The organism is Alteromonas hispanica (genome assembly GCF_010500915.1).
Taxonomy (GTDB): Bacteria; Pseudomonadota; Gammaproteobacteria; order Enterobacterales; family Alteromonadaceae; genus Alteromonas; species Alteromonas hispanica.
Genome location: NZ_JAAAWP010000009.1, coordinates 115,343 through 163,175 on the forward strand (window position 1 = coordinate 115,343; position 47,833 = coordinate 163,175).

The 47,833-nt window shown below is 43.3% G+C and carries 37 protein-coding genes (1 of these 37 only partly in view); 20 read left to right on the forward strand and 17 right to left on the reverse strand.

The window, feature by feature from the left end; all coding sequences use genetic code 11:
- Nucleotides 1–704, reverse strand: the 5' portion of a protein-coding gene (locus tag GTW09_RS14080; protein WP_163112404.1) for a sulfite exporter TauE/SafE family protein. The gene continues 97 nt to the left of window position 1, outside the view; only the first 704 of its 801 coding nucleotides appear in the window; it begins with the start codon at nt 702–704; the stop codon falls past the left edge of the window.
- Between the two features lie 129 nt (nt 705–833).
- On the opposite strand from GTW09_RS14080, the gene GTW09_RS14085 reads away from it, so the two are divergent.
- The 3 genes from GTW09_RS14085 to GTW09_RS14095 all read left to right on the forward strand — a co-directional run bounded on the left by GTW09_RS14085 (nt 834) and on the right by GTW09_RS14095 (nt 3,098).
- Nucleotides 834–1,286 (forward strand): RrF2 family transcriptional regulator, encoded by a 453-nt coding sequence (locus GTW09_RS14085; protein WP_163112405.1) that lies wholly within the window; start codon nt 834–836, stop codon nt 1,284–1,286.
- 158 nt (nt 1,287–1,444) lie between these two features.
- Nucleotides 1,445–1,879: a DUF3010 family protein gene (locus GTW09_RS14090; RefSeq protein WP_071980547.1), complete on the forward strand. Its 435-nt coding sequence runs from the start codon at nt 1,445–1,447 to the stop codon at nt 1,877–1,879.
- A 7-nt stretch (nt 1,880–1,886) separates the two neighbouring features.
- Nucleotides 1,887–3,098: a saccharopine dehydrogenase family protein gene (locus tag GTW09_RS14095; protein ID WP_163112406.1), complete on the forward strand. Its 1,212-nt coding sequence runs from the start codon at nt 1,887–1,889 to the stop codon at nt 3,096–3,098.
- An 85-nt stretch (nt 3,099–3,183) separates the two neighbouring features.
- Here GTW09_RS14095 and GTW09_RS14100 read toward each other — a convergent pair whose 3' ends face one another.
- The 3 genes from GTW09_RS14100 to GTW09_RS14110 all read right to left on the reverse strand — a co-directional run bounded on the left by GTW09_RS14100 (nt 3,184) and on the right by GTW09_RS14110 (nt 6,417).
- Complete coding sequence (locus tag GTW09_RS14100) at nt 3,184–4,353, reverse strand: acyl-CoA dehydrogenase family protein (protein WP_239059403.1); 1,170 nt, start codon at nt 4,351–4,353, stop codon at nt 3,184–3,186.
- Between the two features lie 157 nt (nt 4,354–4,510).
- Entirely contained in the window at nt 4,511–5,719 is a 1,209-nt protein-coding gene (locus GTW09_RS14105; protein WP_163112407.1) for a M24 family metallopeptidase, read from the reverse strand.
- Between the two features lie 176 nt (nt 5,720–5,895).
- Nucleotides 5,896–6,417 carry a retroviral-like aspartic protease family protein gene (locus GTW09_RS14110; RefSeq protein WP_163112408.1) on the reverse strand — a complete coding sequence of 174 codons (522 nt, stop codon included), beginning with the start codon at nt 6,415–6,417 and terminating at the stop codon, nt 5,896–5,898.
- 311 nt (nt 6,418–6,728) lie between these two features.
- On the opposite strand from GTW09_RS14110, the gene GTW09_RS14115 reads away from it, so the two are divergent.
- On the forward strand, nt 6,729–7,094 hold the full coding sequence (locus GTW09_RS14115) for a hypothetical protein (protein ID WP_163112409.1): 366 nt from the start codon (nt 6,729–6,731) through the stop codon (nt 7,092–7,094).
- A 34-nt stretch (nt 7,095–7,128) separates the two neighbouring features.
- On the opposite strand, the gene GTW09_RS17780 is transcribed toward GTW09_RS14115, so the two are convergent.
- Complete coding sequence (locus tag GTW09_RS17780) at nt 7,129–9,468, reverse strand: winged helix-turn-helix domain-containing protein (RefSeq protein ID WP_163112410.1); 2,340 nt, start codon at nt 9,466–9,468, stop codon at nt 7,129–7,131.
- A 251-nt stretch (nt 9,469–9,719) separates the two neighbouring features.
- On the opposite strand from GTW09_RS17780, the gene GTW09_RS14125 reads away from it, so the two are divergent.
- Nucleotides 9,720–10,181: a tetratricopeptide repeat protein gene (locus GTW09_RS14125; protein ID WP_163112411.1), complete on the forward strand. Its 462-nt coding sequence runs from the start codon at nt 9,720–9,722 to the stop codon at nt 10,179–10,181.
- A 58-nt stretch (nt 10,182–10,239) separates the two neighbouring features.
- Here the strand turns inward: GTW09_RS14125 and GTW09_RS14130 are convergent, their stop codons facing one another.
- The gene (locus tag GTW09_RS14130) at nt 10,240–11,313 is read right to left on the reverse strand and encodes an adenosylhomocysteinase (protein WP_239059404.1); all 1,074 of its coding nucleotides are present in this window, start codon (nt 11,311–11,313) and stop codon (nt 10,240–10,242) included.
- Between the two features lie 220 nt (nt 11,314–11,533).
- Nucleotides 11,534–13,423, reverse strand: coding sequence for a diguanylate cyclase (locus GTW09_RS14135; protein ID WP_338024965.1), 1,890 nt, complete (start codon nt 13,421–13,423; stop codon nt 11,534–11,536).
- A gap of 339 nt (nt 13,424–13,762) precedes the next feature.
- Here GTW09_RS14135 and GTW09_RS14140 point away from each other — a divergent pair, with 339 nt between their 5' ends.
- Nucleotides 13,763–14,695 (forward strand): AEC family transporter, encoded by a 933-nt coding sequence (locus tag GTW09_RS14140; protein WP_163112413.1) that lies wholly within the window; start codon nt 13,763–13,765, stop codon nt 14,693–14,695.
- A 24-nt stretch (nt 14,696–14,719) separates the two neighbouring features.
- Here GTW09_RS14140 and GTW09_RS14145 read toward each other — a convergent pair whose 3' ends face one another.
- Nucleotides 14,720–15,607 carry a LysR family transcriptional regulator gene (locus tag GTW09_RS14145; protein WP_163112414.1) on the reverse strand — a complete coding sequence of 296 codons (888 nt, stop codon included), beginning with the start codon at nt 15,605–15,607 and terminating at the stop codon, nt 14,720–14,722.
- A gap of 97 nt (nt 15,608–15,704) precedes the next feature.
- Here GTW09_RS14145 and GTW09_RS14150 point away from each other — a divergent pair, with 97 nt between their 5' ends.
- Both GTW09_RS14150 and mmsB read left to right on the forward strand, forming a co-directional pair.
- Nucleotides 15,705–17,204 carry a CoA-acylating methylmalonate-semialdehyde dehydrogenase gene (locus GTW09_RS14150; protein WP_071980560.1) on the forward strand — a complete coding sequence of 500 codons (1,500 nt, stop codon included), beginning with the start codon at nt 15,705–15,707 and terminating at the stop codon, nt 17,202–17,204.
- Between the two features lie 21 nt (nt 17,205–17,225).
- Entirely contained in the window at nt 17,226–18,101 is an 876-nt protein-coding gene (mmsB, locus tag GTW09_RS14155) for a 3-hydroxyisobutyrate dehydrogenase (RefSeq protein ID WP_071980561.1), read from the forward strand.
- A gap of 105 nt (nt 18,102–18,206) precedes the next feature.
- Here mmsB and dld read toward each other — a convergent pair whose 3' ends face one another.
- Entirely contained in the window at nt 18,207–19,940 is a 1,734-nt protein-coding gene (dld, locus tag GTW09_RS14160) for a D-lactate dehydrogenase (protein WP_163112416.1), read from the reverse strand.
- A 234-nt stretch (nt 19,941–20,174) separates the two neighbouring features.
- Here dld and GTW09_RS14165 point away from each other — a divergent pair, with 234 nt between their 5' ends.
- Nucleotides 20,175–21,011, forward strand: coding sequence for a thioredoxin domain-containing protein (locus GTW09_RS14165; RefSeq protein WP_163112417.1), 837 nt, complete (start codon nt 20,175–20,177; stop codon nt 21,009–21,011).
- Nucleotides 21,012–21,020: 9 nt separating this feature from the next.
- On the opposite strand, the gene GTW09_RS14170 is transcribed toward GTW09_RS14165, so the two are convergent.
- Nucleotides 21,021–22,379 (reverse strand): DEAD/DEAH box helicase, encoded by a 1,359-nt coding sequence (locus GTW09_RS14170; RefSeq protein ID WP_163112418.1) that lies wholly within the window; start codon nt 22,377–22,379, stop codon nt 21,021–21,023.
- A gap of 498 nt (nt 22,380–22,877) precedes the next feature.
- Here GTW09_RS14170 and GTW09_RS14175 point away from each other — a divergent pair, with 498 nt between their 5' ends.
- Nucleotides 22,878–25,034, forward strand: coding sequence for a putative bifunctional diguanylate cyclase/phosphodiesterase (locus GTW09_RS14175; protein ID WP_163112419.1), 2,157 nt, complete (start codon nt 22,878–22,880; stop codon nt 25,032–25,034).
- Between the two features lie 25 nt (nt 25,035–25,059).
- On the opposite strand, the gene GTW09_RS14180 is transcribed toward GTW09_RS14175, so the two are convergent.
- Both GTW09_RS14180 and GTW09_RS14185 read right to left on the reverse strand, forming a co-directional pair.
- Nucleotides 25,060–25,503 (reverse strand): hypothetical protein, encoded by a 444-nt coding sequence (locus tag GTW09_RS14180; protein WP_163112420.1) that lies wholly within the window; start codon nt 25,501–25,503, stop codon nt 25,060–25,062.
- Nucleotides 25,503–26,711 (reverse strand): hypothetical protein, encoded by a 1,209-nt coding sequence (locus tag GTW09_RS14185; RefSeq protein WP_163112421.1) that lies wholly within the window; start codon nt 26,709–26,711, stop codon nt 25,503–25,505. Before GTW09_RS14185 ends, GTW09_RS14180 begins: the two co-directional genes overlap by 1 nt.
- 283 nt (nt 26,712–26,994) lie before the next feature.
- Here GTW09_RS14185 and GTW09_RS14190 point away from each other — a divergent pair, with 283 nt between their 5' ends.
- Entirely contained in the window at nt 26,995–28,314 is a 1,320-nt protein-coding gene (locus tag GTW09_RS14190) for a mechanosensitive ion channel family protein (RefSeq protein WP_071980567.1), read from the forward strand.
- A 7-nt stretch (nt 28,315–28,321) separates the two neighbouring features.
- On the opposite strand, the gene GTW09_RS14195 is transcribed toward GTW09_RS14190, so the two are convergent.
- From GTW09_RS14195 to GTW09_RS14205, 3 genes are all read right to left on the reverse strand, one after another.
- Nucleotides 28,322–28,807 (reverse strand): hypothetical protein, encoded by a 486-nt coding sequence (locus GTW09_RS14195; RefSeq protein ID WP_163112422.1) that lies wholly within the window; start codon nt 28,805–28,807, stop codon nt 28,322–28,324.
- Between the two features lie 233 nt (nt 28,808–29,040).
- Nucleotides 29,041–31,344, reverse strand: coding sequence for a catalase/peroxidase HPI (katG, locus tag GTW09_RS14200; RefSeq protein ID WP_163112423.1), 2,304 nt, complete (start codon nt 31,342–31,344; stop codon nt 29,041–29,043).
- A gap of 451 nt (nt 31,345–31,795) precedes the next feature.
- The gene (locus GTW09_RS14205) at nt 31,796–33,538 is read right to left on the reverse strand and encodes a PAS domain S-box protein (protein ID WP_163112424.1); all 1,743 of its coding nucleotides are present in this window, start codon (nt 33,536–33,538) and stop codon (nt 31,796–31,798) included.
- A gap of 256 nt (nt 33,539–33,794) precedes the next feature.
- Between GTW09_RS14205 and GTW09_RS14210 the strand changes: the two genes are divergently transcribed.
- On the forward strand, nt 33,795–35,999 hold the full coding sequence (locus GTW09_RS14210; RefSeq protein WP_163112425.1) for a VTT domain-containing protein: 2,205 nt from the start codon (nt 33,795–33,797) through the stop codon (nt 35,997–35,999).
- Complete coding sequence (locus tag GTW09_RS14215; protein WP_163112426.1) at nt 35,987–36,700, forward strand: endonuclease/exonuclease/phosphatase family protein; 714 nt, start codon at nt 35,987–35,989, stop codon at nt 36,698–36,700. Before GTW09_RS14210 ends, GTW09_RS14215 begins: the two co-directional genes overlap by 13 nt.
- Before the next feature lie 7 nt (nt 36,701–36,707).
- Here GTW09_RS14215 and GTW09_RS14220 read toward each other — a convergent pair whose 3' ends face one another.
- Nucleotides 36,708–37,694, reverse strand: coding sequence for a LysR family transcriptional regulator (locus tag GTW09_RS14220; protein WP_163112427.1), 987 nt, complete (start codon nt 37,692–37,694; stop codon nt 36,708–36,710).
- A 566-nt stretch (nt 37,695–38,260) separates the two neighbouring features.
- Between GTW09_RS14220 and GTW09_RS14225 the strand changes: the two genes are divergently transcribed.
- From GTW09_RS14225 to GTW09_RS14245, 5 genes are all read left to right on the forward strand, one after another.
- A complete protein-coding gene (locus tag GTW09_RS14225) occupies nt 38,261–39,082 on the forward strand; it encodes a sulfite exporter TauE/SafE family protein (protein ID WP_071980574.1) in 822 nt (273 codons plus the stop codon).
- A 47-nt stretch (nt 39,083–39,129) separates the two neighbouring features.
- Nucleotides 39,130–40,296 carry a pyridoxal phosphate-dependent aminotransferase gene (locus tag GTW09_RS14230; protein ID WP_071980575.1) on the forward strand — a complete coding sequence of 389 codons (1,167 nt, stop codon included), beginning with the start codon at nt 39,130–39,132 and terminating at the stop codon, nt 40,294–40,296.
- A gap of 274 nt (nt 40,297–40,570) precedes the next feature.
- Nucleotides 40,571–40,936, forward strand: a complete 366-nt coding sequence (locus tag GTW09_RS14235; RefSeq protein ID WP_071980576.1) for a response regulator — start codon at nt 40,571–40,573, stop codon at nt 40,934–40,936.
- Nucleotides 40,933–41,517 (forward strand): chemotaxis protein CheX, encoded by a 585-nt coding sequence (locus GTW09_RS14240; protein WP_163112428.1) that lies wholly within the window; start codon nt 40,933–40,935, stop codon nt 41,515–41,517. Before GTW09_RS14235 ends, GTW09_RS14240 begins: the two co-directional genes overlap by 4 nt.
- Complete coding sequence (locus GTW09_RS14245) at nt 41,517–42,833, forward strand: sensor histidine kinase (protein ID WP_163112429.1); 1,317 nt, start codon at nt 41,517–41,519, stop codon at nt 42,831–42,833. Before GTW09_RS14240 ends, GTW09_RS14245 begins: the two co-directional genes overlap by 1 nt.
- Nucleotides 42,834–42,852: 19 nt before the next feature.
- On the opposite strand, the gene GTW09_RS14250 is transcribed toward GTW09_RS14245, so the two are convergent.
- Nucleotides 42,853–43,875 carry an MBL fold metallo-hydrolase gene (locus GTW09_RS14250; RefSeq protein WP_163112430.1) on the reverse strand — a complete coding sequence of 341 codons (1,023 nt, stop codon included), beginning with the start codon at nt 43,873–43,875 and terminating at the stop codon, nt 42,853–42,855.
- Between the two features lie 320 nt (nt 43,876–44,195).
- Here GTW09_RS14250 and GTW09_RS14255 point away from each other — a divergent pair, with 320 nt between their 5' ends.
- Complete coding sequence (locus GTW09_RS14255) at nt 44,196–46,679, forward strand: DNA polymerase II (RefSeq protein ID WP_338024966.1); 2,484 nt, start codon at nt 44,196–44,198, stop codon at nt 46,677–46,679.
- 339 nt (nt 46,680–47,018) lie between these two features.
- Nucleotides 47,019–47,699, forward strand: a complete 681-nt coding sequence (locus GTW09_RS14260) for an EF-hand domain-containing protein (RefSeq protein WP_163112431.1) — start codon at nt 47,019–47,021, stop codon at nt 47,697–47,699.
- Nucleotides 47,700–47,833 lie beyond the last annotated feature (134 nt).

Below are 47,833 nucleotides of genomic sequence, written 5' to 3' on the forward strand. Positions count from 1 at the left end.
TTCGTGGAGATTGCCATCCCAATGAACGTCGCTACCAACATGAGTGGAAGCAAAGGCATCTCCAATTGGATCCCAGTTTGTAAGTCGCCAACAAAGCCAAGTAACGACTTCAGTGCGATTATGAATAGAGAAGCGCCCACAGCATTTTTCATGGGCATTCCCAAAATTAGAACCAGCGCTGGAATAATAAGGAAGCCACCTCCTGCGCCAAGAATGCCGGTGATCACGCCAACCACAGCGCCCTCTACAACAATGAGGGCAATATTGGGAGAGGTGTTTTCGGCTGTTACTTTGGAAGGAGTCGCTTTGCTGTATGCCTTTTTCAACATCATCGCAGCGGAGGCAAGCATTAAAGAAGCAAACAAAACCATAATGCCCAAGTTCTTTTCTATCGCTATTGATTGAAACTCTATAGTTTCTGGAATTGACGGCATTAAGTAAGCGCGAGATAGATAAACGGCAATAATTGAGGGAATGGCAAATAATATGGAGGACTTAACGTCTACTAACCCTTCTTTAAAATACCGTACAGCACCATAAGCAGCAGTAGCTCCAACGATTAACAATGAGTAACCCGTCGCCACATCCGGAGCCACTCCCATTAGATAAACCAGTATTGGAACAGTAAGTATTGAACCGCCACCGCCTATTACACCGAGCACCATGCCCATGAGCACGGCTGCAATGTAGCCAAGAATTGTCATTACGCCACCTTATTTCATTTTGTTCTATCTTAGAACAAAATATACAATAAAGTATATTCTAAATATATATTTAATTTTTACATTACTGTAAAATTTGACGATTACATCAATCGATTTTTTAGATGACCTATGAAAATAAACACATTTACGAATTTGGCGTTTCGCGTTCTTATCTATTTGGCGTTGCGGAACAATAAAACAGTAAAGACCAGTGAGATTGCAGACGCGTACTTTGTCTCTTACAACCACTTGAAGAAGGTAATTACCTTGCTTATTGAGCACGGGTACATTTTAGGCACAAAGGGGCGTGGAGGCGGTGTTCGACTGGCTTTAGATCCCAAAGCCATAAATATCGGAAAAGTATTTAGGCTCACGGTAGAAGACGTGGCTCTAGCTGAGTGCTTTGCTTCACCAACCAACAAATGTGTTATTTCACCGTCTTGCAGGCTGAGAACTATTCTTCAAGATGCAACATCAAAATTTATCGCCGAGCTCGATCAATACACGCTCTACGACCTAGTTGAAGGGAGAGAAGGCGCGTTAGCCATGCACTTAGCGATAGAATTTATCGAACTAGAATAGGCGTTTTTTACCGAATTTATCACAAAATACAGATGTTAATACGCTCTTCACCAAATTAAGGGCAGCGAAATGGCATTGAAAAAGGGAAAATAGTAGCCTAAGTGCCGTAAAAGTATCGAATCGGGTTATACTGAAGGCAAATAGATATAGGAATTAATATGAAAGTCTGCGGTATAGATATAAAGAGTAACGAAGCAACGGTGTGTCTGTTGTCGCTTATCGATGGTTTGTTTCACATTCCCGACTGCCGTTCGCGCCGGTTAACATTAGCAGACACCAGCGCTAAGGGGCTTAAAAGCTTTCAAAGCACCTTCGCTAAGCTGGTTGCCGATTACAAAATTGACGCAGTAATTATTCGCCAGCGCCAGAGCAAAGGTAAGTTTGCTGGCAGCGCTATTGGCTTTAAACTCGAGGCTGCCATTGAATTAATTGACGGTTTAGACGTTGTAGTATTTAGCCCTACTGACATTAAAGAGTCATTGCGCAGAAACCCCGTTGCCGTGCCATTTGCAGAAACCGGGTTAAAACAATTTCAAGAGCCGGCATTCACCACTGCTTATGCCTGGTTGATGAAGCACGACAAAACCGAATAGGTCCCCTATGCCAGCTGCAAAACAACCTGATTCTTTTGACATTCTTCTTTATGGCGCCACCTCATTCGTTGGCAAGATCATGGTTGAATACCTATCTGGCTTGCCCCAAAACGAGTTTTCGTGGGCGATAGCAGGGCGAGATGAACAAAAACTCATAGCATTAAAAGCACAGCACAATTTAACTGAACTACCGCACTTTATTGCTGATGCTAGCGACGAAACCGCGCTTACCGCGTTGTGCGAGAAAACCAACGTGATTATCTCAACCGTGGGGCCATATGCACTGTATGGTGAAACACTAGTTAAAGTGTGTGCACAAACCGGTACTGACTATTGCGACTTAACTGGCGAGCCTCAATGGATAAAGGCGATGCTCGACAAGTACGAGGATGAAGCCAAGCACTCGGGTGCACGAATAATTCATTGCTCGGGTTTCGACTCAATACCGTCAGACCTAGGCGTATATTTTTCGCAAAAGCTCGCTATAGAAAAAACAGGCAAGCCAGCTTCACAAATTAAGATGCGAGTATATAAGCTTAAAGGCGCTGCATCGGGTGGCACCATTGCCAGCATGTTAAATGTGCTCAAAGAGGCAGGTGAAGACGCAAGTTTAAGAAAGTTGTTAGTAAACCCCTATGTGCTTTGCGGTCCTGAGCATCCGTTCCATCAGCGGCAGAAAAACCACAAAAAGGCGGAATACGACAGCGAGCTCGGTATTTGGACAATGCCTTTTGTTATGGCAGCCATCAACGAACGTATTGTTCACCGCAGTAATAAGCTGCTAAGTAGCTTGTATGGGCAAGACTTTAAATACGATGAAGCAATGTCGAGCAAAACAGCAAGTAAGGCCTGGATAACTACACTCGGTCTAGGTGCTTTTGTAGGAGCGGCAAGTTTTTCTCCTTTGAGAAACCTTCTTGCAGATCATATTTTACCAAAGCCTGGTGAAGGCCCCTCACGGGAAGAGCAGGAAAACGGCATGTTCGACATGCGCTTTTATGCTCAGCTGAGTAATGGCGAAATGCAAACAGTGAAAGTGACAGGCGATAAAGACCCAGGCTACGGAAGCACTGCAAAAATGCTGTCTCAGGCTGCGCTTTGCCTGGCAAAAGATATTTCGGATGTAAAAGGCGGATTTTGGACGCCTGCCTCAGCGCTTGGTGATGCCTTGATAGAGCGCTTAGGCAAGCATGCCGGTGTTTTTATAAAAGAACTATAAAGCAGTCGTAAAAGAATCCGTAAAAAAAAGCAGCCCGTCAATTAAGCGGGCTTATTATTTTTGTTGTTGGTATTAAAATTCTCGATTAACGCCCTAGCATTCCTCGTGCAATAACCTCTTTCATAATTTCAGAGCTGCCGGCATAGATGGTTTGCACCCTAGCATCTCGGTAAAAGCGCGAAATAGGATATTCATCGGTGTAACCATAACCGCCGAACAGCTGCAGGCATTCATTTACCATTTTCACCTGCATTTCGGTAGCAGCTAGTTTAAGCATAGCTGCATCGGTTACTGTCATCTCTTCTCGACTGAACTTATCCATATGCTTTTCAAGCAGCGCTCTACACATTTCAAGTTCTGTTTGGCATTCCGCCAATTTAAACCGGGTATTTTGAAATTGCCCCACTGTTTGACCGAACGCCTTGCGTTGGGTTACATAATCGATAGTAAGATCTAACGCCCCTTGTGCATGGCCAATAGCCTGTACCGCACACCCCAAACGTTCTCGGGGTAATTCCTGCATCAGATAAACGAATCCTCTCCCCTCTTCGCCTAACAAGGCGTTGGCCGGTATTCGCATATTTTCGAAAAAGAGTTCACCCGTGTCGCTGCTGTGTTGACCAATTTTGTGAATAGGCTTACCCGTGGAGAAACCCGGCAAAGTCGTATCTACTAAAAATAAAGACACGCCTTTTGCTCCGGCTTTTGGGTCGGTTTTGGCGCATACAATAATCATGTCGGCCTGATTACCGTTGGTAATAAACACTTTGGAGCCGTTTAAAATGTAGCTATCGCCGTCTCTAACCGCATTGGTTTTCATTCCGGCCACATCACTTCCCGCATTAGGCTCGGTCATCGCCAATGCGGTAAGCACTTCTCCTGTAGCCATTTTAGGAAGCCAATAGTCTTTTTGCTCTTCGGTACCAATATTTAATAGGTAGGGAGCCACAATGTTGGCGTGAATGTTATATCCCGTTGCCAGGCTGTGTAATCCTAGTCGGCACATTTCTTCCTGAATCATTTGGCAAACGTCAAAACTTGCGTCTGCCGTGCCGTACTTTTCTGGCATATCAACCAACAACATACCAGCGCTGCCCATGGTGTGCCAAACTTCACGAGGCATATGATGATCTTTTTCCCATTGCTCGTAGTTGGGCAAAATTTCTTGGTCTATAAAACGTAACACCATGTCTTTAAACATGGTGATTTCTTCATTATTTGCTTGATTGTTCACAGCACTAGTTCCAGACATCATTCACCCTCGCAAAATACAACCAAGCCGACGGTTAAATCGGCATTTTTACATCTAATTTACATTTCGCTAGTGTAGAGCATTGAAAAGAGCTGTACTAATGATGTTTATCTAGTTTGAAGAATCACTGCTATTTATGATTACCTGCCTATAATGCTGCTTAAAAATCAAACGGCTCGGTGATAGATTTGCTGGGCTGTGTAAACCACACTGGCCCGTTTTCAGTGACATAAAAGTGATCTTCTAATCTGATACCGAACTCACCGGGAACCACAATCATAGGCTCATTGCTGAAGCACATTCCCGCTGCTAGAGGGTGTGGGTTATCTTTCACTAAATACGGCCATTCGTGAATATCCATACCAATTCCGTGACCTGTTCTGTGAGGTAGGCCAGGCAGCGTATAATCAGGCCCTAACCCATCGGCTTGCAGACTCTCGCGCGCAGCGGCATCAACAGCTCCGCAAGTATTTCCAATACTGGCGGTATTAAATGCCGCTATCTGTGCTTTCTTTTCGCTGTTCCAAAGTCGCTTTTGCTTGTCACTTGGCTCACCAAAACAATAGGTTCGCGTAATATCTGAGAGATACCCATGCAGCTTGCACCCAGTATCAATTAAAACCAAATCGTTGGCTTTAAGAACCTGCGGATCTTTAACTCCATGGGGGAACGAGGTGGCCTTTTCAAACAATACAATGCAAAAGTAACTGCCACTGGCACCAACCTTTTTATGCGCTTCATTAATAAAAGCCTCAACGTCTGTGGTTGTCATACCAACTTTAAGCATACTCGCCGTGGCTTTATGTACGGCTAGCGTCATGTCCATAGCTCGTTGTATGAGGGCTAATTCATTCTCAGACTTATGCATGCGGCAATGTGCTGTTACCTCACTACCATTAATAATCTCAAAAGAAGTGGGTAACACTTTGCGAAAACCATCTGCAATGAAAAACTGAGTAGATTCATCAATACCTACCTTGCTACCACCCGCAGTATCTATATCACTCAATAATGAAGCAAAGAGCGCATAAGGACTTTCATGCTCTTGCCAGCCAATAATATCGCCGGCTATAACTTTACGCTCTTCTAGAGATTCGATTTCAAAAGCGGGGGCAATATACACCACATCACCTTGTGCAGGTAAAATAGCGCCAACTAATCGCTCGCTTGCGTACCATTGCATTCCGGTGAAATATGCTAGATTAGTTCCAGCATTTAAATACAGCGCTGCAATACCGTTTGTCTGCATGATCTGCTGTGCTTTTTCAATACGCGCGGTATATTCAGAAGTGGGAATAGGCGACATGTCTGTAGTCATATCGCGTAAAGATTCTAATGCTTCTTGCTGTGTTTTTCCGCCTATTTGCATGTGGTGAGCCTTATACATCTAAAATTAAAATACCAATCCGCATAGATGATTGCCCACTCAGAAGGCGCTGGCAAGTTTTCTAGCAAAGCGTGGGAATGCAGGAAGGGTATTGCAAGGCTAATTTACATTATTAACAGGCATTATCGGGAGAGGTCGGGGCTACTGATTGTGCGCCACTAATTGTTGGTGTTTTTTGCAACCAATTCGGGCATCAATTCATCATCACATTGGTTAAGCGTTAGCGTGGGCGGTGACATTTGAATACCGAAAGGCGCGGCTCTGCTAAGCACTTCCATACCTAAGATGTTGTGTTGATTATCCATGACTGCCACTTTCACATTTTCGAAGTGACAATCAGCGCTTAGCGTCAGTAGCGGTATGGTATATAGCTTTACTTTTTGCTTGCGGCCGTTGGCCAGTTTGGCAATAACAACACCTTCTTGTTTTACGCTCTGTTCACTTTTAAACGCTTTGAATGTGGCCTTATTGAGAATGGTTAAAGAAGAGCCTGTATCGATGAGATAATTGAACACTCTTTGCTCTTCATCAGAAGATTGAAGATACAAGGTTCCACCACCACTGCTTGTTAGTAAAAAAGAATTTGCAGAAGCGTTGATACTCATCAGAAATAAACAAACCAGCATGGCTGACATCACTGCCGAAGATGCTGTTTTCAAAGCGTTGAAATATCTGTTCATACTCATTCTCTCAAACTTCACGGTGTAGTGTTGTAACTACTTTTGCTGATCAGAGATTTGCAATTAAAAAGCCAAAAAATAACCTACTGATTTTTAGATTGATTTTGGCGCTCCATGGTTTTCCACGCACCACCTCAGCGCATAACAGCACACAAAACGTGCAAACCCACCTTTTTCTGACTAAGCTATCTTTATAACTTCTACAAAATTGATAGTTTTTAGCTATCGCGAGATAGGATTATTTTTTAGTCATCAAAAGTTAAACTTCACACGTAATAACATTGAACTCACTGGTTAAATGAGGATTCATTATGAAAAAATCTATATTGCCTCTTTTGTTTTTATCTTCGCTAGCGGCGTCTCCCTTTGCTGCTGTGAGCGCTGAATCTGGTGCCAACAACGCCAGCGTGAAAAAAATGATAATTGTTGATCGCACCGGAAAGCCTCCCTTCAAACGTGAGCTTGTTGAAGTGAGCGAACACGATGTAGCGCAATTCGAACTGCTGAATGCGTCTACAGAATGTGAAAATAGAATGAGCGTAGATATGCGCGGCAAACCGCCATTCAAACGCTCTGTAGAGTGCGTACCGGTGGTAGATGTTGCGCAGTTTGAAATGACTAACGAGTCGGAAAGCTCAACAAATTTTAGCGGCCATCCGCCGTTCAAGCGCCGCTAGTCTATTTTTTCATTAAAGATCAAAAGCGAGGTCGTCATGAAGCGTCCTCGCTTTTTTTATATCTGCGTTTACTTAATTTGTCATAACGAGACTGTAATCCAGAAAGAGCTGCCCACCGCGAGTAGGTACGCAAAAATTCGTTGAGAGCCTTTTCGATGTGAACAGCCTTTTGAGGCGCATCGCTAGAGAGTCTAACCAGAGCGAAAGCGGCTTCTACATTGTGACTATTCACAATTGGAGTGGGTTTGGATAAAGATGGAAAATGATTGAGTATTACCTCATAACCGCTTTTTTGTTGCTCGGTGGCTATGTAGCCATCGGTAAGTAGCGGGATAACGCTAAACGCCTGGGTTTGCTCAGAAAGAAGAGATTCCATAAGCGCAATATCAGTATTAGTTACGTCACTTTTGCGTAAACGACTAGCATGAGTTTTCCAAAAGCGAGCTATGGTGCTATCTCCAAGCAAAGATGCTGCATGGGTAAACCATTGCGTAGCTTTGCTGTTATTTCCTGTCAGCGAATGTAGATTTCCCAGATACGCTGCATTTACTGAAGAAAATGGATCAATAGACAAACACGCTTCCATTGCTTCTATTGCAGCGGCATTATTGCCTTCTAACGCCAGTATCCTAGCCTTCCATACATAGGCCCATGTGTACATATCGTCTATTTCTAGGGCTCGTTTTAACGTTGCCAAGGCTAACGACGTTTCTCCCCGCCAATAATGCACAATGGCCAGATTGACGTTTACCCACGGTGAAAGTGGTTCTTTATCTAGTGCCTGCTGAGCGAGCGAAAGCGCGCGCTCTGGCTGCAGTTTAGCCAACGCTAGCTCAGAAGACAGATACAGGCTTGTTGAATTGTCAGCATTGCGACTTAGCACTCGATTTAACGCTGCTTGAGCGTCATCGAAACGGTAATCAAGGGTAGCCAGAATAGCCGTAGCATTATGTGCATTGGCATCATAAGGGTTTAATCTCAGTGCATTATCAATTGCAGCGTTTGCTTTGGGTAGCGCCTCCTCTTGCGGTATGTACAAATCGTAGAAGTTATAGCGCGCATAAATATAAGCAAGACTGCCATAAGCCGCCGAGAATGTGGGGTCTTGGTTCACAGCCTGTAGAAACGCTTTTTCAGCTTTGGTAAACCACTCACTGGTTGTGCCATTCATCCACCAATATGTACCTTTAAGGTAGGCTTGATAAGCAGCGGCGTTGTCTGTAATACCCGATTTTAATACAGATTCCGATGCGGTATTGGTAGCAGATACACGGGTAATAATTGCATTGGAAATATCTAATTGTACTTTGAGTAAATCATTACTGGTTACGTCGTATTGCTCACTCCACAGCGTTTTATCCTCATATGGAGCAATTAATCTTACCGATATTCTGAAGCTTTGATTGATTCTTCTAACGCTGCCCTCGAGGGCGTAATTCACATTTAGTGTTTTGGCAATATCGGCTAACGATAGACCTTGTTTAGTTAGCGCTAGTGTAGAGTAGCGCGAAGGCACATTGAAGCCGGGCGTTGTCGATAAGCTTGAACTAATTTCTTCTGTTAAACCAAGGGAAATATACGACGAATCTGTATCATCTGAAATCTGACTAAAAGGAAGTATTGCAATAGAAGTTGTTATGCCTTGATGAGAGGTTTCATGCTGACTGTCTGTCTTTAATATAGTAGTTCTGCTCATGGTAAAGAATAGTGCCGCTATCACAATGAGAGCCACTATAGCGAGCCACACTTTAAAGCGAGCATTTGATGAGGTAGATGCCGACATCTTATTGGCGTTGGTATCAGAGCGAGTTGATGTAGGCTCTGAAGCGTTTGCAGGCTGAGGGCTGTCTTTTTGCTCAGGGCTGTCTATACGCTCAGGGCTGTTTTTACGCTCAGGGCTGTCTTTACGCTCAGGGCTGTCTACAAGCTCAGGGCTGTTGCCCTCCAATCTAGTGGTTTTCTGATTTGGGTGGGCTGCATTTTCGTGGCTGTTAGCAGATAAAGACTGAGTTGATGATGTCTCTGGTGCTTGAGCATCACTTTTAGAGGTTTCGCTATTAACATAGCTTGGGGTTACGGTTAGTTTGTACCCCAGTTTAGGTATCGTTTTTATCAGCCTTTTAGATTTATTGTCATTCAGAGCATGGCGTAATTGCGAAATAACACGTGAAAGTGCCTCATCGACAACCACGCGTTCTCCCCAGACGGCCTTGTGAATATATTCACGACTTACTGCCTCAGGCGCATTGTCTGCCAATACATTTAACACTTTTATACATTTTGGCTCTACCTTCACTGCGCGTTCATCGCAAGAAATGGTGTTATCTGCGGTATTAACGACAAAACTTTCAATTCTGAATAACGTGGAAGGCACTTAAAAACCTCAATCAAAAAAATGTAAGCATTTGAAATAATTAAAAATAAACAAAAAAATAATGAACATTAGGTTTTCATTAGAAAGAAATGAGTACGTAATTATCTTTTCATCATGTAATTACAGTAAAAGTCACTATTCTCCAATCATCGTTTAACAAAACGTTAACCAATGCCTTATCAGCCACGTTAAAGTTCACGCATCGATAAGTCTAAAAACAAATTAACTAACGCGACAAGTGGGAAAATATCATGATTAAAGTTTTAACCCTAGCAACCACTCTTCTTTTTGCGACCAGTGCGTTAGCGCAAAGCGATAACAGTGTATTTAAACTACGAACTACTGTAGAGGATGTATACGGCGTTCAAGACGTAGAAAACGGCGATTACGCCAGTGGTATTCGCAAACTTAATGCTCAACTTGCTCGTACATCGATAGCATCTATGCAAGCGCCTTTGCATACAAACTTGTGCGTGGCTCACATTGCCACAGGTAACTTAGAAGCCGCTCAAATTCATTGTGAGAAAGCAGTTGAGCAGTCGGGTAACAAAAGCATCGCGCTTAATAACCTTGCTGTATTAAATTGCTTAGAAAGCAAAGCCACGCTTTGCGTAGAGAACTTTGAGCGTTCGGTGTCAGCAAACAAGTTTAACCGCTTTTCTACCAGTAATCTTACGTTGGCAAACACACGCCTTCAGATCACAAAAAACTAAACATACCTTTTAGTTATTCGCAGACATTGGCTATTAAAGCCAATGTCTGCGCGCATTGCTAAAGTGCCGAAGACCATGCCGATTCAGGCAGCAGATAAAGTCCTCTTTCGTGAGACTCCCCCTCCCCTACAATATGACCTATGCCTGCGGCCATTACCGCTAATGTCACGTCAAACGCGTTTAAACTATCTCCATAACCTGCAGTTAAATTAAACATCGAGCCGTCGGCTAATAAGAAAATCGTTTTTCCATTTCCGGTATAAGCATTCACATAAGGCATTGGTTCAGTATGGGTGGCATTCGCTTTTAAGTGCGCTACATCTATTTCTTTGGCAACATGCCCAACATTTAAAAGAAACGCATTATTTTTCATAGCGTCCAAATGCCCAGCATGAACTACGCCGCTGGCACCTGTTGCTGTGGCAATAATATCAGCGGTTTTTACGGCATCAGCTAAGGGTACTACCGGCCAACCATCGTATTTCGCTTGTAAAGCACGAGCTTTATCTATTTCAGCCACCTGCACTTGGGCACCAAATGCTTTTGCAGAAGCAGCCACTCCCTGCCCAACAAGTCCGTAGCCCACCACTACCACTACTTTCTCGTGAAGCGTTAAATGCGTAGTTTGGAAAAAGGTTTGCCAAGCACTTAAGCCAACCATATGGCGGTTGTGAAGCCCCTCTTTTACTGGCAAATCATCCCAATTAAAAATAGGGTACTGAGGAGACATACCGTTTAAGCGACTAATACCAGAGCCCGTTGCTTCAAGGCTTGCTTTTACGTTAGGTACAGCTGCGCCTTTACTAGAAATTTCATGAAAACGTGCGGTGAGATCTGCCCCCATCTCGCATAAATGAGTAGGTTGCCATTCAAGTGCTTTGTCGAACGAGGCAGACCACTCTGCGTCATCCATGTCGCGCCATGCATGCGCGACTGCGCCCTTTTTAACTAAATAGTCGACAACATCGTCCTGCACCGTTGTGGGATTACACGTTGTGAGAAAAACTTCGCAACCACGCGATAACAATCCCTCGACGAGCGGGGCCATTTTTAGGTCTAAGTGCATGTTGCACGCTAGTTTGATGTGGCTCAATTCAGGTAGTTCGGCGACGGCTTTTTGAGTCCGTGGCATATGGAGTCGTGCCCAGTCGAGTTCGGCTTGAAAATTTTGATACATAAGAAATTGCTGCGAGGATAAAAAACAAAGCATACGCTAGAACACCACAAAGCCACAACACCGTGGTAGACCCTACTAATAGACAGCTGAATAAGAGATCTGGATATGAAGTACTGAAATAGACAATTTTCTGCGCTTAACTTTGCCTAATTACACGCCCTTGTTAGGGCTTGGCTTACGCAGCTACCACACAATTTCTACCATTCTGCTTTGCTTGATACAGTGCGTTGTCAGCAGATTTTATTAACTCATGTAAGGACATTTCATTCGTTTTGTCGGTACTTTTTAAATTGCTTTCTTCATTTTCTGCCGCCGTTTGGTGATAAGGGGCGAGTGATGCAATGCCAATGCTCATGGTCACTTTTGCAATCCCTCCACTGGTTTCTTTTTCAACAGCCACGCGTAATGTCTCGGCAAGCGTTGTTGCTTCTTGTAAGCTGGTGTCGGGCAAAAACAGTAGAAACTCCTCGCCACCCCAGCGAAAAACCAGATCTGAGCTTCGCACTCGTTCTTTTATTGTTTTAGCGACTAACTCTAAAACCCGATCTCCGGCATCGTGTCCAAATGCATCGTTAATTTGCTTAAACCAATCTAAGTCAATGAGAACAACTGCGAGCTTTTGCTTTTTGCGAACGCCCAACTCCCAAAGTGGATAAACTAACTGTGAAAATGCTCTGCGATTATATAAATTAGTGAGAGGGTCTACTCGGGAAGTAAATTCAGCACTTAAGCGCGCTTTATACACTTCTTTAAAATTGAAACCTAATGAGACAGACAATAACGACATTTCTAAAAACATACCCAGCTCTATACCTCTAAACGCCCACTGGGAATAGGGAACAACCCCCCAGGTAGCAAGGCTAGAAACCGTGGCGCCGCCAGTACCCAATAAAATCGCAGGCACGAAAAACTTAGCCAGCGTATTGCCATTTCTGTAGCAAAGTATGCCAATTAGTAACATCCACAATGATAAGCTGGTTAAAATAACAAGTTGGGCCAGGATGGCAAAACGCTGATTGCCGTATATCAACATAATCAGTGCAAGTAGCAGCAACCCTGAGTAAATAAGCTTACGCTTTGCAAAAAGCGAGGGTAAGTATTTCTTAGTGTTTAAAAACTCGATTGTGAATGTTACACCGGCCGTTATGTAACAAAGCATGAGAGCGGGCATTAACCACTGCTGTACAGATGGGTAAGCCCCCCAAAACCACCAATAGCCATGTCCTGTGTAGGTAAAGTTAAACGCGGTAAAGGCAAATAAATAGCAGGAGTAAAGTAAATACTTCCGTTCCCTTAAATACACAAAAAGAACGAGGTTATAAACCAATAAAATAAGCAAGGCGCCATATAAGAAGCCGTAAAAATAGGCATTTTCCAGCATCACCGTTTTTTTCGCTTGCTCGTTGCTTAAATAGACAGGTATTGTCATGGGGTCTTGAGAGACGAAGCGAAAAACTACGAAGGTCTCGCCGGGCGAAAATGCATAGCTTACGGTTGGCATTCTTGCGTTGTACACGCGCCGCTCGATGTGTTCAGTATCACCTAACGCCTCACGCCTGACTATTTCATTGCCCTCTATAAAGAAAACATCAATTTTATCTAGCCACGCATTGTCTATTTCAATCACTCTTTTCAGGCTGGTTTTATTATCTATATTCTGAGTATCTGCAGCTTGGCTAATCTCTAGGCTAGCCCCTATTTGGCTATTTGAAACAGTATTTACGTTGACTGGGAGTACAGCCCACAGCACGGCATTAGTAAAGCCAAAACTAACCTGTCCGGCGGTGTTTTGACTAAATTGTCCCTGCTTAAATGCTGCGATTGCCTGTGCGGCGGAAGTGATTTCGTTACCTGATTGATAGAGAAAGAGGCGATTATTTAATAACGTGCGATCAGTGTAACTTGTTGAAGTTAGCGGTAAGGTGTCATTTTTAGATACAGGGTGGGAGGCGGAAACTGATGAATTTTCCTGAGCAACAGAATGCCAAGCAATGAACAGCATGATGCAACATATCAATGCTTTTAGACAAACGTTTACAACGTTTATTACTCTTGGCTGGCTCACCTTACTTCCCTAATACGGCCTACGCCTTGAATTTAACCTTTTTCCAACACATTGTGAATTTTTTTTAACCTCCTTTGTTGAAAACATTCAAATAGTCTAATAGAAAGACGTCCAATAGTTCGCAACAAGGGAGGTAAAGCTGAATGGCCATTATGACAAGCCTTCCTAAGAAGCGTATTTGTTATATGCCTCTTTATAATAAGATTCTTCGTAAATAATAAGACTCTTCGTAAGAATCCTTTTCGTGCTTAGTAACATCATACAAATTCTCACCGCAGTGCATTAAACCATCGCAAAGTTTGGTAACCTTAAAGTAATTTTCATGCACTACGTACTCTCATGCTGTCTTTCATAACAAGCACGCTGTTTCCTGTCCTCATATTATTACTGCTAGGTTGGTATTTTGTCCGTATTCAATGGCTAGACGACAGTTTTGCCCAGTCTGGGTCCAAACTTGTTTTTAACGTTGCGCTGCCTGCCCTGCTGTTTGTTTCCATAAGTCAGTCAGATTTTTCTCAAGCCGCAAATGTACCCTTAATTTTAGTTGGTCTTACTGGCACAATAATCATGTTTGTAGCGTTAGTTGTTCTTGCTCGCATTACCGTTGTAAGCCCGAACGCAAAGGGCGTTGTCGTTCAAGGTGGCTTCAGAGCGAATATGGGCATAATTGGGCTAGCGTATGCCGCAAACACATACGGGCAAGAGGGTTTAGCTGTAGCCTCAGTATATATGGGGTGCGTAACAATTTTGTATAACGTCTTGTCTGTTTTTATTCTTAACTTTTATCAAATAGGGTTTAGTGCTCCTACCGATCAAATAAAAGGAATTGCCAAAAATCCACTCATTATATCTATTATCGCAGCCCTTCCTTTCTCTTACTTTCAATGGCAACTGCCTGAGGTGTTGCTCAAAACCGGTGAGTATTTTGCTCAGCTAACTTTGCCATTAGCACTAATTTGTACAGGCGCATCTCTGCAATTTCGCTCTTTTTCAAGCGACTGGTATAACATTGTTGTTACTACCATCAGCAAATGTATTATTTATCCCACGCTACTGGTTACTATGGCTTACTGGGTTGGGATAAGAGGTATGAGCTTGGGCGTTATCTTGTTACTTTCAATCGCCCCCACCGCGGCTGCCAGTTATATAATGGTGCGCAATATTGGCGGCGATCATAGATTAGCGGCCAGTATTATTGCCGTTAGCACACTGGTTTCTTTGCCTATTACCGCTATTGGTTTTGGTGCTTTGTCTACTCTTGGCCTGCTGTGACATAAAGCAAACTCGTGGTGACTATTATAAATCGCAGAAAGTCGCTTGTGCGCCACTCACCTCTTCAGTAAGCCAATTGATAAATGCCTGAAAACGGGCCTGAGAATGGGTTTCTTTGTGTGTTGCCAGCCAAAACGTACGTTTTATGTGGATCTCATCTTCAAGTAAACGAGTTAGGCCCTGCTGATGTTCAGCTATAAATTTTGGCAATATGCCTACACCAGCCCCATTAACGAGCATTTGGTACTGAGCATGAATACTAGTGCTACGCAGCGCACTGAGTTGTGAAAGCGCAGTCTCCTCTATAAATTTAAGCTGCGGGGCAAAAACTAAATCGGGCACGTAGCTCACTAAATTAAATTGTGAAAGGTCACTCAATGAATGAGGTAAGTTACTCTCTACTAACGATGCTTTTGTGTATAAGTACAGGTAATATTCGGTGAGCTTTTGAGTTACCAGTAATCCTTTACTGGGCTTTTCAAGCAAGATGGCGATATCGGCTTCTCGCTTGTTTAAATTTAAAAAACCACTGGTTGCGACTAACTCAATACAAATACCGGGATAACGGCGTTTAAATTCTGGCAGTCGCGGCGCCAGAAACCAGTTGCCAAACCCTTCTGATACGCTTACCCGAATGGTGCCCGCTAAATGCGAGCGTTCGTCGTGCAGTTCATTTTGCGCTTCAAGAAAGTAGTGTTCTGCTTTTTCAATGTAGTTGACTAGTTTGATCCCGTGCGAGGTTAAGACATAGCCTTTATTGGTCAACTCAAACAATTTGCAATTTAACGAGTCTTCAAGCTTTTTTACACGACGAATAAGTGTCGTCGGATCTAGCTCTAGGCCTTTTGCTGCAATTGCTACCCGACCATTCCTTGCCAGTCCAAGAAATAACCTCATGTCATCCCAATTCATCAATATACCTGCATTTTTACAGCACCAAGCTGTAAGTATATGTATTGATCTTGAAAACACAAGGTTTCAATATTGTAAAAAAACTAGGAGTAGTAACGTGAGACAAATTAATCATTACATTGCAGGTAAACTATATAGCGACGAGACAGAAAGCACTGCTTCGGTGTATGCGCCAAACACAGGCGACGTTCAAGCCGAAGTATTCTTAGCTAATTCAAATACTTTGCAAAAAGCGGTAGATTCAGCGTTAGCAGCGCAAGCCGATTGGGCAGCCACGAATCCACAGCGACGAGCACGAGTTATGTTCAAGTTTAAAGAGTTACTTGAAGCAAACCGTGACAGACTTGCACAACTGCTATCCAGTGAACACGGAAAAGTATTAAGCGACGCCCAAGGCGACATCCAGCGCGGTCTTGAAGTCATTGAGTTTGCGTGCGGTATTCCTCATGCCCAAAAAGGTGAATACACCGAAGGGGCTGGCCCTGGTATAGACGTGTACTCTATGCGTCAGGCATTAGGTGTGGTAGCAGGCATTACCCCTTTTAACTTTCCAGCTATGATCCCCATGTGGATGTTTGGTGTGGCCATCGCCTGTGGAAACGCTTTTATTCTTAAGCCGTCTGAGAGAGATCCTTCGGTTCCAGTTGAGCTAGCAAAACTTATGACAGAGGCCGGTCTTCCTGACGGCGTGCTTAATGTTGTGCACGGCAATAAAGAAGCGGTAGACGGTATTTTAGACCATAAAGACATCAAGGCAGTGAGCTTTGTAGGTTCTAGTGATATTGCTAACTACGTTTACGAACGTGGCGCACGAGCAGGCAAACGGGTTCAAGCAATGGGCGGTGCTAAAAACCACGGCATTATAATGCCCGATGCAGACCTTGACCAAGTTGTTGCTGACTTAGTTGGTGCCGCTTACGGTTCTGCAGGTGAACGCTGCATGGCTTTACCCGTAGTGGTTCCCGTTGGCGATGAAACCGCTGAAAAACTTAAAGCTAAGTTAATTCCTGCCATTAAAGACATTATGGTAAGTCACTCTGAAGATCCTAACGCCCACTATGGGCCGGTAGTAACCGGCGAACACAAGGCTCGTATTGAGGGCTATATAGACCTTGCCATAGAAGAAGGCGCAGAGCTTGTTTATGACGGTCGTAACGCTCAAATACCTGCCGATAGCAAAGGATTCTTTATCGGACCTACTTTGTTCGACCATGTAACGAAAGAAATGCGCTCGTATCAGGAAGAAATCTTTGGCCCAGTGTTGCAAATTGTAAGAGCTAAAGACTTTATTGAAGCCGTGAATTTAGCTAGCGATCATCAATACGGAAATGGTGTGGCTATGTATACCCGTAACGGACATGCAGCAAGGGAATTTGCCCAGCGAGTCAACGTTGGCATGGTAGGTATTAATGTGCCTATTCCTGTACCCGTTGCTTATCACACGTTTGGCGGCTGGAAACGCTCTTCATTTGGCGATACTAATCAGCACGGCATGGAAGGTGTGAAATTCTGGACCAAAGTGAAGACGGTTACTCAACGCTGGCCTGACAGTTCAGACACAAACGATAATGCATTCGTAATTCCCACTATGGGCTAAGGCAACACAAGGAGTTTAAATATGACAAAAGTTGCAATTATTGGCCTTGGAAATATGGGCTCGGGCATGGCGGACAACCTTGTTAAAGGCAAGTTTGATGTGACTGCGTTCGATCTAAGCGAGACGGCGCTTGAAAAGGCAAAAGCGTACGGATGCAACGTAGCGTCTTCAGCTGAAGAAGCGGTGAAAGACGCTGATATAGTGGTCACCATGCTTCCTGCAGGTAAGCATGTTCGCGATATTTACGCCAACCAGATACTGACTAACGTAAATAAAGACACACTATTGATTGACTGCTCTACCATTGATGTAGACAGTGCGAAATCTGTGTCGGAAATGGCCCAGGAGCACGGTCTGAAAATGCTTGATGCGCCGGTATCAGGTGGCACAGCCGCGGCAGCAGCAGGTACATTAACCTTCATGGTTGGTGGTGATGCCGATGCATTTGAAAAAGCGCAGGGCGTTTTAGGTGCTATGGGCAAGAAAATTGTTCACGCGGGGGGCCATGGTGCAGGACAGGCTGCAAAAATTTGCAATAACATGCTGCTTGGCGCCTCTATGATTGCCACCTGCGAGAGCTTGCAGTTGGCACAAAAGTTAGGCTTAGATCCTCAAGTATTTTTTGATATTGCATCAAATGCCTCTGGCCAAACATGGTCGCTCACCACTTATTGCCCAATTAAGGGTGTGGGCCCGCAAAGTCCCGCTGATAAAGACTTTGCAGGCGGTTTTGCCTCTGCGCTTATGCTTAAAGATCTTACATTGGCTATGCAGGGTGCAGACGGTGTAAAGGCTCAGGTACCTATGGGTGAACTGGCGGCGAAATGGTTTGAGCAGCATTGTGACGAAGGAAACGGCGCTCTAGACTTTTCATCTATCATCAATAAGTTAGCATAAATAATTGTAGGTGAAGTGATGTAAATGGGTTTGCATTAACAATAAATGCCCTGCTTTACCACCTACAAAAAAGCCGATATTGAATTTTCAATATCGGCTTTTATTTTAGTCGTGACCAGAGCAGCACCCACCTGCCTGTTTGGCCCAATTTTTAAACTTGGTGGTTTTTCCAATACCTGGGTTAAAACTGTTTGTCGGGTCTAGCTCACGATAGAAGTTGCGCAACGTTTCTTTTGCTGCGTATTCATGACCTACATTGTGCTCTGCAGGATACTCAGCCTTACGTGCATCAAACGTAGCCAATATCTGGTTTTTAAGTGCTTTGGCATCTGCACCTTTCTTAACAATATAATTTTGGTGCATAACATGACAAAACAGATGCCCGTAATACAATTTCGTATCAATCTGGTCGTCTATTTCTTTAGGCAGCACTTCAAACCAATCGGGGTCGTTACGACGAAGCGCCACGTCAATGGTCATCATTGCGCCTACTTCTTTACTGTGCATTATGTGATAACGGCCAATAGCACCACCCGCTACGAAGCGGTGTAGTATGGCCTTATCAGCCTCTTCTTCCGTACACTCAAAATAACCGCCTTCATTTGTCTTAAAGAATTCGTTGAGGTATTCACGGGCCTCATCAACACCTTCATTGCTCATTTCTAAAATCCAGTGGTGTTGGTATTTATCTCTGAATTCATCCATGCGCTTTGGCAAGTGATTAGGGAATACGTAGCTAACGGCCTGCATAACACGGTCGGACATTTTATTGGGAAGAAAGCCTAGTTTATCTGCAAACGCATCGAATTTACGCTTAAAGGCAAACAGCTTTGGAATAAATTTCGCACCGAGTTTGTTGATGACAATAAACATGTCTTTGCCGTACTTCTTCGATACGTCGTAACAATCGCGATGCAGATACTCACCAGAGTCGGGCAAATGTTTGAAGGTAGAAAGAATATCTCTGCGCACCGAGGTAAAAACGTTTGAATCGTTAGACCCTACGTAGAAAACCTGCTTTTTAGCTGGAATCGGAAAAGTGTCTAAACGCACAGCGAATACGGCTAATTTACCAGCGCAACCAGATGCTTCGTGCAACCTGCGGCCATCGTTATTAAAACGCGATGGTGTGTCTGAGTCTACATCTCTGACTCGTGCGTCGTATTCGTTATCCGACGCTCGTGCATTGGGTTGCTCAACATCATCATCGGTCCAACGTTTTTTCTCGAGGTTTTCCAGAATTTCTTCCGGCGTATCACCGAGTTTTATGCCCAAATTATTGACCAACGTAAGCTCGCCGTTTTCATTGATTTGTGCAAATAATGCCAGCTCTGTGTATGCAGGGCCTCTTTTTACCAGCGCGCCACCAGAGTTGTTACAAATGCCGCCCACAATAGAAGCGCCAATGCACGATGACCCTATTACCGAGTGTGGCTCACGCCCGTAGGGAGCTAATTGTTCTTCTAGACCGAACAAAGTACTTCCTGCCAGACCTACAATTTGTTTGCCTTGATTAACAACCTGAATATCATCAATGCGCATGGTACTAATGATAACTAACGGTCGGTCATACTCTTTACCGTCAGGTGTAGAGCCGCCAGTTAAGCCTGTATTAGCCGCCTGCATTATCACAGCTACATCGGCATCCACACATAGCTTTAGCACTCGCCAAATTTCAACAAGCGAACCTGGTCTTGCAACGGCGAGCGCCTCACCGGCACCAAACCGGATACCTTTACAATAAGGCTGTTTCTTGGCTTGATCAGTTAATAAATAGGCTTGTCCTACTACATTTTGCATAGATGCAATTAGGGACTGAGTGTCTGGATGGGCGGCCATGAGTCTCTCTATCAAAATCGAAATATTCGCTGGTGAGGAACTATACACGAATCACAAACAGAACAAAGAGGGAACCCTGTGGTTCTTAATACAATTTATTTATATTTAATGAGCATCAAATAGTGCGAGGATTCTAGCGAGTTTAAACTCAAATGCCCCTTACCGAAAAATAGTGCTACATTAGCAACGGACAATATTACATTAATAGCACATTTTTGAACTAAGATGGTAAGCATGTATAAAAACACCTATCAACGCATTAGCCCTACAACCATTTTGTTAAAAGCAATGTGGTTAGTAATAGCATCGCTCTCATTACTTATTGCATTATCGAGTATTGCAATTTCGAGTGTGGCCAGCGAACTCGATACCACACCGTCTTTCGTTCACAGCGATACGCCACTTGAAGATGTTATTGCGGCGCAAGAGCAAGCCACAGCCAATGACAAACTTTTATTAGTCGTTTTAGGTGCTCAATGGTGTCATGACAGTACAGGCCTTGCGGGTTATTTCGACTCTGAGGCATTGCGTCCTATTTTACAGAAGCACTACACCACTATCATGGTTGATGTCGGCCTGTTAGAAGACAGACGTGATATTACTCAGCGCTTCAATTACCCTACATATTATGCAACACCCACCGTGATGATTATTGAGCCTAGTAGTGGCACATTGTTAAACAGGAAAACGATGGCTAGATGGGCATATGCCGATAGCATTCCACTGCTCGATTACGTTGAGTATTTTACCCAATACGCAGAATTAACAGATACAGAAATAGCTGCTCTGCAATCCTATAGCCCCACACCACAAGAAGCGTCTTACAATGAAAAGTATGCGGCACGCTTGCAGCAAGCCTATAAAACGCTTTCGCCATTACTCAAAGACGATATTAATGGAAAAACCGACGATAATTTTTATGCCATGTGGAAAGAGGTAAGGAGGTTTCGAGCGACGTTACAAGAAGAACTTATGGAGCGTGCTTCACAGCAGCTTGATAACGCAGCAAATAGTGCTTCAGGATCGAAAAAGGCCACACTCACTGAGTATGACCCCTTCTCTTGGCAATAAATAGCTTATTTATGCATTTTGCTGTTTTGGGCGTCTGGCCGCTGAGTTAGCGCTGGCGCCGCTGCCATTAGTACTTTTAGGAGCACTGCGTCTCTTATTTTTAAACTGCGCCCCTGTCTTATTTGCACCGCGCCCGCCTTCTGCTCCCCGTGGCCTTTTTGCATTATCAAATGACTTAGGCGCTTTTGGTTTTTTCGGCTTTTTCGGTTTAGATAATGTCGTTACTGGTACCGGAACTTGAGGAGCAAAACCGTCTAAAGTTTCCCTTGGCAATAACTTCTGAATAAGGGTTTCAATGTCTTTTAGACTTTGCAATTCATCGGCGCTGACGAAAGACCATGCTTGACCACTGGCTCCTGCACGCCCGGTTCTCCCTATTCTATGTACATAATCTGCCGGCGTATTTGGCAAGTCTAGGTTAACAACAATAGGTAAATCACTAATATCTATACCACGAGCCGCTATATCGGTAGCAACCAGCACATCTATTTGGCCAGATTTAAAATCGGACAGAGCCTTGGTTCGCGCACCTTGGCTTTTATTGCCGTGGATAGCAGCAGCCGGCACTTTCGCTTTTGACAACTTATCGGCAACGCGGTTAGCACCATGCTTGGTTCGGCTAAATACTAAAACTTGTTTCCAATTCTGCTGTTTTATTAACGAAATCAGTGCAGATGTTTTTTTAGATTTATCCAGAGCAATTAAGTGTTGTTTTACCGCGTCTACCGTTGTGTTCGCCGAAGTCGTTGATATCTGCACGGGATCGCGGGTAATTGTTTGCGCTAACGCAGTGATCTCGGGCGAAAACGTAGCAGAAAACAGCAAGCTTTGACGTTGGCTAGGTAATAACTTCAAAACCTTCTTTATATCGTGAATAAAGCCCATGTCTAGCATTCTGTCGGCCTCGTCGAGCACAAGATACTCAAGCTGGGAAAACTTAACCGCGTTTTGCTGGTACAAATCTAGTAGGCGACCTGGGGTAGCGATGAGCACGTCTACGCCTTTTCGCAATTTCATCATTTGCGGGTTAATACCTACGCCACCAAAAACCACTGCCGTGGTTAGCGGAACATAAGCACTTAATTCGCGTATGCTCTCTTCAACTTGGGCCGCGAGTTCTCGCGTTGGCGTTAAAATTAACGCTCTAACATTATTGCCAGATGCTTTTTTACCATCTAACAACTTGTGTAATATGGGTAACCCAAAACCTGCGGTTTTTCCGGTTCCTGTTTGCGCTGCGGCAAGTACATCTCTTCCCTCCATCACTACGGGAATGGCTTTTTCTTGGATGGGTGACGGTTTGCTAAACCCTTGTTTCTCAATTGCTTTCAACAACGGCTCGGCAAGCCCTAGCTGGGAAAATGACATTAATTAAATAACTCCTGAATAATGATTGCTTTGACTGAAAAGCAGTGAATACCTGTGAGTAAAGCGAGAATGCCGTTCTGTTAACCGATGGGTTGCTTTGCTAACCAATGGGTTTAAAAATATAAAGGGGATGACCAAGGCGCCGAGGCGACTTAAAAAGCTCTTTTGATTTATAGTACAAGATGGAATTAACGCACGCTGCTGTCCTGTCAAAGCGCGCGCGGAGTCTAGCATTGATAGCACATGATAACCAGCACACTTTTTAAGCGTAGCTCTCGTCTTTTTGTCTATGCTGCATATTAAACAATGCCTGGAAGTAAGGAGCCGCGTAAAAAATAGGCCGAAGGTATAATGGGTATAACGCATAGAAAAAACTATATTCTCACAGGTATTTGTACTGAGTATCTATCGTCAGTTCCCTGTTCACATGAAAAAACACTATACCAAGCTATACTAATATCTTGGTAGTTCTCAGAAAGAATCACGAAGAGTACGTTTTTGAAAAGCCTTCGCTCGGAAATATCATTTAATACCATTGCTTCTATCGCCGTAGTGAGTGCGCTAATTATTGGTTTCTCGATAGTTGTGTACGAAAAGCTGTATGTAGAGTTTGTGTCAGCAGAGGTAGATGCAATTGCTGAGAATTTGTCTATCGATCTGCTAGGCTCCATGAACAAACCTGCTGGAAGTTTCGAGCAAACACAGACTCTATTGCGACTCGACGAGTACGAATATGTTCAATCGGCGGAAATTTTCAATACAGGAAATGAATTACTCGCCAGTTACTCAAGCCAAGCCGCATTAACACAAGGGCCATATTTCTCATCAAGCCCTTCCCCGCAAGAAGATAACGCTGCGATAGATCGAACACTCATACTCGATGAACAATACGCTGAAAAAAAAGCCGTATATTCTCTGCCCATTGGACTGCATAAGTTGAATTCAAAAGTGGTCGTTGTGAAAAATATAGGCGAACTGGATTTTCTGTTAGGAAAACTGATTTTAGTTTTTAACTTAGACGCAGCGCTTAAAGAGAGTCGCCAGCGTTATATTGCTGCCGTAACTCCCTTTGTTGTGTTGCTTATTATTATTTCACTTTTTATTACTTTGCGAATTCAGCGTCGCTCACTTGCCCCACTCGAGCAACTTATTTCCACTATGGATAGTGTGGTTGATGAAAAGAATTATGGCGTTGTTGTTAAAGAGTTCGACAAAAAAGAAACGGCGGCCTTGTCTCATGCTTTTAATAATATGATGTCGAACATCCAAGCCCAAGCCCGTTCCAATCAACAGAAAACAGAACTTCTACAGCAGCAACAATCGCAAATGGAATTACTTGCTAACTATGACTCGCTAACGGGGCTGCCCAATCGACAATTATTGATGAAAACATTGGCATCGAGTATTAAGCGCGCTAAAAACGAGAAAACTGATGTGGGCTTAATGTTCCTCGATGTAGATGGCTTTAAATCAATTAACGACTCATTCGGTCATGATGCAGGCGACAAGTTTCTAGTCTACATTAGCGAAACTATGAAAAACCTGGTTCCGCCGAACGCCGTTCTAGGAAGGTTAGGAGGAGATGAATTTCTCATTATCATTAATGAGAACGTTGAGAGTGACTATTTAGGCTCTCTTGCTGACAAGTTAATTGAAGCTGTATCAAAGTCTCACGAAGTGAACGATTTACGTCTTAACGCAAGTGTGAGTATTGGTATAGCGTCAGCAAGTGAAAGTAACTTTGATAAGTCGCTTCTTATTACTAATGCAGATTCCGCAATGTACAAAGCGAAAGATGCGGGTAAAGCTTGCTGGGTAAAGTTTACGCCTGAAATGTTCATTGAATCTCAACGCAAAGTCTTCATTTCCTCAAAACTCTCCGACGGACTAGCAAACGACAACTTCTATTTGGTGTACCAGGCAAAAATTGGGGCGAATGGAAATATCGCGGGTTTAGAAGCACTGCTTCGATGGCATGACGAAGATTTAGGTAATATATCGCCCTATGAATTCATTCCCATTGCAGAAAAATCAGACCAAATATCGTTACTGACAAAGTGGGTAATAAATAGCGTCTGCAATGACTTACCCTTTATACTTAAGGAGTTTGGAAGCGACACTATTGTATCGTTAAATTTGAGTGCCCGAGACTTAAACCATATTGGGGTGACTGATATGATTCTTAACGGTCTCAAGTCTGGCGATATACCTGCAAAAAATATCGAGTTTGAAATAACCGAAACGGCCTATATGGAGAACTTCGATATTGCTAATAGCTTTTTTGAAGCGCTCAAGCACTTTGGATGTAAACTTGCGCTGGACGATTTTGGTACAGGTTACTCTTCACTGAGTTATTTAACAGAGTTTAACATCGACACCTTGAAGATTGACCGTCAGTTTGTCAGCCAAATTGGCAAATCCCATCGCTCAGAACAAATCACGGTTACGATTATCGAAATGGCAAAAGCGCTAAATTTCACAGTATGTGCAGAGGGTGTAGAAACCGAAGAGCAAGCCCTATTTTTATTGGGGCACGGGTGTCATATGCTGCAGGGCTATCTATATAGTAAGCCCTGCAAAGTAAGTGAGCTATGGACAAGTATCACGCTTGGTCATACTAAACAGCACTCATTCGACGAGCGACTAATGAGTTAATTTTCTGAATTAGCCCACCGAGTGACTAGGGGGCGTGGATAATTTGAACTTCCGTGGGCAACTTCGTCCCCTCGGGTACATAGCCCACCGCACCTTTTGATGTTGAAATAAGCTCTATCATTTGCGATACATTTTCAACTTCCAGAGGAGGTTTTAAACGTCCACTAAATTTCATCTGTGCCCAATAAGATTGTATACGCGACTCTGGTAGCCCTACAACACTGGCATTAAATATAGAGCGTGCCATATGGCCTGGTGGCATTCCCACAGGAAAAAGTGCCACTTCAACTTCATCTACGCGGGTAATGCCGCTCATAAATAAGTCTCGAACCTGCGATCGAGAGAGCGACACCGGCTCTCCACCGATATTAGCAATAATCACAACCCTCTGAGCTGCGTAGCTGTTCGCGCTTACTAGTAGAGTAATAATCAATACTAAGATGATAGGAATGTGAAACAGCCTACTCATTAAAATACCCACTCTAATGCAAACTGGTATAGTGTTGAGCTTCTGTCGAAATCCTCGTTGCCCTCAATAATGTCAAAAAAGGAGGATGCCCCCCGTCGACCATCTAACAGTGACACCTCGGCTTTGAACGCCATATTGGTTCTAAAATCCCAGCGCGCCCCAAGTGTAAGCGAGTCTAAATCACCCTCCGGAAAAAATGAGTTGAGCGCATTTACAGTGAAATGCAACTGGTCGAGCTCGTCGGATACGCCCAGTGGAACTGGATTATCTTGACTAATAGATGCCTGTCGAGAGGAAGTGAATGTTGCATGAAGCAGCACGTTATCGAAGTAGTATCCTCCAGTGAGATAAACACTGTCTAGCGTTGATAATACGTCTATGTCCGACGTAATCTTCATCCATTCCGCACCAACAAACCAGTCTAAGCTATCGAAACTGGCGCCAATAAGAACTGAATGCGCGCCGTCATTGATTTGAAAGCGGTCGGCGGTATCAGAAAAACCTGCGCTATTTAACCCTTGTAACAGCGGGGTAATGCTGTCTACCTCAGCTTCTATTTTTTGACTTGCAATACTGGCCAGTCGCAGCTGAAAACTACCGTAGTTAACTTCGACAATGCCGCCATAAAGCTCATCTATATCAACCTTTGCACTCACTCCCTGCATGTTCATATCGTCTTGGTAGCTGCCGTAGTAGGCCTCAAAATCGACAGAAAAATCGTTGAAACGCGTGCGGTATCGGGCGTTAATACCCTCGTAATGAGAAAACAAAATACTACTATATAGCTGTTGCGGTGGGCTTATCCATGGATAGGCAAAACCCACATCGATAACATCGGAATACTTAAGAAAAGGCGTGCGAAGCCTACCGGCATTAAATTGCAGCGACTCGTTTGGCATGAAGGTTAAATACAGCCACTCAATACCTGAATCGCGATTTTCGCTGCTATGTGCTAAAAGTTGCGCCGAAGCAGAAAAATAGTCATTTATTTTATAATCAGCCTGGATGGCGGCAAGGGACATTTCAGAGAAGCTTAAGGCGTTTTTGTAACCTTGGTAACGGGCCTTATCGGTATCAAGGTAACCACCAACTAGTCTTGCAAAGCCAGAAACAGCGAGTCCGTTATCATCATGCTGTTTGGCATCTACACATGATATGCTGAGAAGATACAGTGCGATTAAAAGCACACTTCTTTTTATTGAGTTCATAACCCAAACACCATTTTTTAACACCGTCATCTATATCGCTTTATTACAGCGCGCTTCAACTTGTTTGACACCATAGTTTAGGACGAAATTGTAATTATGCTATGGTTCTTTAGGTTATAAGTATTTTGATACCGATAAATGCATTCGTTGTGACGGATTGCTTCTAAGTGAAATCAGCGAGCAAAAACAGCGATACCAAAAATAAAGCTTTACCCAATCATTGATAAGGTATAAAACGCGGTTTCTGTATACATTGTCGTATACATTTGGAGAAAACAGTAAAATGAATTATGAGCACTTTTATCAAGCGGTAGAGAGTAAGCTGTCAGTTATTGAGTCGGCGGTACTTTCCACTAGTTTTTATCTTCAGTTGTTCATCATTGCTGTTATATATTTATGTGCATTTTTATTTTCTCGCCAAATTGAGAAAAACCTGAGATTCACAAAGTCTCAGCCCCAAAACGGCGCGCATACTCTACATGGTTTTCTTTACAATTTAGGAAAGGCGCTCTTTCCCATTGTGACCATTAGCCTCTTAAAATTTTCCACAGTTTTAGGCGAAAAGTTCCAGTTTGACGCCTGGTTATTAGATATTGCGGTAGTAGTCGCAGTGCTTCTTTTCGTGAATTCGATCATTAGCGGTTTTGTCGAAAATAAATCTACGGCCCGCTTAATGCGTGTTATCGGCCTTCCTATTTTATTTTTACATCTCATTGGGCTTTTACCCATTATAAATGAGGCGTTAGCCTCTATCGCAATCTCTGTAGGAAACGTGCAAATTTCAGCGTATGGCGTTGCCCGTGTAGTCATATTTGGGGGGCTGCTGTTTTGGCTCGGCCGCAGTTCTAACGCAATCGGTCAGGATATTATTCGAAATCATAAGTCGCTAGATATCTCAACGAAAGAGGTATTTGCCAAACTGTTTGAGGTGGCGCTTTTCTGTGTTGCGTTTATTTTATTGTTAAACGTAATGGGCATAAACCTTACCGCCTTAGCCGTTTTTGGTGGCGCCCTTGGTGTAGGTCTTGGCCTCGGCTTGCAGTCCATCGCTTCGAATTTTATATCTGGCATCATAATTCTGTTAGACCGCTCCTTAACAGTAGGCGACTATGTTGAACTAGAAGACGGTAGAAAAGGCATAGTACGAGAGTTTAAAATGCGCTATGCGGTTTTAGAGACCTTTGATGGCAAAGATATTCTAGTACCCAATGAGAAGTTCATTAGCTCGTTACTGATCAACTGGACCCACAAAGATTCTAAGCAGAGATACCGCATCGATTTTTCTGTTGCCTACAAAACTGATATTCGAGCTATGGTTGAAATTATTAAAACGACCGTTGCCGAGCACCCACAGGTAATTGGTGGAGAAGGTATTCCGTTTGAGGAACAACCAGACTGCGAAATCGACAGCTTTGGAGACTCAGGCGTTAACATGTTTATCGAATTTTGGATGGAAGGCGTAGATGATGGTAAAAACCGAGTGGGCGGTGATTTACTGCTTACCGTGTTTGAAACATTACGTGAACACAATATTGAGATCCCCTTCCCTCAACGTGAGGTTCGGGTTATCAATGAAGGCGATATCAGTATAAAAACGTCCTAGTAACTTGTTAGAAGCGGGCGCGCAATGTATCCCACTGCCATTTTTCAGCAGTCAGCCCTAGCATAGTACAAAAGGTTTTGTAGTCTTGCTCCCCCATAGCTGAAGCAACGGTTTTTAGCTGTGCTTTGGCCTTTATCGCTTTAACTTGCAGAAGCTCTAATCTCACATCGGCGCTATCATCAAAATTATCGTTGATAATTGATTCGGCTTTCAGCGTTGCATCCCAAGCGGTTATGACATAGTTAATTAGCTTGATATACACCACAAGCATAGACTTACGCCCTATTGCTCCATCAAGTACCGAGCCTTTTAGCAGTTGTTTTACTGAAGCCTCAGTGTCTGACTGCACGCTTTGACTTAACTCAGTTAGCCGTAAGAGAAAATCACTGAGCAATTTGAAGTGAAGAGAGCCGTTGAGTTGTGAGCTCTCGAGTTGGTTAATATCATCGCTCAATATCTCAAGATTTATCAGCGTACGCTGGGGACTTGTCATACTTTCTGCTGCCTATGTGCTTACGGCGGGTATGGTTAAAACATACGTGCTTTAATATCGTATCTTACTCTGCCCAAACATATCTGCCTAAACACATATCTGCTTAAAAATGATAACTTTGGCTAAATAGTCGACAATCGTAACTACCGAGTGCCTACCTGTAAAGCAAACGAATTCAAATATTACAAACAAAAAACGGGGCAAAAGCCCCGTTGTAGTTCTTGCATTATCGACTATTTTTTTTCAATTTTAGCCGTAACGTCGTGACGTAAGTCAAAACGGTCTAGCGTCATTACTTTTGTCCATGCATCTACAAAGTCGTTTACAAAACGCTCTTTTGCATTGTCATAAGCATACACTTCAGCAACGGCGCGCAGTTCGCTGTTTGAACCAAACACGAGATCAACAGGCGTACCGGTGTACAGTACTTCACCCGATTTACGATCGAAACCTTCGTATACCGATGGGTTGTCTGTTTTTCTCCACTTCGTTTTCATGTCTAGCAGGTTTACGAAGAAGTCGTTGTCTAACGCGCCTTCATTGTCAGTAAACACGCCGTGCTTGCTGTCACCCACGTTCGCTCCAAGCGTACGCATACCGCCCACAAGTACTGTCATTTCAGGTACAGTTAAGTTTAGCTGATCTGCTTTATCTACTAGCATTTCAGTAGGCGAACGATAGCTTTTCTCAGCATTGTAATAGTTTCTGAATGCATCAGCCGCAGGCTCAAGCAACGAGAATGAGTTAACGTCAGTCTGAGCTTGTGTAGCATCGGTACGACCCACAACAACAGGCACAGTTACCTTAACACCCGCATTAGCAGCGGCTTTTTCAATGGCTGCTGCACCGCCAATTACAATCAAGTCTGCTAAAGACACTTTCTTTTTAGTAAACATCTGAGAATTAAAGTCATCTTGAATGGCTTTAAGCTTCTCAACAACCGTTTTGACTGTTTCTGGCTCGTTCGCTTCCCAACTCATTTGAGGTTCAAGCACAATGCGTGCACCGTTAGCGCCACCGCGTAAATCTGATGCTCTGAAGCTAGCAGCAGAAGCCCACGCTGTTTTTACAAGCTCTTGCACCGATAGGCCGGTGTCTAAGATCTCTGCTTTCAACTCTTTCACATCATCTTGTGAAATTGCTTTGTAGTCGGCTTTTGGTACAGGATCTTGCCAGATGAAGTTTTCTTCTGGAATATCGTTCCCCAAGTAACGCTCTTTTGGACCCATATCGCGGTGAGTCAGCTTAAACCATGCTTTAGCGAAAGCTGTTTGGTATTCCTTAGGGTCTGCCAAAAAGCGTTCTACAATTTTGCGATACTCAGGATCGTATTTTAACGCTAGGTCAGCCGTAGTCATTACTGGAGCATGCATTTTGCCTTCAACGTGTGCATCAGGTACTGACTGGTGAGCAGATTCATCTTTTGGAATCCACTGAACTGCACCTGCTGGGCTACGGGTTTGTTTCCACTCAAATCCCATTAAGTTTGAAAGGTATAAGCTTGTCCATTTCGTTGGCGCTTGTGTCCATGCTCCCTCAAGACCACTTGTTACTGTGTCTTCTGAATGGCCTTTACCGCAGTTATTTTTCCAACCAAGACCTTGTTCTTCTAAACCAGCACCGCCCGGCTCTGCTTCTAGACAATCTGCAGGTTTATGTGCACCGTGCATCTTACCGAATGTGTGACCACCAGCAATTAACGCAACGGTTTCTTCATCGTTCATAGCCATGCGAGCAAATGCAGTGCGAATATTTTTCGCTGAGCCAAGCGGGTCTGGAACCCCTTTAGGACCCTCTGGATTTACATAAATAAGACCCATGTGCGTGGCACCTAATGGACGCTTAAGCTCGCCGTCACTCTCTTCACGGTCACTTGCAAGCATCTCAACTTCTGGTCCCCAATACACCATATCAGGTTCCCAATCGTCTGTACGACCGCCAGCAAAGCCATAAGTGTCAAAGCCCATATTTTCCATACCCACTGTACCAGCAAGTATCATAAGGTCGCCCCAAGATAGACTCTCACCGTATTTTTGCTTTATTGGCCACAGCAGACGGCGCGCTTTATCTAGGTTGCCGTTGTCTGGCCAGCTGTTTAGTGGGTTGAAACGCATTTGACCTCCGTCACCACCGCCACGACCATCTAGGGTGCGATACGTACCGGCACTATGCCATGACAAACGAATAAAGAACGGACCATAATTTCCATAGTCCGCTGGCCACCAGTCTTGCGACGTTGTAAGCAGTTCATTAACGTCTGCCTTCACCTGGTCTAAATCTAACTTAGAAAAGGCTTCTGCATAGTTAAAGTCTTCACCGAGCGGATTAGAGCGGTTGTCGTGATCGCGAAGCTGAGAAAGATCGAGTTGGTCAGGCCACCAGAATTGGTTAGTTTTGGCTTGAAACGGTTTGGTCATCCCAGTGCCCTTGGCACCAGCAGGCTTGCTAATTTCATCGTTAGCGACTGCGCCTGTAGCACCCAGCGAAAGCGCTACAAGTGCAGAAAGCGTGGTTCTTTTAAACCTTGTCATGATCATATCTTCATCCCATTGTTGTTTATAGAGTAAACCAAGAAAACCCAGTGTTTTCCAAAAGCTATTACGGTTAACAATATATTTACTTTTAACATCGATAAAGATAGATAGAAGTGGCCATTTTTGATAGTCGATTAATTGAATTCATTCGATAGCATTTTTCAATCAATCATTTTTTATTTTAATTTCAATACCTTACAAATTAAAAGAAAGTTTCATGAGATAATCGAGAAATCATTAAAGGCTATATGTGTGGAGTAAAAGTGGGCAAAAGAGGCGCTATTTCCTCACAAAGACACTTTCAGAGAAACGCCCTTGACCTGTGGCTTGTAGTATAAACCAGCGCCAAAAGGTACTAGGTCGGCGCCAAAACGGCGCCATTAAATGTACGAGTTTCAAGAATCGCTATTCCAACGATAGCTATTCCAACAATCAATTGGTTTCGACACCAGCTTTAACCGTCAATACCTTTTATGAGTTGGGCAAGCTCTTCTATTTTGGTTACAGTTGTTTTTACGAGGTTATCAATTTCATTTGATGACGATTGAGAGTTTCCTGCCAAAGTTCTCACTTCGTCGGCTACGACCGCAAACCCGCGTCCCATCTCTCCGGCCCTTGCGGCCTCAATGGCGGCATTAAGTGCCAACAGATTGGTTTGCTCAGAAATTGAGTTTATAGTACCCACAATGGTACTAATAGTTTGACTGGTTGTAAGCAACTCTTGCATTGCCCCTTGTGTGTCATTTACTGCTTGTTTGCGCGTAGATACGTTAATGGCAAAGAACACGTATCGCGTAATTTGACCGTTAAAGTTTTTAAGCGCGCTAATTCGTGAATCAAAAGCGAGGTACTTATCGTTATTTCTAAATTCTAGAATTTTAGAAACAAAGCCAGTCTTTTCGAGCTGAGTCCTGTCTTCGGAAGTTAACCGTGACATCAACTCTTTCGCAAAATCTTTAGAGTCGTAAATGCCTTTCAGTGTTTCTTTCAACAATTTATTTGCTTCGACTAACCTTCCGTCCGGCTCCATTTCTAATAGTACCAGTGCACTGCCAATGGCCTGGAGCTTGTTAGTAAAATCAAGCGACATTTGTTTTACGCGGGTAATGTCGGCCTGTACGGCAATAAAGTTAGTCAGTTGCCCTTCATTGAAAACTGGGTTTATGGATAGCGACGTCCAATAGGGTGAACCATCTTTACGGTAATTCAAAATTTCATCGTAAAAGGCGTCTCTGTTTTTAAGCTTTTGACGAATAACATCCACAGTTCTGGGGTCAGTTTCCTCACCTTGCAAAAATGAGCCAGGTTTTTTGCCCCTAACCTCTTCTAAACTCCACCCTGTTAAGCGATAAAAACCGTTATTTACATATTCAATAAGTCCGTCAGAGTCTGAAATAATAACAGCGTTGTCCGTCTCATTTGCCACTAGCGACAGCATTCGCTGTAATTCACGCTGTTCTACTTCCTCGGTTACATCTCTCACAAAAGCGGTGTAAAGAGTGCGGTCTGCAAGTCGTACTTTTGACAAAGACAAGCGTCCCCAAAGCAGCTCACCGTCTTTTCGCTCGACTCTGACCTCTCTGCTGGTGCCGACAATCTTGTCCTGTCCTGTTTCCCTATTCGCATTAACGTAATTATCGTGGTTAGCCTGGATAGCCTTTGGTACCAGCATTTTCACGTTTTTACCGATAACTTCTTCTCGTCTGTAACCCCAGAATTTTTCTGCCGAGGCGTTAAACAGCGTTACTTCATTATTTTCATTAATACAAACTACAGCATCTAACGCTTGTTCAAGAGTCTGCTCAACAATTTCTCTCGCTTCTCGCTCTTCTGTAACATCACGAACAAAAGCGGTGTAATGTTTTTTTCCACCCACGTCTACCTGCGATAAAGCGAGTTGCACCCAAATACGCTGTCCTGACTTGGTTTCCAGTTCCACTTCCCTTGAGCTGCCAACAATTTTATTCACACCTGTATTTCGGTGAGTATTTACATAGCTATCGTGATTAGACTGATGCTCTCTTGGCACCAACATTTTTATATTTTTTCCGATAACTTCTGAAGGAGAATAACCCCACAGTTGCTCCGCTGCATCGTTATAAAACGTTACATTATTATTTTCATCAATGGTAACTACAGCAAGTATCGATTGAGACAATGCCTGTTTTGCAGCGTTTTCTCGGGAAAAGAAACCCATTTGTTTTACTCCAATACATAACCCTTCCAATATATAGGTGAAAAAAATGCTTTTTACCAATTAGACGGGAAAGAAGGAGGTAATTCGTGAAATTATTACAATTAAGTTACCTTCCCATTATCGTCACTCTTTTATGGGAAAGCCTAATTACCAATGAAAAACAATAATTTAGCTTTCTATTTTGGCGTCAATTCATACGGAATGATTTGTGCAAATGTCTTACGATAACGGAGAAAAATAGCATTAGGACAATATCATGACTTCGCAGAATAATATTTTTGAGCCAGGCGAAAACTGTTGGGTAGAGAGCAACGCTACATTCGCAGCTCCCCTTATCGACTGCGCCAATTATTATAAAGCGCTGCACAGTTCGATAGTAAAAGCAAAGCACAGCATATTTATTGTTGGCTGGGACATAGACAGCCGAATTCGTCTTATTCGTGGTGAAGATGAAGCGCAAAGTTCAGCACCAAGCGTTATAAGCGACTTACTAAAATGGAAAGCTGAACAAACCCCTGATATTCAAATTTATCTGCTGCGGTGGGACTCATCCCTTGCATTTTTTGCACAAAGAGAACTTTGGGCTAAAGAAGCATGGGATGAAAAAACCCCCGATAATGTAAAAACCGAACTTGATGACACCATTCCTATGGGTGGGAGTCAGCATCAAAAAATTGTGGTCATTGATGACGAGCTGGTTTTTTCAGGAGGCATGGACGTATCTACTAACCGTTGGGACACCAGAGATCATCCTGTGGTATCTGAGGAGCGTGATGGGCCAGACGGTGAGTATGGGCCCCTGCACGACGTACAAATGGTATCAAGCGGCCCAGTAGTAGCTGATTTTTCGAAACTCGTACGCTGGAGATGGCAGCGAGTTGCAAACGAAACGCCCATAGCTATTCGAGATAATGCGAATATAAACATTGATGCGCCAATTCCTGCTGCATGGCCAGAAAGCTACCCTCCTATTTTTAAAAACGTGGAGTGTGCGCTGGCAAGAACGATCCCTTTTATGGACGAGGTAGAACCTGCACAAGAAGTGCGCCACATGCTGCTAGACCTTATCGGCCAAGCTGAGTCATTTATTTACATTGAGAATCAATTTACTACTCGTCAAGAAATAGCAGAAGAATTAAATAGACAGCTTAAGCTTAAGCCCAATTTGAATGTGTGTATTGTTAGTTCATACGAGCCGAAAGGAAAGTTTGAGTGCGAAGCGTTTTGGGCCAGTCGCATTCAATTTAAAACCATATTAGAGAGTGGTATTTCACCAGAAAGAGTGAAGATGACCTACTCATCTATTGAAGATATGCAGGGAAAACGCGCGTACAAACGTATTCACTCAAAGGTAATGACCATTGACGATAAGTACCTTGTTATTGGCTCATCTAATCTGAGTAATCGTTCAATGACACTGGACACCGAGATTGATACGGTTCTGTATGGCAATACACCAGAAAACAAACAAAGTGTTGTTAACGTTAGAAATGACTTACTTGCAGAACATACGGGTAGAGCGCTGGAAGATATGCCCGCTATTTTTGAACAACCAAACCCTGTTGAGGCATTGATGCAGGGGCAAATTGCCCATGGCTATATTCTTACCGAGGTAAGAGACGAAATATTTACTGAGCAATCAACCGCAAACCTATTTCGCTCGTTGTCAGACCCTGAAGAGCCCTTGATTTCCATTCCAACTCCTGACGGAACGGTTTTGCCCGCAAGAAACCCCAGGCGTAGAAGCATTATGATTGCCATTGGGGTAACCATTGTTGCAGTGATGTGTGGCTTAATGTACTGGGCAAGTCAATCTATACCTTGGTTGAGCTCAGACAGTATTAATGCGTTTCTGGAAGAAAGTAGAGGAACCTACTTTGCGCTGCCTACGGTATTAATGGTCTATGTGGTTGGTGGAATTTTGTTTTTCCCAGTCACCGTTCTTTCGCTAGCTGTGGCCGCGATATTTGGCCCAATTTGGGGGCCAATTTACGGAATGATGGGCGCTTTATTAAGCTCGGCAATATTATTTGGCATTGGTAAACTCTCTGGTAACGCTGGCTTGAAAAAGCTGGGAGGCCCCAAAGTAGCTGCCGTTGACGAAAAGCTTAAACGCAGCGGTATTGTTGGCGTAGCGGCTATTCGAATGCTGCCCATTGCACCATTTAGTTTAGTCAACTTGGTCGCCGGCATCTCATCTATCGGCATTATTCAGTTTTTGGTTGGCACATTCCTCGGTATGTTTCCGCCCATGATTGCCAAAGGCTTAGTGGGTGATTCTATCGCGCAAATTTGGCAAAACCCTTCTGTCGAAACCATCAGCTATCTGGTTGCAGGCATTGCACTTTGGGGCTTGATGATTTGGGGCTCTCAGAAATTTGCCCGCTACTATCAACAGCGAAAGCAAGCTGCGAGCAATGAGAAACAACAGGATAATGAGAGCGAAGAATGTGTCGCATAGTTTCATATAATATCCACAGTGGCGTAGGGCGCGATAAACAGCATGATTACAAAAGAATCGGGCAATTCTTATCGCAAATGGGTGCAGATATTGTGTTGTTGCAAGAGATGGACACCCGCCCTAGCCACCGTGATACAAATCAAGATATCGATGATATTTGTGCCAACAATACCTTTCGTTTAACGGCTTCCCCCGCACTTACTGAACAAGATGGTTGGTATGGTAACGCGGTATTAAGCCGCTACGACATTCTATCTAATGAAACTCTAGATGTAAGTCAGCAAGGTAGGCAACCGAGAAATGTTCAATTAGTACAATATCAGACAGAGGGTGGCCCATTAACGGTAGTAAATACCCACAAAGGGCTTAAAACTAAAGAAAGAAAGTCTCAGTTTACTCTATTGCACCAACACCTGAGAAAACGCTTGGCAGAAACTCCTACACCTCTTGTACTTGGCGGTGACTTTAACGAGTGGCAGTTTTTCTCCAGAGCATTTCGGTCTTTAAATCGACTTCTTCATCAACAGAAAATGGGAGCCACTTTTCCAAGCCAGTTCCCAATTTTTTCACTCGATAGAATGTGGGTGTCGAAGGATATTAATGTCAAAAAATATACTAAAGTAAAAAATCGCAAAACAGCGGTTTTATCCGATCATTTACCTATTCTTATCGACATTGAATTGCCCAAAAATATCGAGTAATAAATGATCAAAGGGTAGCTAAATTTGTTCCAGCTATAGTGGTAGCAAACTCTAAATTACCGCACCAGTGACGCAACGCATGTTGTTCATATACCACCCTTTTTATAGATGACAGAGTGTTGACGATGTCTTTTTGTTGCGAATTATTTTTATGTGTAAACGCATAGACCGTTCGATACATATCTGGCTCGACAATTTTTACCGAGCCAACCAAGCCTGGTTCTTTAAGATGAAATATGGCTGACGTGGGAAGGATCATCACCCCTTCACCATTGATGACTTGTCGCAGTCCCGTCATCAACTGCCCAGAATAGGCATGGTCGTGATTCAACTTAGTCCCGGTCTGCTGCTCGAAGCTGGCGATCAACTGCCCAAGCGCATCTTTTGTACCGGGTGATATCAATGGTAGACCTTTTAATTCTTCAAAACGCACGGCATTTCGATTGGTGAGAAATGCCAGTTCTTCTTTTTGTAATGATGCAGGAAATACAAGGTGCATTTCCTCTTGAATAAGAGGTATTGCGGTAGTGTGTTTGTCATCAATCGCTTCCCGATAAGAAAGCGCTATATCGACCTGCTTAGATTCAAGCCAGTCATTAATGGCATAAGAAGGCCCCGTACTAATCTCTACTTTTTTGTAAGCATTAGCCTTTTCTACCTCTGTAATTAGAGGCAAAGACACAACGTTACCAATGGACGGAATAACACCTATCTTGATTGTTTTTTCATGCAAGCGATTCAGCTCAACAACCGCATTTTTAGCTGCTTCCATTTGCTCTAATAATGCAACTGCATGATTGAAAAAAACCTCTCCAGCCGGGCTTAATGAAACGCCGGCATAGCTTCTATTGAAAAGAGTAGCCTTAACTTCTCGCTCTAAATTCGCTAACTGTTGACTCACGGCCGGCTGCGCAATATTCAGCGCCCGTGCCGCTGCAGCGATACTGCCTTTTTTAACCGTAGTAACAAAGTACGTTAATTGCTTTGAGTGCAAAGTTCGGCCTCTGAGGGATCTCTCATTTATCAATATTCCGCAATGCAGTCAGCAAGCGATACGCAATTGAGATTGCAAGCGATATGCCATAGCGAATGGAAAACACTAATAAAAGCTAGGGTGAGTCCTAAAGAAGTAAATATTTCTCCTCGATTTGTACATGACTTAATAATGCTCGCTAAAAAATGCTGCGCTAAAGCTTTCAAAGCGCTAACTCAGTGTTTATCTGTGCTTCAGAGCTGGCTCAACATTTTTATTATACCCCTAAATATTGTTCTTTCTTCCCTCTTAAGCGAAGAGATCTTAGCTTAATCGTTGATATGAAAATTTTGCTCTTGATGGTGATAATCGGAGGCTTATAAGCGGCCAACATTTAGGTTTGTAACATTTCTGCACAGACTGTGGGCATGGGTGTTTTACCGTCGTGCAGCGTACTTATTTTCAATTTCTTGTTTTGAACATCTCATTGTGAATTTCTTATTTTCAACGTTAAGTACAGCAGTTTGCTCATCAACGAAGTACTTCCAAGCATTTTTAACAGTAATCGTCGACGGAGCTTCAGATAAATGGAAATAGAACTACTGTGGTTTGTAGTTACCTTGTGTATTACCGGCGCTATCGCTGGTCTTACCGCTGGCCTATTCGGAAATGGGGGCGGCTTTGTCGTGGTTCCTGCTCTTCTAGCGGTATTTCCGTTTTTTACTCCACCATCTGAGGAGTTGGTAAAAGTAGCTATTGGTACCTCATTGGCCTCAATCGTGGTATCGAGCGCACGATCTGTTATTGCCCACAGGGCACGAGGTGCCGTCGATTTCGATATACTCCGTTCATGGAGTATTTGGCTGATTTTGGGCGTTATAGGTGGTGTGGCCATTGCAGGCAACACTAGTTCAGATGCCCTAACCGTGGTGTTCGCATCTGGGGTTCTCTTATACTCTGTGTATTTTCTCTTTCCAGAATTCGTAGTGCGTCCCGGGCTTGTATTTGAAATGCCTTCCGGCAAAGGCAAAGCGCTTTTGGCTTTTGTTCTCGGAGGCTTTTCTGCATTGCTCGGCATAGGTGGCGGTACGCCAACGGTTATTACCATGGTGATGTGTCAGCGCTCTATTCAGCAAGCGGTTGCTACCGCTGCAGGAGTTGGCTTTTTAATTGGTTTACCTGGCGCGGTGGGCTTTTTATTTATGACCAACTCTCAGTCTTCTTCTCTCCCATTCGGCACCTTTGGGTATATCAATTTGCCTGCACTTATCGCTATAAGCATAGGTGCTATTTTCACGGCGCCTATTGGCGCAAAAATGGCGCATAACTTTAGTGAAATAAAGCTCAAACGCTTGTTTGGAATTTATTTGGTTATTGTATCTAGCGCCATGTTTTACAAAGCCATTTAAGTCGTAAATCACTGTGACTATTACTGCTATGAAAAAGGAATAACACTATGACAATCAATCGCTCTAGACGCCTGTTTTTAGGGGGCAGTGCTGCAGCTACCGCGATGGGCGCTAGCGGTATTGTTACCACATTGGGAGCTCAAGCAGCTTCAAGCTCTTCTCAGCACCTTTATGGCCCAAAACCTGGGGTAGCAAAACTTGATGCCAATGAAAATCCGTTTGGTCCCAGCCCATCTGCGCTTAAAGCAATATCTGAGGCTGCGTCTCAAGGGGGTGCATACTATGCCTACCCTGCCGCTATGCGCTTAATTGATATGATTGCTGAGCGTCATAGTATTGATAAGAAAAATATTTCACTTAGCGCAGGGTCTAGCCCGATACTTTCTTATACAGCATTAGCGGCTTGTGACAAGGGTAAAATTCTTGGGCCTGATCTATTTTGGGATACCACGTCTAGAGCACCAGAGAAACAAGGGGGACCTGAGATTATACGTGTCCCGAATACCGCTTCACTAGACATAGACCTAGAAGCAATTTATAGCGCAATAGACGACACGATTAGTATGGTGCATATATGCAACCCCAATAATCCAACAGGGAAAATTCTCGAACCTTCCGCGCTTCGCGAGTTCTGTATTAAGGCATCAAAGAAAACCTTGGTACTGGTTGATGAAGCTTATAACGAACTTACTGATGCACCGCCAAAACACACAATGATTCCTCTTGTAAAAGCAGGACACAATATAGTGGTAGCACGTACATTCTCAAAGATTTATGGTCTTGCCGGTATGAGAGTTGGCTACCTTATTGCCTCAGAACAAAATACCGAATGGATTAACAAGTACGGTATGGGCAATTACACGCTTAACCAAGCTGGCTTAGCAGCAGCTATAGCGAGCTACAACGATGATGCATTTTTAAGCTTTTCAAAAGAAAAAATTCTTGAAGGAAGAGGCATGGTCATGGACGCAGTTAAAGCTAATGGTTTGACAGCGCTACCATCAAGTACTAACTTTGTGTTTGTGAATTTGGGAGATGGAAACGCGGAGTATTTTCGCCAGGCCATGGCTGAGCAAAATGTTTTAATTCGCGGCATTTATCGAACGTATACCAATTGGTCTAGAGTAAGTATGGGTAAAATTGCTGACGTTAAGCGCTATGTAGACGCTATACCATCCTCTATCGAAAAGATGTACAAACTACAAAACAGCTAATTAACGTCGTCCAAGCTTATAATAGTCTTTATGTTCACCGCTGCGCCTGTTCAATAGGCGCACTGTTTTGTTATTTTCAGTTGCTCCATCCCACATTCTTTCATTTTTAGACTTAAAGTATAATACGCACAAAAGTCACTTCTGCCATATAATTGAAACATGAGAGAGAACTGCACACTGTGAAACTTTTTTATATAGATTGTTGCAGTAACGCTAATCTTGCACATACTTTACTACTGGGCAAACACGATAATGCCATCTAGGAGACTTTTTAATGTCGATATCTGTTTTAGTTGCTGATGACTCTAAGCTGTCAAGACGCAGTGTGATTCGTGCATTACCAGAAGATTTAGAATATGCCATCTGCGAAGCCACAAATGGCAAAGAAGCAATTGAACTACTTTCTGATACATCCTTTGACTTGGTTTTGCTCGACCTGACTATGCCGGAAGTTGACGGCGTAGGCGTATTAGAATACTTAAGCGACAAAGCTGATGCACCCAACGTTATCGTTATTAGCGCTGACTTTCAGCCAGAAAAGCAAAAAATCGTTACCTCTCTAGGCGCAAAGCGCTTTTTAAGAAAACCTTTAGACAAAGAAGAGCTCGCTATGGCGATGTTCGAATTGGGGTACTTATGAGTATTGTGTTACCACTTGACGAAGATCAAAGAGACGCACTCCAAGAACTTCTTAATATATCTATGGGACAGGCGGCCAATTCGCTAGCACAACTGATTGAAACAAAAATTGATATTTCAATTCCCAAGATTTCAACGGTTACGCCAAATGAACTTTATAGCTTGCTGTTTGAAACAACAGACTCTTTTTATACTCGTCAGTCCTTTTTAGGGGATATACATGGCGAGGTTATGTCGGTGCTATCGCAGTCGGGATTAGCAGAGGTAGCGAAGCTAATGGACTACGACGAGCCTCTTGATAAAGAAGATGTGCAAGAAATTATTCTTGAGCTTTGTAATATACTGGCCGGCGCTTGTTTATCAGGTCTTTCTGACCAGCTAGAGTTAACTACCAATTTAAATATGCCAACGCTATTTCAACCTGAAAAGTCTAATTTTAGCGACTTGCAATGGCAGCACACTCTGGTGATGGAGGTGCAGTTTATTATTGCGATATCATCATTTAGCATGCGCGTTGTGTTTTGTTTAGACGATGAGTCTCTTGCCAGAATGAAAACAACATTGGATGAGCTACTAGGCTAATGTTCGAGCAACTCGTTAGCAAACTTCCCGTAGGTATCGGCATTGTTGACGAACAATTCAACGTGGTTTATCTAAACGACTTTTTCTTAGACAGGCTGCCCCATGAGCTACGCAAGAATTACAAAGAACAGCCGGTTACTGATCTCTTTAAGGGGCAAGGTAAGTTTTTACAAAGGCGTCTGAAATCAGTCTTTGTTCTGCAACATCCTAGCTTTAGTTACTGGGAACAGCGCCCTCACATATTTCCGTTCAAAAGTAGCCGCCCCATCACGGGCGAAGAAACTCAGATGTATCAAAATATGGAAATCATTCCCATAAAGGATAATTCATCTGGTAGAAAGCTAGCCTGCATATTCCTTCAAGACGTCACCGCTCAGGCTAGCTACTTTAGAGCGCAGCAAAAACTGTCGCAGGCGCTGAAAAAAGAACACGCGGAACAGCGGAAGCTGATCAGAAAGTTAGACACGGCACAAAGCCAGCTTATTCAAGCTGAAAAAATGGCTTCAACGGGACAACTCGCTGCGGGGATCGCCCACGAAATAAATAACCCAATTGGTTTTGTAACCGCAAACTTAGATACACTATCCCAGTACGCCACTCATCTTTTGTCTATTTGCGATGGCGTAGAGTCGCAAATCACACACTTTACCGAAGAGATGCAAGAACAAATACAGTCTCTCTACGATAGCAATCACTATGCATTACTAAAAGACGACATTACTGAGCTGATTGATGAGTCTAGCGAAGGCCTTACCCGAGTAAGAGATATTGTAGAAAACCTCAAAAACTTCTCTTTAGAAACTGCAGAAGGCTACCAAACTATTGAAGTGTGCACGGTCGCTAAACAGCTTATCACCCTGATATCTGCACAATATGCAAAACCAGAGTATAAGTTTGAGTGTGCCCATGAAAAATTAGAAGTTATTGGCGATCCTGGAACACTGAAGCAAGCCCTTATGAACGTTATGGTGAATTCTGCACAAGCGATAGAAGACAAAGGATTTATAAAACTTTCTATTGTTGAACACGACAACGACGTTAGCTTTAAAATACTCGACAGTGGCTGTGGTATTGAGCAAAAAAATCTCAAACGAATATTCGAGCCTTTCTTTACCACAAAACCCGAGGGGCAAGGTCAGGGACTTGGATTATCTGTTGCTTATACCGCTATAGAAAAGCACAACGGAAAAGTATCGATAAGCAGCAAAGAAGGTAAAGGGACGGTTGTTCAAATTACCATTCCCAAATATCCCGCGCAGAACGTTCAGCAAGAGGAAGACAGCGCTAGTGAGCAGCCTGAGCAGGAAAACCTATAGCGCTTGCGCAGTTATCAACTCAAACGTTTACTGTAGCGCCACAAAACTTGTAAATCCCTCTATCATCTAGCGTTCTCTTAAGCGTGTTATTAGCCACTAAGTAATTCATATGTGCGTAACACTCGGCAACGGCGAACACCATATTTCTACTCGACAGTTCTCGTTTAAACATAATGGGAAGCAAATCTGAAATTGATTGCGGCGTATGGCAAGCTTCAGTAAGTGCATCAAGGTGTTTGTGGTGATGGCTAAGTAGCTCGTCAACTCGTTCGTGAAGACCAACAAATGGCAACTTGTGAGCTGGCAATACCACTGTGTTTTCAGGAAGTGCTTTAAATGGCGGCAATGTAGTCAGGTAATCATTTAGCGTAAGCGCTTCTGGCTCAGTAGAGTATGCCCCAATATTTGGAGTAATCATGGGCAGAATATGATCTCCAGAAATCAGTACGCCTTTGTTAGCGTTATACAAACAGGCGTGCTCGGGCGAGTGCCCTCTTCCTATCAGAACCTGCCACTGACTACTACCAAACAATAAAGTGTCATTGTGCTTCAGGCGCGTGTAACTCATTGGTATCGGCGATACAACCTGACTAAACCCCTTTCCATCCCCTTGTGTCAGTTTCTCGACAAGCTCTTTATCTAGCCCCGCTCTATTGTAGTAATCGATATCTCGTTGATTCGGCGCACCGTTTTTCCCCGCGCAAAAAGCTCTGGCGGTAAAGTATTCGGTTTGCGACATGTAAAATGGCACATTAAACTCATCAGCAATCCATCCCCCTAGGCCAACGTGGTCTGGATGAAGATGAGTGACAACAACACCGGTAATACGACCATCAATTTTTTTAAAAATTTGCTGCCACAGCTTTTTAGTTGTGGTGGTGCCAATTCCTGTGTCGACTACCACCCAGCCGTCACCGTCTTTAATAAGATAAAGATTGATATGATCTAGCTCGAAAGGCAAAGGCATGGTTAGCCACAACACACCGTCAGCAATTTCAAAGACCTCGCCAGGCTCGGGCTGTTTGTCGGCTAGATACTGCATGGCACACCTCAAAAGGGTTCTATTTTTTTAACCTTCGCTATTTCTATCGCGACCAAAGACCAAAAACAAACGTATATGTCGAATAGAGATCTATAGTACTGAGTTATTAAATACCAATCCTCATAGATACTTACCCATTCAGCGAGACTTAAAATATTCGTAATCGCGGCGTGTTACCGCAAGTATGGTTGTTCTAAATCAAGGTGACACGTGGCGTGCAACAGAAAACAACAACAAAATAGCTCTTGCGGTATACTTGCGTCTCAAGAAACTCACAAGAGTCTCTCCGTTATTTTTTCCATATCGAAGAACAATGCGCTGTGATTAAAAAAGGCTATATTTTAAACAAGACAACCTTTACCGAAAATAAACAGGTATTTGTTGAACTCTGGGTTAAAACAGACGAAAAAACAGTTAGGTTAGTTTCGCCTCCACAGCAGCCAACCTGCTTTGTTGCAGATAAAAACAAAGCAAACCTCGTCAAAGCAACCACTTCATTGGCTCGTGATATTTCATTTACTTCAGCTCAGTTTAAAACACTTGAACAAGAGCCAGTAAGCACAGTGAAAGTAAAAACTGAAAGCCAGATGCACACGCTAAGAAAGATAGCAGTGGAAAACCATATTACTTTGTATGAAGCAGATATCAGAGTAGCCGACAGATATCTTATGGAGCGTTTTGTCTATGGGGCATTGGAATATGCCGATATTAATGACGGCGATGAAATAAAAGATGCTCGAATAAGACCATCGGCTTACCTCCCATCATTTTCATGGATAAGTATCGATATTGAGTGCGATGAAGATGAGTCGTTGTTCAGCGTTTCTATAGCAGGGAGAAACCACAACGAAGTCATTCTGGTGAGACCTCCATCGTTTAAAAATGCCTCTTTGGCTAGTGCTAATGCGCCTTACATACTCACAGTGGTTGACGATGAAAAAACGTTGCTTAATGAATTTTGCGCGCGAGTTTGTGTCATCGACCCAGACATTATATTGGGATGGAATGTAAAGCAGTTCGACTTTGCTGTGCTCTCTCGCCGAGCTACTGCAAATCGTTTAAAACTAATTCTTGGACGCCAAGGACGGGAAGCGACGGTAAGAGCGTGGGAAGACCAAACTTTAGTAAATATTCCCGGGCGATGTACTATCGATGGTATAGAGGCATTGAAAACCATGACCTACCAATTTGAATCATTCTCGCTAGATTATGTGGCAGGTCAGCTAATAGACGAAAGGAAGCTTATAAAAGAGGGGGATAAACTGCGGGCTATAAAAAACCTATATAACAATAACCCTCTGTCTCTAGCAGACTACAACTTTAAAGACAGTGAACTGGTAAATACTATTCAAGATAAAACCCGTTTTATAGACTTTTTAACTCTTAGAGGCACGCTTACCGGACTTGAACTCGGTCGTCCAGGGGGGTCGGTGGCCGCGTTCCTCAACGTCTATTTACCCAAACTTCATAGAGAACACTATGTTGCAGGGGTGCGTCCATCTAACGGAGGGCTCGCAAGCCCAGGGGGGTATGTAATGCGATCGCTTCCTGGCCTTTATAATGACGTTTTGGTACTCGACTTTAAAAGCCTTTACCCTTCTATTATTCGCACATTTAATATTGACCCCTTAGGGCTAGCTGAGGGCTTAAAACACCCAGAAAACGCCATACCTGGCTTCAAAGGAGCAGTATTTAGTCGTACCAAACATTTCTTACCAGACATCATTAAAAACCTGTGGTTGCAGAGAGACGAGGCTAAACGACAAAAAGACGCACCTCGCTCACAAGCTATAAAGATTTTAATGAACTCTTTTTATGGCGTTCTTGGAAGTGGCGGCTGTCCTTTCTATGACCCCAGACTTGCTAGCTCTATAACTTTGCGCGGCCATGACATCATGCAAACGACCGCAAAGTGGATAGAAGACTTAGGCTATACGGTAATTTATGGCGACACAGACTCTACATTTGTGCATTTAAATAATAATGTTTCGCTAGGTACGCCCGCGGAAACCGGAAAAGCACTTGCCAAAATTATTAATGAGAAATGGCATGAGCTTATTGCCAATGAGTTTGAGCTGGATTGTGAGCTTGAAATAGAGTTTGAGTCGCACTTTACTAAGTTTTTTATGCCTACTATCAGAGGCTCCTCTCAAGGCAGCAAGAAAAGGTATGCAGGTATTCGTACTTTATCAGTTGAAAATAGCCCCGAGAAAAGCTCTGAACATTGCTCTGAACATAGCCCTGAAAAAAGAAAAGACAATAATAACGACGTTACTAATATTGAAAGCAATACTGATTCATCTAAACAAATAGAGACTAAAGCCCGGCATGAAGAGCTTGTCTTTAAAGGTTTAGAAAACGTGCGCTCGGATTGGACTCAGTTGGCAAAAGACTTTCAATACGATCTTTATGCCAAAGTATTCAAACAACAACCTGTGAAGCAATTCATTCGAGATGTTATCGCCACTGTCAATTCAGGGTCGGTGGACCATAAACTTGTTTATAAGAAACGTTTGCGAAAACCCCTATCTTCTTACACTAAGTCTCATCCCCCCCATGTAAAAGCGGCGATATTAGCAGATACACTGAATGCGGAACAAAATAGACCCCTTCAGTACCAGCGAAATACCACTATATCTTACGTTATTACCGTCAGTGGCGCGCAAACCAGCGACATGATTTCATCTCCTCTAGATTACAATCACTATATTGACAAACAAATTCGTCCCATTGCAGAAAGCATACTACCCTCTATAGGACTTGATTTTAATGACATCGTTGATGATCAGATGATGCTTTTCTAGTCTGCTCAAAAACCTACTGAATATTATAAAGTTGTTGGTATCAGGCCACTTATAGCATTGTTGTTGTCAAGGCATTGATCCAAGCGGATTGATGTAAGCGCATCGATGTAAGCGCAACTGCGTGTATTTATTTCAAAATTCGTAGCAAATTAACCGGCCCGGCACGCATATCTTACGATCCGTCTTCTCAATTTCTTTCTTTTTGTCAGTTAGTTATACGAATGGCATAACAAATGAATAAAAGATAGTGAAAACAAGCGTCACTTGTAACAAACGATAACAAGTGTAAAGGGCACCTGAACGCCCTGAATGGTTAAACAGCATAGAAGGAATTACGGTATGAAATTTGGAAAATTAAGCGCCATCACCAGTGCAGTCATTGTCGCCTCACTTTCAACAACAGTGTTTGCAGGTCATCATGAAGAGAAAATAACTCAAGACTTCAATTCATTAGATAAAGACGGTAATGGCTACATTATCGGTTCAGAAGCTTCAGGTGTGTTCAACAGCAAACTAATGTCGAAAATGGATATGGACGGCGACAGTATGATTAGCCGGAAGGAGTTCAATACATTCGTTGATGTGAACCCCACCATGTTCAGCAATGAAATTATTACTGAATTACAGACTAATGGAACAAACGACGCTGTAATGACAAAGCGTGGCCATTTAGAAACTATAACAGGTACAGACGGTGATGTTATTGCCGAGAAAAACAAGGAAATGCGAAGCGAAGAAATTCAAGACGCCAAAATGAGAAAGCACAGTCATGGAAAAGCACTAGTTAGCGCAGACGGTGAAATGATTTCAGAGCATAACAAGGAACTACGAAGCGAACTCTCTGCTACAGCAAACGAAAAATTTACACGCCTAGACGCTAACAGTGACGGCAAGCTAACAGAAGAAGAACTCTCTATGACTGACTCTAAAGGTGACTTTAGTGAAATAGACAAAGACGACGACCAGTACATCACACGTATGGAGTTCCGCGCCTTTTTCAAGCAAATAGAAACAGAATAAAATAAATGGGGGTCAGATCCTGAGGTATCCCCACAAATAATGACTAAAATTCAGTAAGATAAAAAATAAAGGGAACATTCATGACGTTTGGTGATCAGATCTTTCGCCAAAAACAAATGAAGGTTAAACGCCAT

Excerpts from the sequence above, each read along its gene's own strand:
- GTW09_RS14085 (WP_163112405.1), top strand. The coding sequence starts at position 834 with ATGAAAATAAACACATTTACGAATTTGGCGTTTCGCGTTCTTATCTAT.
- GTW09_RS14090 (WP_071980547.1), top strand. The coding sequence starts at position 1,445 with ATGAAAGTCTGCGGTATAGATATAAAGAGTAACGAAGCAACGGTGTGT.
- GTW09_RS14095 (WP_163112406.1), top strand. The coding sequence starts at position 1,887 with ATGCCAGCTGCAAAACAACCTGATTCTTTTGACATTCTTCTTTATGGC.
- GTW09_RS14100 (WP_239059403.1), bottom strand. The coding sequence starts at position 4,353 with ATGATGTCTGGAACTAGTGCTGTGAACAATCAAGCAAATAATGAAGAA.
- GTW09_RS14105 (WP_163112407.1), bottom strand. The coding sequence starts at position 5,719 with ATGCAAATAGGCGGAAAAACACAGCAAGAAGCATTAGAATCTTTACGC.
- GTW09_RS14110 (WP_163112408.1), bottom strand. The coding sequence starts at position 6,417 with ATGAACAGATATTTCAACGCTTTGAAAACAGCATCTTCGGCAGTGATG.
- GTW09_RS14115 (WP_163112409.1), top strand. The coding sequence starts at position 6,729 with ATGAAAAAATCTATATTGCCTCTTTTGTTTTTATCTTCGCTAGCGGCG.
- GTW09_RS14125 (WP_163112411.1), top strand. The coding sequence starts at position 9,720 with ATGATTAAAGTTTTAACCCTAGCAACCACTCTTCTTTTTGCGACCAGT.
- GTW09_RS14130 (WP_239059404.1), bottom strand. The coding sequence starts at position 11,313 with ATGCCACGGACTCAAAAAGCCGTCGCCGAACTACCTGAATTGAGCCAC.
- GTW09_RS14140 (WP_163112413.1), top strand. The coding sequence starts at position 13,763 with ATGCTGTCTTTCATAACAAGCACGCTGTTTCCTGTCCTCATATTATTA.
- GTW09_RS14145 (WP_163112414.1), bottom strand. The coding sequence starts at position 15,607 with ATGAATTGGGATGACATGAGGTTATTTCTTGGACTGGCAAGGAATGGT.
- mmsB (WP_071980561.1), top strand. The coding sequence starts at position 17,226 with ATGACAAAAGTTGCAATTATTGGCCTTGGAAATATGGGCTCGGGCATG.
- dld (WP_163112416.1), bottom strand. The coding sequence starts at position 19,940 with ATGGCCGCCCATCCAGACACTCAGTCCCTAATTGCATCTATGCAAAAT.
- GTW09_RS14165 (WP_163112417.1), top strand. The coding sequence starts at position 20,175 with ATGTATAAAAACACCTATCAACGCATTAGCCCTACAACCATTTTGTTA.
- GTW09_RS14170 (WP_163112418.1), bottom strand. The coding sequence starts at position 22,379 with ATGTCATTTTCCCAGCTAGGGCTTGCCGAGCCGTTGTTGAAAGCAATT.
- GTW09_RS14180 (WP_163112420.1), bottom strand. The coding sequence starts at position 25,503 with ATGAGTAGGCTGTTTCACATTCCTATCATCTTAGTATTGATTATTACT.
- GTW09_RS14185 (WP_163112421.1), bottom strand. The coding sequence starts at position 26,711 with ATGAACTCAATAAAAAGAAGTGTGCTTTTAATCGCACTGTATCTTCTC.
- GTW09_RS14190 (WP_071980567.1), top strand. The coding sequence starts at position 26,995 with ATGAATTATGAGCACTTTTATCAAGCGGTAGAGAGTAAGCTGTCAGTT.
- GTW09_RS14195 (WP_163112422.1), bottom strand. The coding sequence starts at position 28,807 with ATGACAAGTCCCCAGCGTACGCTGATAAATCTTGAGATATTGAGCGAT.
- katG (WP_163112423.1), bottom strand. The coding sequence starts at position 31,344 with ATGATCATGACAAGGTTTAAAAGAACCACGCTTTCTGCACTTGTAGCG.
- GTW09_RS14205 (WP_163112424.1), bottom strand. The coding sequence starts at position 33,538 with ATGGGTTTCTTTTCCCGAGAAAACGCTGCAAAACAGGCATTGTCTCAA.
- GTW09_RS14210 (WP_163112425.1), top strand. The coding sequence starts at position 33,795 with ATGACTTCGCAGAATAATATTTTTGAGCCAGGCGAAAACTGTTGGGTA.
- GTW09_RS14215 (WP_163112426.1), top strand. The coding sequence starts at position 35,987 with ATGTGTCGCATAGTTTCATATAATATCCACAGTGGCGTAGGGCGCGAT.
- GTW09_RS14225 (WP_071980574.1), top strand. The coding sequence starts at position 38,261 with ATGGAAATAGAACTACTGTGGTTTGTAGTTACCTTGTGTATTACCGGC.
- GTW09_RS14230 (WP_071980575.1), top strand. The coding sequence starts at position 39,130 with ATGACAATCAATCGCTCTAGACGCCTGTTTTTAGGGGGCAGTGCTGCA.
- GTW09_RS14235 (WP_071980576.1), top strand. The coding sequence starts at position 40,571 with ATGTCGATATCTGTTTTAGTTGCTGATGACTCTAAGCTGTCAAGACGC.
- GTW09_RS14240 (WP_163112428.1), top strand. The coding sequence starts at position 40,933 with ATGAGTATTGTGTTACCACTTGACGAAGATCAAAGAGACGCACTCCAA.
- GTW09_RS14245 (WP_163112429.1), top strand. The coding sequence starts at position 41,517 with ATGTTCGAGCAACTCGTTAGCAAACTTCCCGTAGGTATCGGCATTGTT.
- GTW09_RS14250 (WP_163112430.1), bottom strand. The coding sequence starts at position 43,875 with ATGCAGTATCTAGCCGACAAACAGCCCGAGCCTGGCGAGGTCTTTGAA.
- GTW09_RS14260 (WP_163112431.1), top strand. The coding sequence starts at position 47,019 with ATGAAATTTGGAAAATTAAGCGCCATCACCAGTGCAGTCATTGTCGCC.